47 protein-coding genes and 1 tRNA gene (1 of these 48 only partly in view) are annotated in these 51,332 nt (G+C 43.8%); 30 read left to right on the forward strand and 18 right to left on the reverse strand.

The window, feature by feature from the left end; translation table 11 throughout:
• On the forward strand, positions 1–221 hold the 3' end of the coding sequence (mnmG, locus tag EHO57_RS07645; RefSeq protein WP_135644407.1) for a tRNA uridine-5-carboxymethylaminomethyl(34) synthesis enzyme MnmG. The gene continues 1,702 nt to the left of window position 1, outside the view; the window shows 221 of its 1,923 coding nt (coding positions 1,703–1,923); its start codon lies beyond the left edge, outside the window; its stop codon occupies positions 219–221.
• 658 nt (positions 222–879) lie between these two features.
• Here the strand turns inward: mnmG and EHO57_RS07650 are convergent.
• A complete protein-coding gene (locus EHO57_RS07650; protein WP_425460770.1) occupies positions 880–1,539 on the reverse strand; it encodes a hypothetical protein in 660 nt (219 codons plus the stop codon).
• A 433-nt stretch (positions 1,540–1,972) separates the two neighbouring features.
• Between EHO57_RS07650 and EHO57_RS07655 the strand changes: the two genes are divergently transcribed.
• The 4 genes from EHO57_RS07655 to EHO57_RS07670 are packed head-to-tail and all read left to right on the forward strand — an operon-like array spanning position 1,973 to position 5,841.
• A complete protein-coding gene (locus EHO57_RS07655; RefSeq protein ID WP_135644411.1) occupies positions 1,973–3,433 on the forward strand; it encodes a M20/M25/M40 family metallo-hydrolase in 1,461 nt (486 codons plus the stop codon).
• Between the two features lies 1 nt (position 3,434).
• Positions 3,435–4,226: an RsmG family class I SAM-dependent methyltransferase gene (locus EHO57_RS07660; RefSeq protein WP_135644413.1), complete on the forward strand. Its 792-nt coding sequence runs from the start codon at positions 3,435–3,437 to the stop codon at positions 4,224–4,226.
• Positions 4,201–4,962, forward strand: coding sequence for a ParA family protein (locus EHO57_RS07665; RefSeq protein ID WP_135644415.1), 762 nt, complete (start codon positions 4,201–4,203; stop codon positions 4,960–4,962). Before EHO57_RS07660 ends, EHO57_RS07665 begins: the two co-directional genes overlap by 26 nt.
• Positions 4,963–4,965: 3 nt before the next feature.
• Entirely contained in the window at positions 4,966–5,841 is an 876-nt protein-coding gene (locus EHO57_RS07670) for a ParB/RepB/Spo0J family partition protein (protein ID WP_135644417.1), read from the forward strand.
• A 131-nt stretch (positions 5,842–5,972) separates the two neighbouring features.
• Here EHO57_RS07670 and EHO57_RS07680 read toward each other — a convergent pair whose 3' ends face one another.
• The 3 genes from EHO57_RS07680 to EHO57_RS07690 are packed head-to-tail and all read right to left on the reverse strand — an operon-like array spanning position 5,973 to position 7,800.
• Complete coding sequence (locus EHO57_RS07680; RefSeq protein WP_135644419.1) at positions 5,973–6,473, reverse strand: YaaR family protein; 501 nt, start codon at positions 6,471–6,473, stop codon at positions 5,973–5,975.
• A complete protein-coding gene (locus EHO57_RS07685; protein WP_135584764.1) occupies positions 6,470–6,817 on the reverse strand; it encodes a bactofilin family protein in 348 nt (115 codons plus the stop codon). Before EHO57_RS07685 ends, EHO57_RS07680 begins: the two co-directional genes overlap by 4 nt.
• Positions 6,817–7,800: a M23 family metallopeptidase gene (locus EHO57_RS07690; RefSeq protein WP_135644421.1), complete on the reverse strand. Its 984-nt coding sequence runs from the start codon at positions 7,798–7,800 to the stop codon at positions 6,817–6,819. Before EHO57_RS07690 ends, EHO57_RS07685 begins: the two co-directional genes overlap by 1 nt.
• Before the next feature lie 190 nt (positions 7,801–7,990).
• Between EHO57_RS07690 and EHO57_RS07695 the strand changes: the two genes are divergently transcribed.
• From EHO57_RS07695 to EHO57_RS07715, 5 genes are all read left to right on the forward strand, one after another.
• Positions 7,991–8,797 carry a TatD family hydrolase gene (locus EHO57_RS07695; RefSeq protein WP_135644423.1) on the forward strand — a complete coding sequence of 269 codons (807 nt, stop codon included), beginning with the start codon at positions 7,991–7,993 and terminating at the stop codon, positions 8,795–8,797.
• The gene (gene serS / locus EHO57_RS07700) at positions 8,790–10,043 is read left to right on the forward strand and encodes a serine--tRNA ligase (RefSeq protein WP_135644425.1); all 1,254 of its coding nucleotides are present in this window, start codon (positions 8,790–8,792) and stop codon (positions 10,041–10,043) included. Before EHO57_RS07695 ends, serS begins: the two co-directional genes overlap by 8 nt.
• Before the next feature lie 94 nt (positions 10,044–10,137).
• Complete coding sequence (locus tag EHO57_RS07705) at positions 10,138–11,391, forward strand: OmpA family protein (RefSeq protein WP_135644427.1); 1,254 nt, start codon at positions 10,138–10,140, stop codon at positions 11,389–11,391.
• 47 nt (positions 11,392–11,438) lie between these two features.
• Positions 11,439–12,296 carry a substrate-binding periplasmic protein gene (locus EHO57_RS07710; protein WP_167882265.1) on the forward strand — a complete coding sequence of 286 codons (858 nt, stop codon included), beginning with the start codon at positions 11,439–11,441 and terminating at the stop codon, positions 12,294–12,296.
• A gap of 27 nt (positions 12,297–12,323) precedes the next feature.
• Entirely contained in the window at positions 12,324–13,871 is a 1,548-nt protein-coding gene (locus tag EHO57_RS07715; protein ID WP_167882278.1) for a hypothetical protein, read from the forward strand.
• Here the strand turns inward: EHO57_RS07715 and recR are convergent.
• From recR to EHO57_RS07735, 4 genes are read right to left on the reverse strand one after another with little or no spacing between them, the layout of a single operon-like run.
• Positions 13,868–14,461, reverse strand: a complete 594-nt coding sequence (recR, locus tag EHO57_RS07720) for a recombination mediator RecR (RefSeq protein ID WP_135644431.1) — start codon at positions 14,459–14,461, stop codon at positions 13,868–13,870. The genes EHO57_RS07715 and recR overlap by 4 nt on opposite strands.
• Positions 14,454–14,801: a YbaB/EbfC family nucleoid-associated protein gene (locus EHO57_RS07725; protein WP_135644433.1), complete on the reverse strand. Its 348-nt coding sequence runs from the start codon at positions 14,799–14,801 to the stop codon at positions 14,454–14,456. The genes recR and EHO57_RS07725 overlap by 8 nt, the downstream gene beginning before the upstream one ends.
• Before the next feature lie 9 nt (positions 14,802–14,810).
• Entirely contained in the window at positions 14,811–16,256 is a 1,446-nt protein-coding gene (dnaX, locus tag EHO57_RS07730; protein ID WP_135644435.1) for a DNA polymerase III subunit gamma/tau, read from the reverse strand.
• A gap of 60 nt (positions 16,257–16,316) precedes the next feature.
• Entirely contained in the window at positions 16,317–16,775 is a 459-nt protein-coding gene (locus EHO57_RS07735) for a nucleoside deaminase (protein WP_135644437.1), read from the reverse strand.
• Positions 16,776–16,836: 61 nt separating this feature from the next.
• Here EHO57_RS07735 and EHO57_RS07740 point away from each other — a divergent pair, with 61 nt between their 5' ends.
• The gene (locus EHO57_RS07740) at positions 16,837–18,438 is read left to right on the forward strand and encodes an anti-sigma factor antagonist (protein WP_135644439.1); all 1,602 of its coding nucleotides are present in this window, start codon (positions 16,837–16,839) and stop codon (positions 18,436–18,438) included.
• On the opposite strand, the gene EHO57_RS07745 is transcribed toward EHO57_RS07740, so the two are convergent.
• Both EHO57_RS07745 and EHO57_RS07750 read right to left on the reverse strand, forming a co-directional pair.
• The gene (locus EHO57_RS07745) at positions 18,435–18,647 is read right to left on the reverse strand and encodes a transcriptional coactivator p15/PC4 family protein (protein ID WP_135644441.1); all 213 of its coding nucleotides are present in this window, start codon (positions 18,645–18,647) and stop codon (positions 18,435–18,437) included. The two genes, EHO57_RS07740 and EHO57_RS07745, sit on opposite strands and share 4 nt — an antisense overlap.
• Positions 18,648–18,768: 121 nt before the next feature.
• Positions 18,769–19,701, reverse strand: coding sequence for a ferredoxin reductase domain-containing protein (locus EHO57_RS07750; RefSeq protein ID WP_135644443.1), 933 nt, complete (start codon positions 19,699–19,701; stop codon positions 18,769–18,771).
• A gap of 219 nt (positions 19,702–19,920) precedes the next feature.
• On the opposite strand from EHO57_RS07750, the gene lpxD reads away from it, so the two are divergent.
• The gene (lpxD, locus tag EHO57_RS07755) at positions 19,921–20,973 is read left to right on the forward strand and encodes a UDP-3-O-(3-hydroxymyristoyl)glucosamine N-acyltransferase (protein ID WP_135644445.1); all 1,053 of its coding nucleotides are present in this window, start codon (positions 19,921–19,923) and stop codon (positions 20,971–20,973) included.
• A 453-nt stretch (positions 20,974–21,426) separates the two neighbouring features.
• On the opposite strand, the gene EHO57_RS07760 is transcribed toward lpxD, so the two are convergent.
• From EHO57_RS07760 to EHO57_RS07770, 3 genes are all read right to left on the reverse strand, one after another.
• Positions 21,427–22,623, reverse strand: coding sequence for a multidrug effflux MFS transporter (locus EHO57_RS07760; RefSeq protein WP_281283376.1), 1,197 nt, complete (start codon positions 22,621–22,623; stop codon positions 21,427–21,429).
• 31 nt (positions 22,624–22,654) lie between these two features.
• Positions 22,655–24,268 carry a long-chain fatty acid--CoA ligase gene (locus tag EHO57_RS07765; RefSeq protein ID WP_135644447.1) on the reverse strand — a complete coding sequence of 538 codons (1,614 nt, stop codon included), beginning with the start codon at positions 24,266–24,268 and terminating at the stop codon, positions 22,655–22,657.
• A gap of 161 nt (positions 24,269–24,429) precedes the next feature.
• Positions 24,430–25,176 carry a hypothetical protein gene (locus tag EHO57_RS07770; protein ID WP_246050582.1) on the reverse strand — a complete coding sequence of 249 codons (747 nt, stop codon included), beginning with the start codon at positions 25,174–25,176 and terminating at the stop codon, positions 24,430–24,432.
• Positions 25,177–25,235: 59 nt separating this feature from the next.
• Here EHO57_RS07770 and EHO57_RS07775 point away from each other — a divergent pair, with 59 nt between their 5' ends.
• The 4 genes from EHO57_RS07775 (at position 25,236) to EHO57_RS07790 (ending at position 30,443) form a co-directional block, all read left to right on the forward strand.
• Positions 25,236–25,502, forward strand: a complete 267-nt coding sequence (locus tag EHO57_RS07775; RefSeq protein WP_135644449.1) for a metal-sensitive transcriptional regulator — start codon at positions 25,236–25,238, stop codon at positions 25,500–25,502.
• Between the two features lie 157 nt (positions 25,503–25,659).
• Positions 25,660–25,899, forward strand: a complete 240-nt coding sequence (locus tag EHO57_RS07780) for a YgaP-like transmembrane domain (protein WP_135644451.1) — start codon at positions 25,660–25,662, stop codon at positions 25,897–25,899.
• Positions 25,892–27,316, forward strand: coding sequence for a TolC family protein (locus EHO57_RS07785; protein WP_135644453.1), 1,425 nt, complete (start codon positions 25,892–25,894; stop codon positions 27,314–27,316). Before EHO57_RS07780 ends, EHO57_RS07785 begins: the two co-directional genes overlap by 8 nt.
• Positions 27,300–30,443, forward strand: a complete 3,144-nt coding sequence (locus EHO57_RS07790; protein ID WP_135644455.1) for an efflux RND transporter permease subunit — start codon at positions 27,300–27,302, stop codon at positions 30,441–30,443. Before EHO57_RS07785 ends, EHO57_RS07790 begins: the two co-directional genes overlap by 17 nt.
• A 184-nt stretch (positions 30,444–30,627) precedes the next feature.
• On the opposite strand, the gene EHO57_RS07795 is transcribed toward EHO57_RS07790, so the two are convergent.
• Positions 30,628–30,709 (reverse strand) — tRNA-Leu (locus tag EHO57_RS07795).
• Positions 30,710–30,824: 115 nt separating this feature from the next.
• Here EHO57_RS07795 and hisB point away from each other — a divergent pair.
• The 6 genes from hisB to EHO57_RS07825 all read left to right on the forward strand — a co-directional run bounded on the left by hisB (position 30,825) and on the right by EHO57_RS07825 (position 36,468).
• Positions 30,825–31,406, forward strand: coding sequence for an imidazoleglycerol-phosphate dehydratase HisB (gene hisB / locus EHO57_RS07800; RefSeq protein WP_135644458.1), 582 nt, complete (start codon positions 30,825–30,827; stop codon positions 31,404–31,406).
• Entirely contained in the window at positions 31,403–32,035 is a 633-nt protein-coding gene (hisH, locus tag EHO57_RS07805) for an imidazole glycerol phosphate synthase subunit HisH (RefSeq protein ID WP_135644460.1), read from the forward strand. The genes hisB and hisH overlap by 4 nt, the downstream gene beginning before the upstream one ends.
• Positions 32,032–32,766 carry a 1-(5-phosphoribosyl)-5-[(5-phosphoribosylamino)methylideneamino]imidazole-4-carboxamide isomerase gene (hisA, locus tag EHO57_RS07810; protein ID WP_135644462.1) on the forward strand — a complete coding sequence of 245 codons (735 nt, stop codon included), beginning with the start codon at positions 32,032–32,034 and terminating at the stop codon, positions 32,764–32,766. Before hisH ends, hisA begins: the two co-directional genes overlap by 4 nt.
• Before the next feature lie 95 nt (positions 32,767–32,861).
• Positions 32,862–34,079 carry a vitamin K epoxide reductase/DsbA family protein gene (locus tag EHO57_RS07815; protein ID WP_135644464.1) on the forward strand — a complete coding sequence of 406 codons (1,218 nt, stop codon included), beginning with the start codon at positions 32,862–32,864 and terminating at the stop codon, positions 34,077–34,079.
• 9 nt (positions 34,080–34,088) lie between these two features.
• Positions 34,089–34,631: a hypothetical protein gene (locus tag EHO57_RS07820; protein WP_135644466.1), complete on the forward strand. Its 543-nt coding sequence runs from the start codon at positions 34,089–34,091 to the stop codon at positions 34,629–34,631.
• A 16-nt stretch (positions 34,632–34,647) separates the two neighbouring features.
• Positions 34,648–36,468, forward strand: coding sequence for a DUF885 domain-containing protein (locus tag EHO57_RS07825; RefSeq protein WP_135644468.1), 1,821 nt, complete (start codon positions 34,648–34,650; stop codon positions 36,466–36,468).
• Here EHO57_RS07825 and thiD read toward each other — a convergent pair.
• From thiD to EHO57_RS07840, 3 genes are read right to left on the reverse strand one after another with little or no spacing between them, the layout of a single operon-like run.
• Positions 36,458–37,270, reverse strand: coding sequence for a bifunctional hydroxymethylpyrimidine kinase/phosphomethylpyrimidine kinase (thiD, locus tag EHO57_RS07830; RefSeq protein WP_135644471.1), 813 nt, complete (start codon positions 37,268–37,270; stop codon positions 36,458–36,460). The two genes, EHO57_RS07825 and thiD, sit on opposite strands and share 11 nt — an antisense overlap.
• Positions 37,271–37,283: 13 nt before the next feature.
• Positions 37,284–37,646, reverse strand: a complete 363-nt coding sequence (locus EHO57_RS07835) for an MGMT family protein (RefSeq protein WP_135644473.1) — start codon at positions 37,644–37,646, stop codon at positions 37,284–37,286.
• The gene (locus EHO57_RS07840) at positions 37,643–39,472 is read right to left on the reverse strand and encodes a sensor histidine kinase (RefSeq protein WP_135644475.1); all 1,830 of its coding nucleotides are present in this window, start codon (positions 39,470–39,472) and stop codon (positions 37,643–37,645) included. Before EHO57_RS07840 ends, EHO57_RS07835 begins: the two co-directional genes overlap by 4 nt.
• Positions 39,473–39,499: 27 nt before the next feature.
• Between EHO57_RS07840 and rsgA the strand changes: the two genes are divergently transcribed.
• The 5 genes from rsgA to EHO57_RS07865 all read left to right on the forward strand — a co-directional run bounded on the left by rsgA (position 39,500) and on the right by EHO57_RS07865 (position 48,329).
• Positions 39,500–40,468 (forward strand): ribosome small subunit-dependent GTPase A, encoded by a 969-nt coding sequence (gene rsgA, locus EHO57_RS07845; RefSeq protein WP_135644477.1) that lies wholly within the window; start codon positions 39,500–39,502, stop codon positions 40,466–40,468.
• Complete coding sequence (locus EHO57_RS07850; protein WP_135644479.1) at positions 40,452–41,774, forward strand: hypothetical protein; 1,323 nt, start codon at positions 40,452–40,454, stop codon at positions 41,772–41,774. Before rsgA ends, EHO57_RS07850 begins: the two co-directional genes overlap by 17 nt.
• Before the next feature lie 206 nt (positions 41,775–41,980).
• On the forward strand, positions 41,981–42,910 hold the full coding sequence (locus tag EHO57_RS07855; protein WP_135644482.1) for a FecR family protein: 930 nt from the start codon (positions 41,981–41,983) through the stop codon (positions 42,908–42,910).
• A gap of 227 nt (positions 42,911–43,137) precedes the next feature.
• Positions 43,138–44,757, forward strand: coding sequence for an LIC10124 family lipoprotein (locus EHO57_RS07860; protein ID WP_135644485.1), 1,620 nt, complete (start codon positions 43,138–43,140; stop codon positions 44,755–44,757).
• Complete coding sequence (locus tag EHO57_RS07865; protein ID WP_135644487.1) at positions 44,757–48,329, forward strand: tetratricopeptide repeat protein; 3,573 nt, start codon at positions 44,757–44,759, stop codon at positions 48,327–48,329. Before EHO57_RS07860 ends, EHO57_RS07865 begins: the two co-directional genes overlap by 1 nt.
• Here the strand turns inward: EHO57_RS07865 and trmB are convergent, their stop codons facing one another.
• Positions 48,330–48,977 carry a tRNA (guanine(46)-N(7))-methyltransferase TrmB gene (trmB, locus tag EHO57_RS07870; RefSeq protein ID WP_135644490.1) on the reverse strand — a complete coding sequence of 216 codons (648 nt, stop codon included), beginning with the start codon at positions 48,975–48,977 and terminating at the stop codon, positions 48,330–48,332.
• Between the two features lie 51 nt (positions 48,978–49,028).
• Between trmB and EHO57_RS07875 the strand changes: the two genes are divergently transcribed.
• The 3 genes from EHO57_RS07875 (at position 49,029) to EHO57_RS07885 (ending at position 51,233) form a co-directional block, all read left to right on the forward strand.
• Positions 49,029–49,967 (forward strand): MBL fold metallo-hydrolase, encoded by a 939-nt coding sequence (locus tag EHO57_RS07875; RefSeq protein WP_135644492.1) that lies wholly within the window; start codon positions 49,029–49,031, stop codon positions 49,965–49,967.
• A gap of 130 nt (positions 49,968–50,097) precedes the next feature.
• Positions 50,098–50,460, forward strand: coding sequence for a PilZ domain-containing protein (locus EHO57_RS07880; RefSeq protein ID WP_135644494.1), 363 nt, complete (start codon positions 50,098–50,100; stop codon positions 50,458–50,460).
• 77 nt (positions 50,461–50,537) lie between these two features.
• A complete protein-coding gene (locus EHO57_RS07885) occupies positions 50,538–51,233 on the forward strand; it encodes a hypothetical protein (RefSeq protein ID WP_135644496.1) in 696 nt (231 codons plus the stop codon).
• Positions 51,234–51,332 lie beyond the last annotated feature (99 nt).

Below are 51,332 nucleotides of genomic sequence, written 5' to 3' on the forward strand. Positions count from 1 at the left end.
CTACTCCTATTCCTGAGTCCATTGACTATGCTCTCGTTCCTGGTATTAAGAAGGAAGCGATCCAAAAGTTAACAAAACATCGACCTTTGAATTTGGAAAAGGCATCCCAGATCTCGGGTGTAGATCCGAGCGATATCGACATGTTGCTTTTCTATATTAAAGGAAGAAAGCCGTCCGGTTTGAGAGGGCCCCGCCCTTGTTGGGCCGAGCTACACGTGTGAATTTGTTCATAGCTTTCGATTCTAACTGAGTTTGATCATTGGAGATATTACTCGTTTGATCTCGCATAAGCGCGATCACCGACTCTCCTTCGGAGGTCGTTTTCTCGCTCCTATTGTCGCTGCGAAAGAGGCCGGTGCGGTGGTACCCGCTTTCTCTATCACAAAAATTTCAATCGATCAAGTGACAAAAAACCGCAAGTTCCGCGTGGGAACTCTTGAGTTCCCACGAAGCAAAGTTCCCACATCAAAAACATTGAATCCTTTAATCGCTCCGTTTCACGTGAAACGTTTCAAGCCTGTCATAGTCTTGAAGTGACCATACTCAATGATGGAACGAGTCTTCCTACTGAGGGCGAGCGCATAGGACCTTGATCATTCACCGAAAACCGAAACTTATAATCTACCGTTTCACATGAAACGCTCATTCGTGAGTACTTAATAAGATGAGATTATTCAAATGAGGCTAGTTAGTGTAGGGCAACATCGCTTGGGTGAATCGTTTCGGGTGCTCTCGAAACAAGTGGACTTAGAAACTAGACGTTCCCTTGAACAATCATGAAAGAAGAGTCAAGTCTCCAAGTTTTCCATGACGATGAACCATCTATTCAACGTCGAGAGCCTTCAGAACTTCTCCCGACGTTTCACGTGAAACAACGGACTATTTTCCGTAGACTAACTCGTGAGTCTTTTCGACAGCCCAAGTGTCTCCTTGCTTGATCATGTATGTGAACTGTTGTAGGCGATTATTCTTATCCCAAAGAAGTCGGTTCATTCTTTCGATGGTACCTTGTACATTCATTCTGCTCAGAAGTTTTCCCTTCTCATCGAAAGTTAGCACAGTAGAAGCGGCTTGCTGCTTGTCTTCATTATATATGTTCTGCTGATAGAGACCGGGCTTGTTCGGATCCTTTACGATATTAAATCTTTCTGTCAGTTTTGTATCGGCCCATTCTGTTTGCGCTTCTTTGATGAGCCCGTTTTCCCCCCAAGAAAGGATCGCACATTTCAAGATCATCTTACCAGTTTGGTCCTGAAGTTCTACTGTAGATAAGGAACCCGAGTTATCATACTGGAATAGTTTCACTTCAAGATTGATCCCTTCTTTATTATAGAGTTCTTCTCTAGTAACTCGTCCGTCTTTGTATAGAAACTTAGTATAACCGTCGGGCTTTCCATCCGCTCCGATGTAGTTCTCTTTCACCAATTTTCCGGATTCATCATACTCATATTTCGCAGAATATATGATCTTCCCTTTAGAATCTTTTACGACCTCTTGAGAAGGACCGCCTTTTTCGAATCCGAGAACTACTCGATCCATATGGGACCACTTTCCAGGAGTAAATGAGTAAATCGAAGTAACAGAAAGCAATATTGAAGTAAGAAGAACTAGCCTAAACATGAAAGACCTCATACTAGACATCGACTATTTGCTGGAAAGGTTAAGAGTCTTTTTGCGGAATTTACGACTGCTGCTTCGGGTGTTTGATAGAAATAGAATATTAGATTTTCTTTTGAACCGCTTTAAGTATCTGAAAGATTCCTGAAACTTCATCTGAACGAGATCCAAATCCCAAACTGTCTCTAGAAATTATACCACGAGTGATCCTATGGAAAAGGAAAACTCCTTGCCGAAGCACAAAGAGAGAATAATTTTCAACGGACCTCTAAGCCGAATGCCCTAGCTCCTTCTAACTAAGATGCGAGCCAGTATGTGAAACCGGTCCTTAAAAATAGATACGTGGAGAGGAACTATGTCCCTCAAAAGAATAGGAATCGCTTTGGGTGCCCTACTTGCGATTTTCATTTTATATACGATTGCCTTCACTGAGAGAGGCATCGACCCAATTACTCCGACAAGTACGGCTCCCGATGTGGATTATTCCGCATTGAGCGAGGAAGCTGCCAAAGATCTTCAGGCGTATATTCGCATCGCAACTGTAAGAAGCAGGGAGAAGGAAGGAGCTCTATTTCTAAAATCTATTTTAGATAAACGTGGAATTCCTTCTAAGCTATTCGAGTATCCAGGCAAACCGGACCGAGTCTCTATCCTCGCGGAAATCAAGGGTAAGGATCCGAGCAAAGAAGGATTGATACTCACGAGTCATATCGATGTTGTCGAAGCGGATCCGAAGGAATGGGAAGAACCTCCTTTTGCTGGAATCAGAAAAGGGGATCGTATCTTCGGAAGAGGAGCAGTGGATGTAAAAGGTTTAGGCATCATGGAACTCTATGCGTTTCTTCTAATCCATGAGAAGAAGATCCCGTTAGAGAGAAATCTAATGTTCCTTGCAGTTGCCGACGAAGAAAGTAGATCCATACATGGGACTCGCTTCTTAATTGAGAAGCACAGAGAGATATTCAACGGATATGAATATGTTTTGAATGAAGGCGGCACTGGATCTAGAGACATAGCCATCCAAGGTTCTAAAGTATTCAATATCCAACATGCAGAGAAGGGAGCAGTCTGGTTAGACGTAAAGGCAAAAGCGAATTCAGGCCACGGAAGTACTCCTCCAGTTACCTACGCCGCTAAGTCCATGGTGGATTTCTTACAAGATGTACAAAGCCTGGGTAACAAAACCATGATCAAGGATGAGACTGCTGCTTTCTTTTATGCTCTAGGTGGGATCAGTCCTTTTCCAAACTCATTCGTCCTAAAGAGATCTAGAAACCCTCTCTTATTTATGATCTTAAAGGGAGTGATCAACTCGAACCGACATCTTCGTGCGATGACCCGCAATACTGTTAGTATCACAGGCGTCGATAGTCATCCGATCGGGATCAATGTGATTACTTCAGAGACTGTAGGCTCTTTGGACATACGCATCTTACCGGGACAAGATGAGAAGAAGATCCTAGAAGAAGTAAAAGCAATCGGTGCAAAGCATGGAGTAGAAGTAAACGCTAGACATTTGGAGGCGGGAACCATCTCTCCTATGGATGGCTTGTTGTTCAGAGTTCTCGCAGGAATAACAACTTCTGTCGAGCCTGGTTCGATCGCGGCCCCATTTCTCTCCCCAGGGACTACTGACAGTTCTTATATGAGACAGATAGGATTAAAATGCTACGGTCTTATCCCAGCTTTACTTTCCTCAGAAGAGATAGATGGGATCCATGGTAAGAACGAGAGCATGACCGTAGGCCAGTTAAAAACTGGAATAGAGATCTTGTTTAAGTCTGTCATAGAATACAATCATCAAGTACAAAAGTAGAATGAAAGAAGCAGAGGCCAATCTCCCCGTATTCAATCCAGATAAAGAAGGCATTCAATCCGCAGTCCGCTTTCGGTTTCCGAAGGACGTGGATCATATTCTTCCTTTATTCGATTGGGAATTGGTCTCATTGTTTCTTTCCTTCTTAAAAGAGAAGAACGAAGCCGGAGGCTTCTTCTCAAAAAGAGATACGAATGAGATCTTGGATCGGCACATCCTTGAATCCGTATATCATATCTATCGCATTCATAAAGAGATCGGATCGTTTAACAAGATGAAGGTGGGAGATGCCGGCACCGGACCGGGTATTCCCGGGTTCTTCTTTCGCTGTTTGGTCGGATCTGAAAGACCGAAGCTAGTCCTATTAGATTCTCAAAGAAGAAAACTTTCTCATACCGAGACCTTTGTAAAAGAAAACGGGATTGAAGGGGTAGAGTTCCAGTTTGCTCGTGCGGAAGACTGGAAAACGAACTGGGATTTGGGAGTTTCTAGAGGGTTCGTGCCTTACCCTTGGAGTGCAGAAGTCTTATCTAGATGCATTGTCAATGGAGGTCATTATGTCCCATTCATTGGCAAAGACGAATTCAATGCAAAGATCGAGAGTAAGATCTTAAGTGATAGTGGTTTTAAAGTAGAGAAGACAATCTTTTTGCCTGAACTTGAATTTTTAGGCATGCGACATATTAAGTTCTTGAAAAAGGTCGGATCGGCAAGGCAAGGTATCCCTAGAGCTTGGAAGCTCCTCGAGAAGGAGAGCAAAGAATTCTATGGGAAAGATCGTATCCATCAGTAATCAAAAGGGCGGTGTAGGAAAAACAACCACGTCCATTAACCTCGCGGCAAATCTTGCTGCGATCGGTAAGAAAGTGCTGATCGTAGATTTTGATCCGCAAGGAAACTCCGGCTCCGGTTTAGGTCTCGAGATCAACACTCTCCAGAACACGTCTTATGAACTTTTGATCGGAGAATCTTCCGCTGCGGAATGTATCAAAAGAACAGAAGTAGAGAACCTTCATATCATTCCTTCCAATATCAATCTCTCCGGCGCCGAAGCGGATCTATTGGGAGAAGAGAACCGTGAGTTTAGATTAAAATCTGCCATCGGTGAGCTCAGAACGGAGTACGATTATATACTGATCGATTGTCCTCCTTCTCTTGGAGTCCTTACTATTAATGCTCTCTCTGCTGCAGACAGCGTGATGATCACTTTACAAACCGAATACTTCGCTCTCGAAGGGCTCACTCAGTTGATGAAGATCATCGCGTTGGTTCAGGAGAAGTTGAATCCTTCTCTCGAATTAGAAGGTGTACTTCTGACCATGTTCGATAAGAGAACCAATTTGGCCCAACAGGTTGCCGAAGACGTGAAGTCCTATTTTAAAGAAAAAGTATATACTACCGTTATTCCTAGAAACATTAAGCTTTCCGAAGCTCCTTCTTTTGGTAAGTCCATTCTTTCCTACGATCCGGATGGGATCGGTGCTCAAAGTTATAGAAGCCTGGCCTTAGAAGTTGCCGGGAAGAATTAATCCATGAGTGCGAAACCTAAGGCTCTCGGTAGAGGGCTGGGAAATTTAATTCCCGTCTCCGAAGACAAAGCTATCAAAGAGGCTGGGGGAGAAGGTTCTCTTAGAGAGATCAAACTTTCCGAGATCCGTCCCAACCCTGATCAGCCTCGTCGTACTTTTAATGAAGAATCTTTGAAGGAACTTGCCGAGACGATCAAGGCTCACGGTGTGATCCAACCTATCGTGGTTAAAGATACCGGCTCCGGTTATGAGATCATTGCCGGAGAAAGAAGATACAGAGCCTGCAAGATCGCTGGCTTTGTAAAGATACCGGTCGTCGTTAAGAAGGCGAATGTAAATCAGACTTTGGAGATGGCCCTGATCGAGAATATCCAAAGAGAGAATTTGAATCCGATCGAAGAGGCACTCGCTTACAAGACTCTTTCCGAAAAATCGGGATTAAAGATTACTGATATCGCCGCTCGTGTAGGAAAGAACCGTGCAACTGTTTCTAACCTGATCCGACTTTTACAATTGCCCGATTCTGTCATGGACCTAGTAAAGAACGGAAGAATTTCAGAAGGTCATGCGCGTCCTCTTCTTGCGATCGCAGACCGTAAGAAATCCGAACAACTCGCATATCAAATTGCGGAGAAGGGATTAACTGTTCGCCAGGTCGAAGACATTGTAGCGAATCTTACCGAAGACGCTCCTGTAAAAGAGAAGAAAAAATCCAAACGCAAAGAAGTGGATATAGTAGAGTTAGAGAATAAGTTTCGTAGAAAGTATTCTATGAAAGTGGACATCTCTCATAATTCTTCTTCCGGAAAAGGTAAATTAAGCATAGCATATCCAAGTCTGGATGCTTTACAAAAAGTGCTAGATGCCTTAGGCTTATAGTCCGACCGAAAAGTTGCGGACGATACTTTGGTCTGCACTGGAGAATTGACTTGGGCGTTTTTGGTTTTGGAATCCAGAAAGCCTGCAAGACTTCCGGATGTGTTCAAGAACTTAGGATCTAAGACCCAAGTTTAATTCATCAAGTCTACTAAAAGACCGCGAATATCTTCCATTCTCTTCATTAAGTCAAAGGTTGAATTTTCCGGATGAATAATGAAATCTGCAAGTGTGTGGATCTTCTCGTCCACGACTTGAATTACCTGGTACACTTTTTCGGAACCGCCTCTTACCCTCGTTCTTAAGGTTTCGAGGCTCGTATTTCTTTCCATGACTTCTTTTAGGATGCCTTGGACAATTCTCTTATAGATCTCTAGATTTGCATAGCTTGGGGATTTTAGAAAATTCCTTTCTGCATCCGGCAAATCTCTTAGCAGAGAATTTAGATCTCTCGTTCTTTCTTGTTGGTAGGGAAGGAGATGTTCAACAAGCTCGAAAAATTCACTCTTTGAATCCGGGATCTGTGAGTCGGATACAGGACTAGGTACAGGTTGGTATAAAGAAGAAGATAGAGAAAGACCGAAGTCTCTTTTTCTGCGTGATTCTCTGCGAGGATCTTGTGACTGGATTTTCAATGCGAAGTCGGGTTAATCTTACAATTTCCCTCGAATTGCACTCCTTCTTCCATGACCACTTTGGGAGTGATAATATCACCTTTCATGCGGCAACTGGCGAGTAGAGTCACTCGTTCCGACGCGAAAATATTCCCATTAATCTCTCCGCCGGCAACGACAATACGAGCTTTAATATCCGTATCGACGATTCCGGTCTTTCCGATTAGGACTTTTCCGTCGGTTTTTATTGTGCCGCGAAAAATCCCATCTATACGAAGTAGCCCGGAAAGTTTGAACTCTCCGTTAAATTCGGCGCCTTCGCCAATGATACTATTTACTGCTAGTTGCTCTTCGGTATGGGCCATCAGTCTTGGATCTGGTTTAAGAATGCGAACGGATCGATTGCTCTTGTGCCCACATGAATTTCATAATGAAGACTGTATTGCGGACTATTCTCGGACTTTCCTACGAAACCTAAAACTTCCGATTTGGAAACTTGCTGGTTTGCTTTTACTTTTACACGATCTAAGTTGGAATAGATCGTCTTCCATCCGAATTTATGTGCTACCTTTACGAAGTAGCCGGTATTGCGCGTATACCCGAGCTCATAGACCGTTCCCGGTGCAGTGGCAACGACTTCCGATCCCGCAAAGGCTCCGATGTCGAGTCCGTTGTTAAAGTCCCTTCTGGCGGTAACAGGATTGAGGTATTCTCCATAAGGATACAATACATAACCTTTCACAGGCCAGATGGATGGAGTTTGTCGTATTAGATTTTTACGTTTCTTTAATATACTGATAATTTCTTGTGTCAGCTCGTTTGCGACCTTAAGATTGTGAACATCTTCTTTGAGTCGAAATACTTCGGCACCGGGAGGAAGGCTTTTGCCAGGCTCGACATTCAACTTCTCCGCTCCGCCGATCCCTTTGGCGACTTTGGAATTGTCTCCGGTCAATCTTCCGTAAAGCGCTCCCACGTGATTGTGATAATATTCCACGTGCTCATGTAGACTATTGATCTCTTCTTTCATCTTTGCAGACTGACGAATGAAGTCTTGGTTGGAAAGGTTGAGTTCCGTAAGTTGGTGAATGGATCCGGAGTGGCTGAGCACGTTAATAGAACTAATGAGAAGAAGGACCAGAATTGTCCCGATAAAGATGGTGATCGCTCTATAAGAAATATGGAAGTTAATCGTCTTTTGCTCAGAGTGAGGGATCACCATCACAGTTAAGCGTTCCTTTCCCTTTTTATTCCAATTAGCGATCTTAATATCAAGTTTTAGCTTCAGATCTTGGTATTTATATCTGAGGCGATAATAGAGTAATGCAAGATAGGATTTAAGATTCACTACTTATAGTCCGTTCCGAAGCGAGGTGCTCGATTGATCCATTGGGTTAAATAATTTGGATCCTTGATCCGATTTATTATGTCCCAAATTAACGAGTTTCCTCGTTCTTTCGTTATGCTGTAAGGAATCTAAAAAATTCTCTTTCCAGTCAATACAAATCATGAAAACTGCCTTTTAAAAGACATTTCACATGTACTCGATCATCGATACGCATTGCCACTTAGATATAATACAAGAGCAAGGCCAGGAAGTTGCAGAATCTCTGCGAAACGCAAAAGAATCCGGTATAAAAAAGATCGTCCAGATTGGGATCGACCTTGAGAGTTCGATTAGAGCGAAAGGCTTATCCGAAAAATATTCGGACGAAGAGCTTGAGGTATTTTATTCGATAGGTTGTCACCCGACCGAGACTCATGAATTTCCCAAAAAAGAAGAAATTCTGACACTAGTCCGCGAAAATATTTCGGACAAGAGGTTATGCGCGATCGGAGAGATCGGTTTAGATTATTATCACGACGACTCGACTAAGGCATATCAGGCGGATGTACTCCATTCTTTCTTGGAAGAATCAGGAAAGCTTTCGTTGCCGGTAGTGATCCATTCCAGAGATGCGGCAGAAGACACCGTATCTCTTTTGAAAGAACATAGGGACAAAGCATTCGGAGTGATCCACTGTTTCACTTATGATTACCCGACTGCGAAGAAGCTCGTTGATCTTGGATATTATATTTCCTTTTCCGGGATACTTGTTTTTAAGAACGCTAGAGATATCCAAGAAGCCGCGGAGAAACTTCCCTTAGAAAGTATGTTGATCGAGACAGACGCCCCTTTTTTGGCCCCTCCTCCGTTTAGAGGAAAGAGGAACGAACCGGCTTATACAAAATTCGTACTCGAGAAAATGTTTTCGCTTCGTAAAGAGCCGAACGCAGAAGTGGAGAAGATCCTCTATAATAATTCCGTTAAATTCACGCAAAGGAAGGCGTATCATCATGATTGATCTAAAATTCATAACCGATAACACAGAAGAATTAAAAGCAAATTTAGAGCGAAGAGGCTTTAAGGATCTGGCTGTTCTAGACGAACTTGCAGGGATCATTTTACGAAGAAAGGACCTTCAAAAAGAAGCGGACGTTCTCCGAGAAGAAAGGAATAAGGCCAGTAAAGAGATCGGAAAAGTAAAACAAGCCGGTGGAGACATTGCGGCGGCCTCTGCAGCAGTGAAGGAGATCGGAGATAGGATCAAGAAGATCGAGGATTCTCTTGAAGTCGAAGAAACCAAACTCACCGATATCAATTTAGGTTTGCCGAATATACTCGATAAAGACGTTCCTACAGGAAAGAATGAACACGATAACAAAGTCTTGTATGAAGTGGGAGAGGTTCGGAATTTCTCCTTCCAACCTAAACCGCATTTTGAACTGGGAGAATCCTTAGGTTGGTTTAATTTCGAAAAGGGTGCAAAGCTCGCTGGAGCAAGGGCATACACCTATTTCGGCCAAGGCGCTAAATTGGAAAGGGCTCTGGCAAATTTCATGCTAGAGACTCACACAAAAGAGCACGGATATACTGAAGTTTGGGTGCCAGTGATGGTAAACGACGATTGCATGCTTACCACTGGGCAGTATCCCAAGTTCAAGGATGAATATTATCGTTTGGATCGGGACGATCTGAACTTGATCCCTACGGCGGAAGTTCCTCTCACGAATTTGTATAGAGATGAGATTATTCCGGAAGGACAACTGCCTATCTCTATTACGGCTCATACTTCTTGTTTCAGAAGAGAAGCAGGTTCCTATGGGAAAGATACGAGAGGCCTTGTGCGAGTGCATCAATTCCAAAAAGTGGAACTGGTAAAATTTGCAAGGCCGGAAGATTCCGAAGAAGAACATAAGAAGATGCTTTCTCATGCGGAGAATATCCTAAAGAAATTGGGAATTCGTTATAGAGTGATGCTATTGTGCAGCGGTGATATTTCGGCAGCTTCTTCTAAGACGTATGATCTAGAAGTTTGGATGCCGGGTTTGAATCGTTGGATGGAGATTTCTTCGGTTTCGAATTTCAAGGATTTCCAGGCGAGAAGAGGAAAGATCCGTTATAAGTCCAAAGACGGTAAGAACCAGCTTGTTCACACTTTGAACGGCTCCGGTCTAGCGATTGGAAGGACTCTGGCTGCGGTCATGGAAACCTATCAAAAGGAAGACGGTAGCATAGAATTCCCGGAAGCGCTGAAACAATACCTTTAATTTTTTAAAGGAAAGCGCTTAGGTTTTCATTTAAAAAGCAGATAGTTAGAGTATGGTTTCTTTATTCCGTACTCTTCTTTTCAAAAGGCTTCCGATGAAAACAGATATCTCCGTCCCTAGCCTGCTTTTTATTTTTCTTCTGAGCGGGACTTCTATTTTCACAGCAGACTCTATTTCTCAAGGAAAGGTTTCTCCTTTAAAAGGTGAGATCAATACCGGATTGAATGAATTCGGTATCAGCCTTTCTCAAGATGGAAAAATTCTCTATTATTATTCCAAAAGGCAGAACTCGAATTATTCAGATCTTTATAAGTCCGTAAAGAATGGTGATTCTTGGAGTAAGGGAGTCGAGATTCGGGAGTTGAACTCTAACTTTGACGATCAAAGTCCTTACATTACGGGTGATGAGAAGGAGATCATTTTCTCTTCCAATAGAGACGGGAGTATTGAGTTCCAATTGGCAAGCGGTAGGATAGGTGTCTCTAGAGATTTATATTATTCTAATTTTGCAAATGGCCGCTGGGAGAAACCAATGCCGCTTCCCCCAGAAGTGAATACTCCAGAGATAGAGGAGAATCCTTTTTTGTACGGAACCTTCTTGCTATTCACTCGATATCCTTTCGGAAAAGTTGCGGAGTCGGATATCTATCTATCCGAATTCAAGAATGAGGCTTGGACAGAAGCATTCGCGTTAGATAAGCCGATCAATACGGAATATGCAGAACTCGCAGCAACGGTGAGTCGCGATGGAAAGTATTTGTATTTCTCTTCCAACCGACCTGGAGGCTATGGCGGATTAGATATTTATAAATCTGAGATCAAGGCCGACGGAAGCTTCTCTTCTCCTGTAAATCTTGGGCCGGTAGTGAATTCCAAGGGAGACGAAGCCTTCTTCTTAGAAGCTCCTGACGGAAAGAATGCGTACTTTTGCAGGTTAGCAAACGAAGGCGGCAATTACGATATCTATGAATTCTCCGCTGCGAATGAGTGGGAAAGTTTGAAGAAGAATAAGAAGATCTCTTTAGAATCCATTCATTTTAGAACTGCTTCGTACGAAATCGAAGATGTATCCTTTCCGATCTTGGATCGTTTAGTAGACTTTTTGAAAGAAAATCCGAATATTAAACTCAAGATCATCGGACATACGGATCTTCATGGAGACCCGAAGGACAATCTGGAATTAAGTCGCCAAAGAGCCTCTGCAGTCCGGGAATATCTACAGAAAAAAGGGATTTCTGAGAGCCGACTTTCTACCGACGGAAAGGGAAGCCAGGAGCCTATTTATCCGGAGAAAAACCCGGAAACTGACGGCAAGAATCGAAGAACCGAATTTCAAATTTTGGATTAAAGTAAAAACTCCTTTTATATCCGGAATATGCCGATAACTTAGGTATCATGAAGAAGCCGAGAAGCATTCGGCCGGCCTTCTTATCGGCTCTTATCTTTTGTATTTCATCTTCTGCTTTTGCGCAGAAAGCACCGATTTCGTCCCGACTCGATCAGATCCTCGCCAAAAAGGAGTTAGTCGTGGGCGTGAATCGGGTGTACGAGCCTTTTTATATCCAAGATCCCAAAGATGGCTACCCGGGTTTCGATATGGAGCTTGCAAAGCTTTACGCGGATTACTTGGGAGTCGCTCTTAGAGTGAAACCTCTCAAAACCTTTCGCCAATTTTCGGATGAGATTGCGGCTGGTACGATCGATATGGCTCTCGCAGGAATGTCTACTGATCTGACTCGAGGTAAATCGGTTACCTTTTCCGATCCTTATCTTCTGACTACGCCGGCAGGTTTGGTGTATAAGCGTTCTCTTCCTCCGGAACCGGAAGGAAGTATCGTTACCACTCGTACTTTCAAATCTATCGAGGACTTGGCGGTCATCAACGCTCTATCTTTCTCCGTGAGATCGAATACCACGAACCATAACTATCTTTTGAGAAGATTCAGTAAGAATCTGATCTACAGTTATCTTTCCGATTCTGTTGCTTTAGATTCTTTGATCAAAGGGAATGTTACTTGCTTCGTAGCGGATAGTTTATATATTCTTTCCCTTCTGCAAAGACAACCAAGCTTGCGAGCTAGTTACGTTGCACTTGTGAATCCTGTAATGGACGAATATATCAGTGCAGCCTTACCTTTGAACGATCTTGTATTTGCTGATAATTTTAATTTCTTCATTAAAGAATTGAAACGTACAGCTGTGATCGAAGGACTTAGATCCAAATATTTTCTCGGAAGCGGATGGGTTAAATAATCCGTGTTAAGACTTCCGAAAGTAAAGATCAGATTCTGTATCATATCCTTATTCTTCTTTGCGGGAGTTTCTATATCCGCTCAGGAAGTGGAGGAAAAGACCAAGATCGATTTTCAAGGGAACTACAGGGTTCGGGCGTTCAATCTGGGAAGGGATATTTATACATCTCGCCAAACCCCAGTGACTCCTTATAATCGTCAGCAATTCCTGAATCAGTACAATCAGCAGGTGGCTCAATCTTTCCAAGACGAATTGACCGCTAGGTCTAAAGGACTTCCTACGACGACTAGTCCTCAAAAAGAAGATCAAACCTATTACGATACTAGGATGACCTTGAACATGAACTTCTCCACTTCGAAATATTTCGAAGCGTTGGTGGGTGTTCAGATCGGAGACATTATCTTTGGAGGTCGGGGAGTTACTCAGACTTCTACGGTTGGTCCAGGTACAGGAGGACAGGCCACTTTTAGTTCTTCGGTAAACATGCAGACGAACTTCCTATATTTGAATTTCAAATTACCGGAGAGAGGGTTCTCTGCTAGGGTCGGTCTTCAGCTTTTTACTTCTGCGCAAGGTAGGGTCGTTTTTATTCCGGGAACAGGTGTGAACTTGACCAAGGATATCCGAGACTGGAACACTACGCTGGAAGGTGGTTGGTTCGTAGCTCAGCAAAATAATTTTACGGACTTAGATAAGAATTCGTATTCGGATAAGAACTACCAAGGTTCTAATATTTATTTTTATAAGATCAAGACCAGTTTCTTCAATAATGCGAAGCATGAACTGTATTCTTTCTATCTAGATGATAATTTAAGAGATCTGCAAACTGTCACCGGCGTATACGGGACTGTCTCTCAGACTAGCGAATCAAGCGATCTATTCTGGCATGGACTCTTTAACGAATTCAATTTCTCGGATTTCACTCTTGTTGTTCACGGGATCTACAATCACGGAAGGGTGAAATCATTGAATCCTTATCGCGATGTAAACGGCAACGTGGTTCAGGACAAATACGATCTCTATAATATCAAAGGTGGCTTTTTCGATACTCAGTTATCGTACCGGTATAACGAGTCTTTGAGTTTTACGATGATGGGCTCCGGCTCCACAGGACGACCCGGTTTTGAAAAGGACGGGAGCAGATCCAATTTGCATGGGAACGGGTATAGGACCTTGCTTCCAGGTTACTCACTCTCGAACATCGCGAACGACTTTACGGGAGGTTACGCTTTATTCTCCGGTAAGGACATGAGCGGTTTATACGAATATGGTTTGTATTCGGATATTGTTCTCTCCGGTCCCTTAGTGTTGACCGTAGGTTATTATCGTTTGTACGGGACCAAGTCTCCTTTGATCGATAATAATCGCTTTTATAATGCGGAGAATTTCTATCAGACGTCCGCGTATTTCGGACAGGAATACAATTTGAACTTAAGATACAGCGCCTTTCGGGATATGCAGATCTTACTTCGTTCCGGATATTTTATCGCGGGGAATGGTCTGAAGGCTTTTCTAGACACGACTCACGGCACAGTACTTCACGAATTATTTGTGACCGCAGAACATAGATTCTAAAGTTTCAACCGTGAACGTATGGCTCGGCCCAGCGTATATTGGTCCGCCAGTTCTATGGAACCGCCTACTGTGATCCCATATGCGATCCTAGTTACAGTTACATTATAATTCTTTAATTGATGGTGAAGATAATCCGCAGTTGCGTCTCCTTCTAACGTCGGATTGGTTGCAACCAAGACCTCTTTGATCTCTTCCGGTTGGATCCTTTCGAGTAATTCTCGGATCCGCAGGTCTTGGGGGCCTACTCCTTCCAAAGGAGAAATGACTCCATTGAGTACATGATATCTTCCTTTAAATTCACCCGTATTCTCGATAAAGAATACGTCTTCGGGCTGTTCTACTACACAAACTGTTTGGCTATCTCTTTTATCGGAAAGACAGAGATCGCACAGCTCTTCCTCAGAATAAGCTCCACAGCGGGAACAGAACCGTATCCTTCCTTTTACGTCAGAAATGCTCTGGATGAATCCGTTAAACACAGCCGGATCCTGACGAAGTAAATGAAAGCTTATGCGATAAGCGCTTTTTCTACCGATCCCTGGAAGAGAAGAAAGTGCGTTTACCATTCCCTCGATTAAATGCTCAGCCAAGGTTACCGCCGAATAGTTTGGAAATTTCGGATAAGTCCAAGCCACCGGTTACCGATTTTAATTCGTACTCGGTAGCTTCTTTTGCTTTTTTGAGAGAGTCGTTTGTAGCAGCCAGAACAAGATCCTCTAACATTTTATTATCTTCAGAATCGAAAAGAGCGCGATTGATCTTTATATCTACAACGACCCCGTCGCCGGTTGAAGTCACTTGCACCATTCCGGCACCTGCATCGCCTACTACTCTCAGGTTCGAGATCCTCTTTTTAATCTCTTCCATTTTTCCGCGCATCTCGCCCATCTTGGAAAAGATCTCGGAAGCATTTTTTAGATTTTCGAACATTCTCTCTCCTCAGTGCCCTAACTTAGGAACCTTGGACGGATCTACATCCGTGCCCAGGAACTCGTTTTTAAAGGACTTCTCCCATTCTGCGTCCTCAGTGGAAACTTCTTTGGCCATGTCTTCCAAAGAAGAAATTCCCAAAGTTTCCTGTTTTCGTTCAGCAGGTTCAGTCTGAGGTTTAGACTCCGGCTGAACCTGTACTGGCTTTGGGTTGGGAGCCTCTTTCGCAGGAGCAGTGGATTTTTGCATACCGTCCTTGTTGATGGATGCCCCGGAATCAGGCTCTTGTATCATTAGAATGAGATGATTGATGCGGTCTACTAAACCGGAAAGGCTTGGTTTTGCGAGATCCTCCGCCAGTTTCTTGATCTGGATCTCTATGAAAATCTTAATCTCAAAGGAATTGCGTAGTCTTAAATTCTTTGCCTTTTCAAACAATTCGAATAAACGGAAGGATAGCTTGTTTAAGGAAACCAGATCGAAGGATTCGAAATCCTTTCTCATCTTTTGCAGATCTTCTCTAGGATAATTTGCAGATTCGGAATCGGCCACAGAATCCTTGAGTAAGCAAAGAGTGTGAGTAAACTCGATCGAATCCCAAAGGAATTTAAAGATGTCCTGACCTTCTTGGTAGAGTCCCTCAATGATCTCTAAAGATTTGGAATGGCTATCCGAAGCCAAAAGACTCTTGATAAAATCGGAAAGGAAGTCGATCCCATGATACCCGATCATTTTTCGGATCTCGGAACCGAGCAAACGATTATCAGTAAAAACTAATGCTTGCTCCATGAAAGAGAGCATGTCTCGAACGGAACCGTCTCCCTTCTTCGCTATCCAGAATAATCCTTCAGAGTCATACTTGGTATTCTCTTCTTTGCATAAATTCTCCGCATAGTCTTGGAGAACGGAAAGAGGTACCTTCTTAAAAATAAAATCCTGACAGCGAGAGAGAATGGTTTCCGGGATCTTATGATACTCTGTGGTAGCGAGAACAAAGACAACATGAGCGGGTGGCTCTTCGAGGGTTTTTAAGAGAGCGTTGAAGGATTGGTCGGTCAGCATGTGTACCTCGTCTATGATGTACACCTTATACTTTCCACCCATAGGAGTGAACTTTACGTTATCTCTGAGTTCTCTGATATTCTCTATGCCTCGGTTACTAGCGGCATCTATCTCAAGAACATCGCCTGAGATCCCTTTCGTGATCTCCACACAGGAATCGCATTGATTACAGGGTTCGTTATCGATCGGATTTTGACAGTTGAGTCTCTTTGCAAAGATCCGAGCGATGGTAGTCTTTCCTACGCCTCTCGGGCCGAAGAAAATATAAGCATGACCAATCTTGCCGGATTTGACTGCGTTTTGCAGGGCGCCAATCGCTAGATTCTGATGAATGACATCCTTAAATCTTTGAGGGCGGTACTTACGTGAAAGAACTTCGTGATTTCCGGCCATATACTTCTTATTTTACCAGATAGCCTAATAGGAGAAAGGAGGAAAAGCCGAAAAGCTCGCTTAATTTCTCTTATCCTTAAAGAAAGTTTTGAAGATCTCGGTTGTCTGTTCTGATTTAAGAAGAAGAAGTTCTGGAAAGAAATTACGACTATAGATCGTTTCTACAGGAATAGAAGAAATGCCTTCTCCTTGTTTAGCAGGAACGAGATAGGCCACATAAGGAATTCTAGAAAGAAGAATGGAACCTCCGCACATCAAACAAGGCTCTAGAGTTGTGATCAAAAAGCAGTCATTCAGATAGCGTTCTTTACGGATCTCCTTGGCTTTAGTGATGGCGATCACTTCGCTATGTAAGGCCGAATCCCCCGAAGTTTCTACAGAGTTAAAAGCTTCGCAAATTAAGTCTTTCTCTTTGTAAATCTGTGTGAAACTAGGGATCTCATGTAAATTTTCCGAACGGATTTCGGTAAACCGTTCCATAAAGGACGCAAGAAGGGATTGTATTATTTCGGCCTTCATTTTCGGATTCCTTTGTAAATTCTACTTGCTCTTAGCGGATGCAAATGGTTTTTTTTAGCGCATGATTCTTTCGGCCAAACTTCTGAGACCGGCCGGCTCTTCCGCAAAGACCAATACCCTTTTGATACGATTGAATTCTCCTACGGGGCCTTCGAGCTCTCAGAGACAACCTCTCGTTCTAGGTTTGGCCTTGGATAGAAGTTGGTCCATGAAAGGAAACAAGATGGATGCAGTCGTTCAGGCTTCTTCTTCTCTTGTGAATTGGCTTACTCGTCGGGATTTTCTGACCGCTGTGGCTTATGCGGAAGATGTGCAAGTCATCCAACCTCTGGTCCCCCTCGCTGAAAAAAATTCTGTTATTCATCGTTTGAATTCCATACAAGTTGGAACTTCTACCAATCTAAGCGGAGGCTGGTTGCATGTCCTTAGGACCCTCGAACTTCATCCGATTGCCGACGGTTATAAGAGAGTCATTCTTTTAACGGATGGAAATCCTACTCTAGGTATCAAGGATCCTGTTCAACTCATTCAGATAGCATCGGATGCCTATAAGAAAGGGATCAGTACTACAGTGATCGGTTTCGGGAACGATTTCAATGAGATACTCTTGAAAGAGATCGCAGAATCCGGTGGAGGGAATTTCTATTATGTGGAAACTCCTGAAGAGACAGGAGATATTTTCTTCAAAGAGTTCGGGGACATCGGGACATTATACGCACAGTCTATCGAACTGAGAGTAGATTTTCCGAAAGGAATGGATTATCACGATGTGATCTCCGAAGTTTCTTCTTATCTGGAGCCGGATCCGGAAGAAGCGGGAAGATCCAAATCTCTGGTGGTCGAAGTTGGGGATATGAGAGCCGACGATGTAAAGAGCATCGTGGTCCAAATGCGACCTACAAGAAAGGAATCTCCTGAGAATATTAAAATTTCTGCAAGTTATTATGAACTAACCGACGGGGCGAAACTGGAACAGAAGAGTTTCGATCTACCTTTGGATTGGGAAGACCAGTCTGCAAAAGAAGATGCGGACGTAGTCGTAGAGGCTACGATCGCCAAGACAGGAAAGGGTCTTAGAAAAGCGGGAACTCTTTTAAAAGAAGGTTATACGGACGAGTCCATCGGTCTACTCAACGATCTGATCAAAGAGATCAATGAGAAGGAGGAGTTAGCTCCGGAAGTTCTGCAAACCTTAGGATTTCGGGTGAGCTCCTTAAAGAATAGGATCTTGGAAAATTCTCCGAGTGCTGCAAAGCACTTGGTTGCCTCCGCTTCCGAGTTGCAATATGGGACCCAGGAGTCCTTTCCAGACGATGGAGTGGAATATCACGACGAGATCTATTGCTTTCGCTCTGCGGAAGATATAGATCTGTATAGATGCCCAGAGATCAAAGGAGCCATTCAAGAGAAGATGAAGCAAGGATACAGATATATCGTATTCAACCTGGCAAAGTCTTCTTATATAGATTCCTCTGCGATCGGTATGCTGATCCAGATCGCAGGATGGCTGAGAAAGAGAGGAGGAGAATTGGTCGTAAGCAATTTACGAGCTTCTGTGAAGAAGGTATTCTCCATCACTAGATTAGAATCCCATATTCGTTCCGCAGAAACGGAAGAAGAAGCACAAGCGCTATTGCAATCTTGGATCGAAAGCAAGGTCTAGTTCAATAAGCTTTCCGCTGCAAGGATTGCATCTTTTACTTCGGCATACAAACCTACAGGAATAGCGATCCCCTTTTGAGTCGGCTTGTACTCTCCTTCGCTATCGGTGTACCATATCCTTAAGTTCAGATACTTGTTTCCCTTGAATTCGGAAATCTCCACGCGGATGATCTCACCTTTGCCTTTGTCTATATCTCGGATTACGCTCATGAATGTTTCGACTCCTTCGGACTGCACGAGACTAAATTCTTTGTTTTGGATTTCCAGTCGTTTTCATAAAAAAAGGCCCCCAAGTGGGAGCCCTTTATAAAAATAGAATGGAAGCGAAGGATCAGTAGGTTTCTACGAAGAGCTGGTGAGCGCCTTCTAGATGATGCTTGTATTCTTCGTAAGTAGAAGAACTTCCGTCAATCTTTTGGATCTCTTCGATCACACCCTTTTCCATTCCTTTCGGTCCGCCGCAAATATAGAAGCGTCCTCCGGAAGAAAGGACCTTCTTCACTTCAGCCTCTAGCATTTTCACTCTGTGAGAGATGTACATTCTTCCGCCGTCGAACGGATTCTTTTCCTCTCTAGAGATTGCGGTTACTAATTTGAAGTTAGGATACTTTTGCTCTAGTCCTTTCAGATAATCCAAAAGAACGAGCTCATCCGAATAAGGAGCTCCGTAAACTAAGGTAATGTTTCCGGAGAAGTTGATGAGTTTATGTTCTAGGAGTTCTTCGCTCATTCCGATAAAAGGAGCGATCCCGGTCCCGGTTGCAAGGAACATGATGTCCCCGCTAAAGTCGGTAGTAGGAAGAAGGAATTTCTTTCCGGAAGGTCCGGTCATGATGACCTCGTCGCCCTCTTTCAGATCGCAAACATAATTGGAGCAAACGCCTTTGAATTGAACGTTCCCATCCGCATCGTATACATTATCTCTTTTGATCACGAATTCGATCGTGTCTTCTTTCATTCCGAAAGAATAGCTAGGCGATGCGATGGAATATAAGCGAACTGTAAAGCTTGCGTCCGCAAGTCCTTTCGCTTTCTTTTCAGGATCTTCTCCCGGAGGAATAATACCGCCCGACTGACCGATTACATAAGGATACTGTCCATGATCGATAGCTAATGTGATCCTGTGAATTAAGGACTCGCCTTCTTTCTTAGGACGCTTGCCTTTGCCAGGTTCGGGTGTAAGAAGAACATTGCTGATCACTCTTGCTTTCAGCGGGTTCGATTTTTTGAATATGTTGATTTGCGGTTCTCTAACTGGCTTCATACTAGGGGATGGATCCTGAATTCGATTTCTATTGGATTACAGATTTTTTTTGGAAGCGAATTCGTCAAACGGGATATTTGCTATAGAAGAAGCCTTTCTGATCTATATTATGTCCACTTTATCCCCGATCAACGATCCTATGCCTACAAATTTCGGATAGATCCGAATTCGAACTAGGATTAGCCTGGCAGATTATAGAATGATAGAGAGAGGATCTCAATGGCTAGATATACTCTAGACGAACTCGCTTCTAAGATCTCCGGATCGAAGATCGAAAATTGTGCGGACCCGAAGAAAGTTGCAGCGGAATCCGTTTCTCCCGTAAATCCAGGGACTCCTAACAGTATTAGTTTTCTTGCAAATAAGAAGATGTTAACCGAAGCAAAGAAGACTGCTTCCAGTATCGTGCTGACGACTTCCGAATTTTCGAAAGAATTGGAGGTTCCTTGTTTAGTAGTAGATAAACCGGAACTGGTCCTCGCTCAAGTTTTGGATCTTATTTATCCTCCTCATCAATTCGGATCCAAGATAGAAGAGAACGCTTACGTTCATCCTTCTGCCAAGGTAGGAAAGAATTGCTATATCGGGAATTTTGCCTCCGTAGGTGAGAATGCAGTGATCGGGGACAATACGGTTTTAGAGGACGGAGTTCGCGTGGGCCGTGGGACCAAGATCGGAGAAGGATCTCATCTAGGACCGAACACTGTCATTCATCATGAAGTAATCATAGGAAAAAGATTTCGTTCTCATGGAAATGCAACCATAGGCGGAGACGGGTTTCGTTTCGTATTTGCAAATGGTAAGCACAATAAGATCCCGCAAGTGGGAACAGTGATCGTAGGAGACGATGTTGAGATCGGATCCAATAGTGCGATCGACAGAGGTGGTCTGGAGAATACGGTCATCGGGGATGGATGTAAATTCGATAATCTTGTCCATATTGGTCACAACTGTGTGCTCGGTAAGAATGTAGTAATCGCGGGCTATACGGGCATCGCAGGATCTACTACAATCGGTGACAATGTTACGATCGGCGGCGGTTGTGGTGTTGCGGATCATATTAGCATTCCGAGTGGGACCATCGTTGGCGGAGGAACTTCTGTAAGAAATACTCTGACCAAGCCGGACATATATGTGGGTTGGGATTACGGTCTAACCTTCCCAGAGTTCCAAAAGCTTAGAGTGAATATTAAGAACGTGGTCAATTTCCAGAAATGGGCCCGTAGGATCAAAAGCATTGAATCTAAGCTGGGAATTAGTTCAGAAGAATAGACCTTTTCTGTTCCTTGCTCTCTTAGCCGTTTAGAAACCAAACCGCCTTTAATGCGGGGTAGCGGCTAAGAGAATCTTGGCCCCGCAGCTGGAAATTCCCCGAATTATGTCCTTTCAGCTTGACATCGTTTTGTGATTTGCCCAATCTTCTTCCTATCCCAAAATCCAAGGAGGATCCCTTGAGCAGCCGACCTAGCATTGAGATCTCGGATGAATATCCGGACTCCCAGCAGCATGGGCGGGACTTTCCCCACAAACAAAGATTGGGAAGGTTGTTGGATTCCTACGCGGATAATTTGCTAGAACCACCTTTCGAAAAAGTGGTCCTCTTGAGCGAATTACGTTCTTTCCGCTGATAAAAATAAAACTCTTTTCAGAACAAGGTTTGTTCGGCCTCGAGAATTCTTCGAGGCCGTCTATCTTGCCTTGCGCAACCGAAGTTCCACTTATATATTAAGATTCTTTAATTTTATGCGATTTTCTTCCTAAGAAAACGAAGCAAGCTAGGGCAAGAAGCCCCGAAGTTCCCATTACGACTAGCATCGGATATTCCGTTCCATCATGAAGAATGCTTACTGCTGCGGTTGCCAAAACCCCGAATACCATTTGCAAGGCTCCCATCAATGCGGAGGCACTGCCTGCATTTTTGGAAAAAGGAGCCATTGCCAATGCAGAACAGTTCGGCACGACCAATCCGAACGCGCTCACTAATAAGAAGATAAAGAAGAGCATAGGAATGAATCCGAATCCGAGCATGCTTGAAGCCACCAAGCAAACCGAAAGTACTAAGAAGGAAAATACCACGACTCTTACGATCGTAGCGGCTTCGAATTTTTTCAGTAGGAGGCGATTTATCTGACTGAATAGGATCAAACCGAACGCATTGAAGCTGAAGACAAAACTATATTCCGTATTCGTCAATCCGTTCAGTACCATGAACACAAAGGGAGAGCCTGCAATATAAGCAAACATCACCGCTGCAGCAAATCCGGAAGTCAGAACATATACCCTAAATGCCGGATTGGTAAATACTTCTCCATACTCCTTTAATACAGGAACCAATTTTAAGGAAATGGAATGATCCGATCCCTTCTTATCATCGAAGATATAGATAGAAAGAAGAAGTGTTAATGCGGATATGATCGCTAATGCATAGAAGATCATATTCCAGCTTGCATAGTTCAAGAGGAGTCCTCCGATCGATGGAGCTACGACAGGAGCTACCCCCATAACCAAAATGATCTGAGAGAACACCTTTGCGCCTTCGTGAGGGGAGAAAACGTCCCTGACTACCGCTCTCGGAACTACCATGCCGGCACAGGCTCCCAAAGATTGCAAAAATCTAAAAAAGACGAGAGACCAAACGGAGTCAGATAGAGCACAGGCAAGAGAGCTAACGATGTATAAGATCAACCCGTAGATCAAGGGGAGCTTGCGACCGAATCTGTCTATGATCGGACCGTAGAATAATTGTCCGAAGGAGATCCCGAAGAAAAAGCTGGTTAACGTTAGTTGCACATTGGAAATGGGAGTCCCCAAATCTTTAGCAATCGCATCCATACCGGGTAGGTACATGTCTATAGAGAATGGACCTACCGCAGTAAGAATACCTAGCAGTATGATAAGAATAGTATTCGATGATTGACTCACGATCCTAGGATCGAGTCTCGGACCGAGCGGTCTATTCTTCTAATTGTTTTCTTAAAATTTTCTTATCGAATTTACCAACGCTAGTCTTTGGAACGGAAGGGACCGACCGTATATCATCCATTTTAGGAAGTTGCCAGTGAGCAAAATGCTCCTTTAATCTTTCTAGGATCTTTTTGGGATCCACTGATTTACCTTCGACCGGGACAATGAATACTACAGGTGCTTCGTCTCTCACCGGATCCTTTCTTCCTACTACGGCCGCTTCTAAAACATCAGGATCTGCCATGACAAGATTCTCCATATCGACGCTAGAGATCCATTCTCCTCTCGTCTTGATGAGATCCTTCTTGCGATCCGTAATCTGCATATAACCGTATTGGTCTAGGACTACTACATCCCCCGTGCGAAACCAACCATCCGCAGTGAAAGATTCGGGAGAGACTCCACTTCGATAGGAGCCTGTGATCCAAGGCCCTCTTACTAAAAGCTCTCCTGGAGTATGTCCATCTTTCGGAACATCCTTACCGTCATCGTCTATGGCGCGGATCTCCACTCCTGCCATAGCCACTCCTTGCTTTGCTCGGTAAGAATAACGTTCTTCGTCCTCCCAATTTTTCATAAAGCTTCTCGGCCTGGAAACGGTTCCTACCGGAGAAGTTTCCGTCATTCCCCAGGCATGCAATATGGAGATCCCGAAATCCTTTTCGAAGCCTTCTATCAGACCTCTAGGAGCGGCGGAACCGCCCACTACCATCGTATGTAGTTTGAGATTATATTTCGTTTTCTTTAAGTGTTGGTAGAGTACATTCCAGACTGTAGGGACACCGGCAGTAAGAGTGACTTCTTCGGATTCCAAGAGTTCCGCCAAAGCAGCGCCTAAAAGATGCTTTCCGGGAAACACCAACTTGCATCCTGTCATTACGGATGCGAAAGGGATTCCCCAAGAGTTTACATGGAACATGGGGACTACAGGAAGGACGGTTTCGTTCTCACATAATGCTAAAGCATCTCCCATGCACACAGACATGGAATGTAGATAGGTAGACCTATGGGAGTAAACGACTCCCTTTGGATTTCCTGTGGTTCCGGAAGTATAACAAATGCACGCTGCTTCAAATTCATCGATGGCTTCGAAACGTTCAACATCATCTCCTGTAGCTAAGAAGTCTTCGTATGAAATGGAATTTGGCAGATTTGGGAATGGAATATTCTCTTTATCATCTATAATGATAAACTTTTGCACATCCTTGATCTGATCCAAATTTTTCTCTAAGGCAGTGGCCAAGGATTTGTCTACGAAGATGAATTTGTCTTTCGCTTCGTTGATGATATAGACCAATTGTTCCGGAAATAATCGGACGTTGATCGTATGCAAGACGGCGCGAATGGAAGGGATGGCAAAATACAGTTCTAAGTGTACGGAATGGTTTAGACAAAAAGTGGCAATCGCTTCTTCCGGTTTTACTCCAGCTTTTCGAAGTGCGTTCATCAATCGGATGGTTCTCTTATAAAAATCTCCATACGTATATCGTTGGATAGATTCATCATGCCACTTCGTTACGATTTCTTTATGTGGATGAGCATCCTTCGCTCTTTTAAGAATAGAAGGAAGTACTAGGGGATAGTCCATCATTGTGGAACGCATATGATTCTCCGCTTCAGAAAAACAATTTCGCAAAAATCTAATCGAGTTAATGCGTAAAGGTCAAGAAGAATCGTCGAATGTGGATCGTTAGGCTTCGAAATTCAGAATGTAATGTGAAAGCTGTTCGAAAAAAACAAACATAGTTTGTTATCGGCTAACTTTTATTCACAATAGCCTGCCATCGTAAATCCCAATTCATAACCCGAAAAAATGGGAATGGCTGCCGCCCAGGCTCTCCTAGTCTCGGGATCTTTCAGGTCACGGACCGCAATCTCGATAATACCCTTGGCAGCGGATGTTAATCCGCACGGAGAGATGGGGAGTCCCTGGTTTCCTTCCATATACTTTGTTAAAGATAGGAATAGAAAATTTCGAACGATCTGAGATTTGGAATTCACCGCCTTGGAGAATCGAACATACTCTTTCAAATTCTCGGCAGCCTCCTTTCGATTGCTTACAGAGATCGGATTTTCTTTCATCTTCTTTGCGGTAGCTAAAAATCTCTTTTCCAGGTCCCAACGGATCTTTTCAGCACATAGAAAATCCATGCCTTCTTGTGGATCTAAGATCTCGTACTTACTTCTGTAATACTCGATCCTTCCCCACCTGCTGATCTGGAAATGCTTTCCTTCTTTGGTTTCCGGATCGTAAACGATCTCTCCGGTATAGTAAGATCTCATCCCTTGGGAGTGGGTTGCCGACTGAAAACTTTCTAGGATAGAGATCCCTGCCGGAGTAAGGGACGGCCCAGTGTTTCCTGTGAGATAAGCGAAACAAGCTTCATACGCTTCTTCCTTATCATAGTAGCTTTGGTACATTGCTTGGGGAGTGACTAGACAGTTTAAACCGAGGAAAGAAACTATCAGAAGGTAAAGAATAGTAGTGTGAGCCGGTACGGTATTTCTCATATTATATTTGCGTTTTTCCTTGACGATCCTCAGTCTAAATACCGTATAGGGTATATTCTATGAATGCCGACGAGATCAGAAAACAACTCACTAACAGAATTCACAGGATCAAGGGACAACTGGACGCCATTGAAAAAGGTCTTTATAAAGAAGACGAAGATTGTGAAAAAACCCTACTACTGCTTAAGGCTTCCAGCCAAGCATTAAAAAAGTTCGGAGAAGCATACGTTCAGGAATATATGGAACGCTGCTTCTCTGAGAAGAAATCCACCGCAATCGTCCAGAGCAACGTAAGAAAAGCGATCAAAGCCGCCTTTTCACTCTGACCCTTACCTCTCTTCCTATATTTTCCCTCAAAATCCAGATCCGACCGGGAAGCGTATGCTTCCTGGGTGATTTTCCTTGATCTAAAGCATAAGATTTTCTTTAAAAATTTGTATACCCCATGGGGTATTGTTAGTCTATATACCCAGGAGGGTATATATGACCCAGAAAAAAGCAACAACTTGGTATTTGGAAAGAGTGCTATTTGCGATCGCAGGAACTTTTTCCTTAATCGGTCTCTACGTGGGATATTTCCTGACTCCTTGGGGATTGGCGCTGAACTTGTTGGTTTCCCTCAATCTTCTTCTGTTCGCTACGGTCCGTTTCTGTCCTGCGGCTTACATCTTAAGTAAATTAGGAGTGCCGTATAAATGTGAAGGGAAAGAAGCCAGTGTTTAAAAAGCAAATCCTCCGGTCTTTGATCGGGGGATTATTTCTTCTGCCTATTGGTGTCTATGCGGATTCGGATCAGGACTTCGAATCGGTTTGGAAGAAGGTACTAGAAAACTCTCCGTCCTTAAAGGCAAAGACGATGGAAGTCGAAGCAGCGAAGTCTGCGAGTGAAAGAGCGGGACTTCATTGGTTTCCTAGACTCTACACAGACCTGAGAACATATAACACGAATGATCCTAGTTTGAATTTCATGGGCAAACTGGGACAAAGGGCCGCGACTCAATCTGATTTTTCTACTAAGAGTGTCCGCAACAACCCTGCAAATTATTTGGATTCGAATAATCAACTTTATCAAAATCTGAATCCGAACACTGCAAATGCGTTTGCAAAGGACACATTAAATCATCCGGGAAGCAATACATACTCTAGAGGGACTCTAGGTCTCGACCTTTCCCTATATGAAGGAGGGGCTCAATCTGCTCTAAAACAAGTCCGAGATAAGGAACTAGAAGGAACTCGCTTAGAGAGGGAATATTTTAAGAAGACACTCTATTTACAAACGGCTCTCGCATATCAATCTTCCGCAATATTTGAAGAATCGATAAGAGAACAAGAAAGAATACTAAGTCAACTGGAGATCTATCTTTCTTCTTATAAACTTGATTCTGCTCTCAATCCGCTCGGACATGCTGGTTCTCTAGCCTTAAGATCACTTAAGCTCAGACTTGGGGCAGAGATACGAGAGAATGAGCTATACAAGACGGAGACACTAGAATCACTTCGGATCCTTTCCGGTGGTTCCGTGCAAGAACTGAAAACCGATGCGAATTCTTCCCTTCGCTTTTCAGATCGCTATCTTCCATTTCCTTCGGAGAAGACAGAAGGTAATACGATCCTTTCAAAGGTATACGACTCTTATTCCGAAGCGAGCAAGCAACGGGCAAAGATGGAAGGTGCCAAATTCCTCCCGAAAGTCGGAGTGTATGCGGAAGCATATGGCTACCAGGGAGATCGCAGCATTGCAAATTCCTATAATGCCGGAATTTATCTCCAAATGAATTTGCTGAATCCGACAGATATAGGTTCCAGAAAAGAAGCTATTCTGAAATCGGAAGCTGCGCACGCGAAAGCGGAAGAGATCAAGATAAAGGAAAACTCCAACTTCCTGACCCTGATCAAGAAGGAGAAGTCCTTAATGCTCACAAAACTGGATGCGGAGAAGGCATATCAACTCCAATCGGAGCAACTAAGGCTCTCCCAAAGTTTATTCAAAAAAGGGAATATTCCGATCGTGACCCTCGCAGAGAGTTTCTCTAGAACTGCAGACTCATTAAAGAAGAAGGGCCAGTCCGACCTGGAATACCTGAAAGTCAGAGCGGAATTAATCCTATATTCGGGAGAGATCAGTGAATCCAGAGAATAATGTATCCAAGGGCTTTGCCGGAAAATTAGCAAACCTGTTCGTCGTATCGAAACTTACTCCGATCTTTGCGATCGTAAGTATTTTGGTTGGGATCCTTGCAGTGTATCTTACTCCCAAAGAGGAGGAACCTCAGATCTCCGTCCCTATGGTGGATATTTCCGTTTTCTCTCCCGAGTATTCTGCAAAGGAGATGGAAAGAAAGGTCACTGAGGTGATCGAAAGAGGAGTCTGGGGTCTGGAAGGCGTAGAATATGTATATTCTGCGAGTAGCGATCACCAGGCCATGATCACGGTTCGTTTTAAAGTAGGTGAACCGTTGGAGCCTTCTCTCGTTAAGATCCACCATAAGATGATGGAATTGAGGAATGTCCTTCCGGAAAATGTTTCCTCTCCTTCTATCAATTCGTATACGATTGACGATGTTCCTTTTCTGGCTCTGACTTTCAGTTCTTTAGAGAGAGACGATTATTCCCTTAGAAGTCTAGTCGCTCCTCTTGCGAAAGAATTATCCTCTACCCCCGATCTTTCCAAGGTAGAGATCTTAGGCGGAAGAAAGAAAGCGTTACGTGTTATTGCAAATCCTGCGAGGATGAAAGAATTTGGGATCGACTTCTTACAACTCGCAGAAGGTCTGAAGGCAAACTCTTCTTCTTTTCCGACAGGAAAGAATTGGAGCAAGGAAAAGGAGTACGATATAGAGATCGACTCTTCTCTCAAGACTGTCGCACAACTCAGATCTGTTCCGATCAAACAGAGCTGGGGAAGAACTATTTCAGTAGGTGATGTAGCGGATGTTAAGGAAGGTCCACAGGAGAGATTGCATGAATCCCTTCTATTCCAAAAGGAAGGGAGCACAGAAGGTGAGAATGCGGTAACAGTCGTCTTCTCAAAAAGAAAAGGAACAGATATAGAAAGCCTATCGCAGATCATTCGAGACAGGGCAAACACATACAGAGAAACCCTGCCGAAAGATATAAAATATACGGTGATCCGAGACTACGGAATGACTGCGGGAGCGAAGTCAAAGGAACTGATCGAGCACTTGCTTATTGCGACTATCTCCGTTTCTGCGTTGATCGCATTGTGGATGGGCCTCCGGGCTTCTTTCGTAGTGTTCATTGCGATCCCGGTAACCTTGGCCCTGACCTTATCCGTTTATTATTTTCTTGGCTATACATTGAATCGCGTTACACTGTTCGCTCTCATTTTCTCGATTGGGATCCTAGTGGATGATGCGATCGTAGTTGTGGAGAATATAGAAAGGCATCTGCAACATTCCAAAGGAAAGGAGAAAGTAAAGTCCATTCTCGCTGCAGTTTCCGAAGTAGGAAACCCTACGATACTCGCAACGTTCACTGTAATCGCTGCTATTCTTCCTATGGCGTTCGTAAGAGGTTTGATGGGGCCGTATATGAAACCGATCCCGGTAGGAGCAAGCCTTGCGATGATCTTATCTCTCCTTGTTGCATTTTCCGTCATTCCATGGGTGGGCTTGAAAGTCTTGCATCAAGAGAAAAGATCGGAGAATTCACATAGGGTCTCTAAACTAGATCAAGGCTACCTAAAGATAGCATCCTGGCTTTTAGAATCGAAACGCAATCTAGGAAAGATGATCTTACTCATCTTGTTCCTTTTCATCGCAGCGGCCAGCCTAGTAGCTACCAAAGTCGTTAAAGTAAAAATGCTCCCTTTTGATGATAAGGATGAATTTCAGATCACTTTGGACTTTGATCCTACTACTCCGTTGGATCGTACCGTTTCACAGAGTAAAGAATTGGCGAACCTTCTCATACAAAACGAGGAGATCCAAACGATCCAGATCTTTGCAGGGGAACCTGCACCCTTCTCTTTTTCCGGGATGGTGAAGCATACTTTCTTGAGAAGAGATGATTGGAAATCCGATCTGCATATACTTCTAAGAGACAAAGGAACACGAAAGAAGCAGAGCCATGAGATCATAGAGTCTCTTCGACCCACTTTGAAAGACTTCGACAAAAGGAATGGCGTACTAACAAAGGTTCTCGAGATCCCCCCTGGACCTCCGGTACTTTCTACGCTTGTGATCGAGATCTATGGTCCTTCGCAAGAAGGTAGAAAGCAGGTTGCGAGCGAGATCCTCTCTATTGTGAAAGATCAAAAGGATATAGTGGATGTGGATTCAAGCTTACGAGAACTTCGTCCTAAGATAAACTATCCTTTCGATTTTCAAAAAGGAGGACTCGTTGGGGTTCCTTCTTCTCATCTTGCTAGGAATATGGGGCTGTTCTTTCAGGAAAGCTCACTCTTCCTTCTTTCTAATGATGAAAATCCGGAAGATGTTTCCGTAGACCTTTCCGTTCCGAATGAGATGCGTTCTTCTCGCCAACCTCTTTCCAAATGGAGTGTTTCTTCTAATATTTCCGGTTCGATCTCCCCAAGCGCTTTTGTGGGAAAGGAAAGAATCTCGAATGCAAGAGTCTTGCATCGCAAGAATCTGAAACCTCTGGAATACGTAACGGGAGAATTTTCCGGTGAGGAAGAAGCTCCTGTATACGGAATACTTTCTCTTTCTTCTAAGATCCCTTATCCAACCTCCACTGCTGAGGTGCCTTGGAATACGGATACTCCCAAGCTCAAATGGGATGGAGAATGGTACATCACATACGAGGTCTTTCGTGATCTAGGCGGTGCATTCGCAGTAGTAATGGTCTTGATCTATATTCTGGTGCTTGGTTGGTTCCAGAACTATAGATTGCCAATCATAATCATGGCTCCGATCCCAATCTCTTTGATAGGAATTATTCCGGGCCATTGGATTACCGGAGCCTATTTTACCGCGACCTCTATGATCGGATTTATCGCCGGCGCCGGGATCATCGTGAGAAACTCGATCATTCTCGTGGATTTTATAGAAGCAGAGATCGAGTCAGGAAAACCGTTACGACAAGCGGTTTTAGACGCGGGAGTTGTAAGATTCCGCCCTATGTTCCTGACGGCGGCCGCGGTGATCGTGGGCAGTTCCGTGATGCTATTCGATCCCATCTTCCAAGGACTTGCGGTTTCCTTGATATTCGGAGAGATCGCGGCGACTGTGCTGAGCCGATTCGCAGTTCCTGCGTTTTACTATTGGTTTTCGAGTAGGAGGTAGGGGAAGGGACTCGCCGTTACGCAATCTCGCTTCCTGCTCGATTGGGCTCCACGGCGTCTCGTCTGAGCCTCGGGACATCCTGTCCCTCGGTCGCAAACATTGACGCTCCCTATGGGTCGCTATGTTTGCTTTCTCAGACTCGCTTCGAGTCCCTTGGATCCGGTTTTGTTTTCTAGGATTTTTTTGCCGAAGAAGGGACTCGAACCCCCACGGTGTTACCCGCTGGTACCTGAAACCAGTGCGTCTACCAATTCCGCCACTTCGGCTAGTGGTTGGTGGGATTTTCTCCCTTTGGATAATTTTGGGCCTCAGGACTTTCCGTCAGCTTATTTTTGGAATTCATTGACACGATAATTAAGAGGAAAGTAGGGTCAGGATAAAATGAAAGAAGAGCGCAAGACTTCAGAAACGGACATTAAATTGGCCCTAAATCTTCGTGGCACGGGTAAGTACCAGTTCGATACCCAGATTCCGTTCTTTGAGCATATGCTCTCCCATGTTTCCAAGCATGGTTTGATCGATTTGGATCTCTGGCTGCGAGGCGACATAGAAATCGACTGCCATCATAGTGTCGAAGACACGGCCATTCTTTTGGGCGCTTCGATCCACAAACAATTGGGCGATAAGGCTGGCATTAGAAGATACGGGCACTATACTCTTACCATGGACGAGGTCTTAACCACTGTGGCCGTGGACTTGGGTGGTCGATATTTTTATAAATACACTGGGCCGGAGCTTACCGGGAAGTTCGGGATCTACGACGCGGAACTTTCCCTGGAATTCCTTCAAAAGTTAGCTCTGAACGCTAAAATGAATCTACATGTAGTCGTTCATTACGGCGAAAATAGACATCATATCCACGAATCTATTTTTAAAGCTTTGGGCAAGGCTCTTCGTATGGCGATTGAGATCGATCCTGCCGCGGGCGGAGCAATCCCTTCTACTAAAGGCGTCTTGGAATGATTGCTGTTCTTGATTATGGAATGGGCAATATTCACTCTTGCTTAAAGGCGATCTCTCTATTCACGAACGATTTTTCTTATACAAAAGATCCGGAAACTCTTAAGTCTGCGGATGCGCTTATCCTTCCTGGCGACGGTCATTTTGATAAGGCGATGTTAAATCTGAATGAGTCAGGTCTTCGTCAGTTTGTGGACGATCACGTGAAGAATGGTAAGCCTCTTTTCGGGATTTGTATCGGCTTTCAGATCCTCTTTGAAGATTCGGATGAGACCATTTCAGGAAATCAAAAACAGATCGTTCCCGGTCTGGGTTATATCAAAGGGAAGGTCCGCAAATTCAAGGGTAAGAATTACAAGGTCCCACATATCGGTTGGAATAAGCTGTATAAACGAAATCCTTCTAAAAGCAATTTGTTAAATAATGTGGAAGACGGATCCTTCGCTTACTTTATCCATTCCTATCGCCCAGTCGATGTGGAGTCTAAAGCGGTGAGCGGCGTTTGCGATTATTATGGCGAAAGATTCCCCGCCGTTGTTGAAAAAGATAACATTTATGGTACACAATTCCATCCGGAGAAGTCTCATTCTTTCGGTTTAAAGATCCTGGAGAACTTTATTAAATCTTTATGATATTAATTCCTGCTGTTGATTTGTTGGATAATGCTGCGGTTCGTTTGTTCAAAGGGAACTATGACGAGAAGACCGTCTATTCTACCGAACCTTGGAAATTGGCTGAAGGCTTTGAAAGAAACGGAGCCACTCTTCTTCACTTAGTGGATCTAAATGGAGCAAGGAATCAGATCGGCATTAATAGCGAATCTATTTCAAAGATCCGTAAATCTACAAATCTCAAGATCCAGTTGGGCGGTGGGATCCGAGATAAGGAAAAACTCGAATACTACGACTCCATCGGGATCGATCGTTTTATCCTAGGAACTGCTGCGGTCAAGGATCCTGCTCTTTTAGAATTTGCTCTTACTAAATATGGAAAGGATAGGATCGTAGTCGCCATCGACGCGAGAGACGGGATCGTCAAAATTGCAGGTTGGGAAGAAGATTCAGGAGTTCATTATCTGGACCTTATGGATAAAATGCAAAAGGCAGGGATCCTGAACATTATTTTCACGGATATCGCACAAGATGGAACTTTAGCAGGTCCAAATCTCAAAGCGTATAAGGAAATTCTAAGTAAATATAATTTCCAAGTAATTGCCTCCGGAGGGATCTCCTCTCTCCGTGATATCATGGCCTTATCTTCTCTCGGTACTCCGGTCCCTATGTACGGTGTGATCACCGGCAAGGCTTTGTACGAAGGTAAGATAGATCTAGCAGAAGCAATTACGAGCCTAGGTGCGGACTGATCCGAATTCATTCTCGCTCTTTGGCTTTCGGATATATTTTTCTTTCCTTATGCCTTCCTAATACGTAAAAAGGTTATTTATAATCGGAGTTCCGAATGAAAAAACTGCCATCTAACTATATTCTAGCTGTTGTTTCCGCCGTTGCCGCTTTCATTTCTTTTCTTTTGATCCGTAAATTCTTTGGTGGACAGGCTGGAGACGGAGTAGCACAGGCTATCTGCGATGCTCTGAGCGATTCGGGTTCCTGCGATAAGGTTTCCGAAAGCAGCATTTCGGCCATTCGCGGAGTTCCGATCTTCGGTGATATTCCGATCGCTCTCTTTGGATTCGTATTTTACGGTTTTATTACATATCTTTTCGTTCGCTCCGAACTGAACAAAGAAGGAGCCAAAGGATATCTTCTCTTTAGTTTTTATCTTCTTCTCTTAGCGCTTGTAGTCGATGTCGTTCTCTTTAGCATTTCCGTATTTTATATCGATGCGATCTGCGGCCTTTGCGCCGTGACTTGGACTTGCACTGTCTTGTTAACTGCGGGAACATTCTTGCAGATCAGGGATTTCGGAGACAAATCGCCAAAGATCATTCCTTCGGTCTTAAAGACAGAAGGGCTCAATGTCTATATCGCGATCTTGGCTCTTCTAGTCGTTGGCCAGATCGGTGGAAAATCCCTGAACAATTCCCTTGTAGAGGGAGAGCACGGCGGTCTCTCTCAAATCCAAAAGCAGCTCGCTGATTATGAAAAAGCTCCTCTTTTGGCGATAGACACCAAAGGCGCTTCCTTTCAAGGAGATCCGAATGCCCCGATCACGATCGTTAAGTATGCGGACTTCAATTGCGGACATTGCATGCATACTTCTCATATCTTGAAGAAGGTTCTGAGAGATTACGACGGGATCGTGAAAGTAGTGTACAAGAACTTTCCTTTGGACGCTTCCTGCAATCGATTGGTCCAAGCTCCTCGTCCGGAAGCCAGTTCCTGCGTGGCAGCTTCTGCAGCAATCTGTGCGGATAAGCAGAAAAAATTTGCGATCATGTATGATGATCTTTATAAAGACACTGAAAACCAGGTGATGCACACTCCTTCTACCGTACTTAGTTTAGCTCAACAAGAAGGATTGGATATGAATCAGTTTAGATCCTGTCTTTCTTCTCCTGCAGTGAGAGATCAGATCAATAAGGAAGTGGACGAAGCTGACAAACTACAAATCCACAGTACTCCTAGTTTGTTTATCAATAACAAAGCGATCCAAAGCGGAACTCCAAACGAGCAGTTCCTTCGTGCTTTGATCGAGAGCTTGATCAAGAAAGTTTGAGGATCTCTTGTGTCGGACACGACCGAGGAACAGAAGAAACAAATCCTTTGTAGGAACTGCGGTTCGAGCATTCTTTCCGATTCGGAAAAATGTTTGTTCTGCGGTTCGTATCAATTGCCGGGCCGTCTACCCTTCTGGAAATACCTTTCCGAAAGTAGGATCTTTAGAATGGGATTTCTATTCCCTTTCCCTACTTTCATCGCGATCTCTGCTCCTATCATTCTTCTCTTTTATCCTTTGCCGTTCTTAGATTGGTCTTGGATCTTCATTCTTTCTTTCTTCCTGATCTCTTTCACGATCTTCGGTTTTATCGCTGAGAGAATTTTCCTGAATAAGGTTAAGGGGGACGCCAAGGATTTTAGAGAAGGATTCTTTGAATGGCAAAAGAGCCTGTATCTGAAGAGTCCTTATCTGTCTTACCTCGGAATGTTCTTGTTTGTTTGTGTTCCACTCTTGGATTGGGAGGGACCGATCGCATTTTCGGCTTCTTCTTCTTTCATTTGGACCGCTCTGCTTGTATTCTTGATTAAGGTTCTGATCCCTCTTTTTTAAACTACGGAGACCCATCATGGTTCGAAAGGCCGTACGGATAATCATTCTGTTTCTGATCCTGGCGATCGTGCTAACCGGAACTTTGGTTTGGCATACGATCAATTTCCGACCTCTTACATTAGGTTTATATTATGAAAAGGTCTTTTGGGAAGATGTGTTGGATGATCCGGAGACTTTGACCTCTCTTAGGATCTTGGAGCCTTGGGGGATCCGTTCTCATAACCATAAATGGTCCGATTCGTCTCCGGAGAGGGAGATGGAATTAGCGGATAAGGCGAAACGAAATCTAGAGATCTTGCGGACGTATGATCCTTCTAATCTGTCTGGAGAAGATCGCACTTATTACAAGGCCCTTGAGTGGAACTTGGAACTAGAAGCGAATCGCGAACGCTTTATTTATAATTATTATCCAGTGAACCAGTTATTCGGTGTTCAGAATAATATCCCTTCTTTCTTAGCGACGTCCCATCTGGTGGAAGACGAAGAGGACCTGAACGCGTACTTGGATCGGCTCAAAGGAATTTCCGAGAAGATGGACCAGGTGCTCCGAGGACTGGAACTGCGGGAATCGAACGGGGTCATTCCTCCGGACTTTATCTTGAAGAAAGTGATCCATGAGATCCAAACCTTTCGAGTAAAAGATGTGGAAGCGAATATCCTTTATTCTAGTCTCAAGAATAAATTAGAAAAAACGAATGAGATCTCCGCAGATGAAAAAACTTCCTCATTGGCCGAGACAAAGAAGATTCTATCGGATTCCATTTATCCTTCTTATTTGAAACTTCAGACTTTTTTAGAAAGACAGTTGAAGTTCGCAGATAATAAGGCTGGCGCATGGAAACTTCCGAATGGAGACCAATTCTACGCGCATACGTTAAAGAATCATACTACTACAAACTTAACTCCGGCAGAAGTGCACCAGATCGGTCTTTCCGAAGTGAGTCGCATCCAAACAGAAATGAGAACGATCTTGGAATCGGTAGGGATGAAAGGAAAGAACATCCAAACTGCCATGAAAGAACTGAGAGAAAAACCGGAGTTCCAATTCCCTAATGAACCAAGTAGTAAAGAAAAGGTTCTAGAAACATACAAATCCATTCTAGAGGATGCTATCCAAAGATCCAAGCCTCTATTCCCGAAATGGCCAAAAGCTAAGGTGAAGGTGGAAAGGATCCCGGAATTCAAGGAAGCCGGTGCCGCCGGAGCGTACTATGAAGAGCCAAGCTTGGATGGGAAAAGGCCCGGCGTATTCTACGCAAATCTGAGAAACATAAAAGAGATCCCTAAATTCGGGATGAACACGTTAACCTACCATGAAGCGATTCCAGGCCACCACTTGCAAATTGCTTGGTCTCAGGAATTGACCTCCGCTCCTCGTAAATTGAGGAATACATATTTTACCGCTTTCGTAGAAGGTTGGGCATTGTATGCGGAGCATCTCGCAAAGGATTATGATTTCTTCTCCGATCCTTATATCGACCTGGGAAGATTGCAGGGCGAATTGTTTCGCGCGGTTCGCCTAGTAGTGGATACCGGCATCCATTATAAGCGCTGGAGTAGAGAAGAAGCGATCCGTTACATGTCCGACAATACAGGTATGGGTCCTATGGAAGTTACTTCCGAAATAGAAAGATACATCGTATATCCAGGACAAGCCTGCGCGTATAAGATCGGAATGATGTCCTTCTTGAAAATGAGAGAAGAATGGAAAAATACCAAGGGAACTTCTTTCGATATCAAGGAATATCATGGCTTTGTCTTAGGAAAAGGCTCTCTTCCTCTAGAGATCTTGGAATTGACCTCGAAGGAAGAACTAGGTATAGCTCCTAAGAACTGAATCCTTCTGGATGATGATTGAGAGTCTTCGATTTTCCTGCGGGGAAGGATTGCAAGATGGCAGCGTGCAAGAAGTCTCTGGCCTTTTCGACTGCCGAAGAAAGAGATTCTCCCTGGCCTAAATAAGAAGCAATTGCAGAGGAATAGGTGCACCCTGTCCCATGGGGATTGAAATCCTGAACGAAAGGTTTGGAATAAGAAAAGCTCTCTCCATTCGGAAACCCTAATATATCTAAAGCTTCACTAGAGTTTTTGAGATGCCCACCCTTCAACAAGACAGGAACTCCTAGCTTCTTTGCCAGGGAGATAGCTTCGGGTCTCATTTCTTCTACAGAGTGTATATTGCCTGAGCCTAGGATCTTGGCCTCGTCCAGATTTGGAGTGATCAGGTTTGCCAAAGGCAATAGATCTTGGATCAGGGAATGGATCGCCTCATCCTGCAAGAGTTTGGCCCCGCTTGTCGCTACCATGACCGGATCCACAACCAATTGAAAGTCTTGGCCCTTGGCCCTATATTCTTTTAGGATCCTAGAGACTGTTCGGATTAAATTCTCAGAGAATAACATTCCAGTCTTCACAGCCTTTACGGGGAAGTATGAGAAGACTGCGTGCATTTGCTTTTCTAAAAAGTCAGGATCCACTTCTAGGATTCCTGTGACCCCGTCCGGATTTTGTGCGGTAAGGCATGTGATGACCGAAGCTCCAAAGCTTCCTGTACTATTGAATGTTTTGAGGTCGGCTTGGATGCCTGCTCCTCCCCCGGAGTCGGAGCCTGCGATCGTGATTACTACTGGTTTTGACATGAGTTCTCTTAGATTAAGGCCAGCCGAATAGATCCCAATCGACTGTTTCTTCTCTAGAGAATTTGATTCCTTCGGATTCTAAAAGTTTTTTTTGCAAAATCGCTCTAGGCGCATCGCCTCTAAAGGAAATTTTTCCCTGGCTATTGATCACTCTCTGCCAAGGGACCTTCTGCTCCTGTCCTTTTTTGAGGGAATTCAAGGCATATCCTACGGCTCGGGCCGCTCTCGGTTTTCCTGCCAGGACTGCAATCCTTCCATAGCTAGTAACTCTGCCTTTTGGGACCTTCTTTACAATTTTATAAACTTGTTCGTAGAAGTTCGGGAGCTTTTCCTTTTCTTTGACTCTGAGTACTATCTTCTTTGGCTTAGCTTTCATACCGCCGATCTTTCCATCGCATTCGGATCGTTGCTGGGTTGAGGCGGCCTTAGAGGCAATTCAACTTTGAACACTGTCCTTCCGGGAGAAGAATCCACAGTGATCTTTCCCTTGTGCTTCTCAACGATACCTTTCACGATCCCGAGGCCGAGTCCGGATCCTTCTCCTTGATCCTTGGTGGTAAAGAAGGGATCCCAGATCCGATCCTTGATGGCAGGATTGATGCCTGGGCCGTCGTCCTGGACCTCGATGGTTACGGTTCCTCCGGAAGAATATACGGAAAGCTCGATCACTCCTTGGCCTCGAATTGCTTGGTTCGCGTTTTGGATGAGATTGGTCCAGACTTGGTTCAATTCATCGGGATTGCATACAACTTTAGGGATCGGAGAGAAGTTCTTCTTCACTTCTACTCCATACTTGAGTTGGTTGTTCATGATCACCAAAGTGTTTTCGATCCCTTCTATAAGATCGGCGTTAGTAAAGGATTTGCTTTGATCCAAGTGGGAATAGTATTTGAGAGCCTTGACGATGCGAACTATGTTCCGGATAGAATATTTGATATTCTTAATATTTCTGTTCGTGTTGGAGGCATGCTTCAGCATTTCATAGCCGGATCTGGCGCTTTCTCCCTGCACTAACACTTCGTAGATGTACTTTCGCACTTCCATAATATCGTTCTCTATAATAAAGGAAGCGACTTCTCCTGCGAACGAAGGATCCACACCGATCTGGATCATCTCTTCTCGTACTTCTTTTTTCACACGGAATTTGTCCTTAGATTCCATCGGCTGGTTCTTCTTTCTATCTCTAAGAATATGAAGAAGGGCGACTTCGAAGGATTTACGTAACTTCTTGTTTCTTGCGAATTTCACGATCTCGAATACGTTCTTTACGATATAATTCATATTCGATTCTAGATTATCCGCTGAACCGTTAATCACTCCGGCAGGTGTATTGATCTCATGTGCGATACCCGCTACCATGGTTCCAAGCGACGCCATCTTTTCAGACATGATCAATTGGGATTGAGCGCTTTCCAATTCTTGGGTTCTATGTCTGACTTTTTCTTCTAGGGTTTCTGTAAGCTCTATTAGCCTTTCATAAAAAATGGAATTGGATAAGGACATCACCGAGACGGAACGCATCTCGTTCAGTTTTTCCAATTCGGAACTAGTGTATCTTCTTCCGTCCGATTTAGGACCTAAGACCAGCATTCCCAAAAGACTCTTATTCAAAATGAAAGGAACCAGAAGCTCGGCCTTTGTTTTTGCAGAGAAAGCGAGAGCATGCTCCTTGATCTGGAGGAATTTTGTGTTCTCTATGAATTCCTCCGAATAGAAGATCTTATCGTGTTCAGTGATCCAAAGTAGGAAGGGGTCAAAGATATAAAAATGGTCCTCCCCTTCCTGGTTCGGATAAGGAGAGAATTTTCCAAGGTCTTCCTTCCAAAGATAGATCTTAGATCTACTAGCGTCGATGATACTCGGTAGGAATTTCAGGATTTTATCGCAGACACTTTCGGTGATGTTGGTTGCAATCAAATCGCTCTTGAATTTATCTAACGAAGAAAGATACTTTACGTATTCCTGGTCTTTTATGTTTAATTTGGAAAGAGCCGAAGATAAATTCCAGTTTGTACTGAACTCATTGAACCAGATCCATACGAATACGGCTCCCAAAGTAGTGAACGGAAGGCTGATCAGCAAGGCGGTCGTCCGATTCGAGTCCAGAGAACTGAAATCTAAAGCGATAATTAGCGCCGACTGCAAAAGGAATGCTGCTAAAACGAGACCTACTATGGGTCCGAATTTGCGTATGATTTTCATCGCTTGCCCGTAAAATTAGGCTTAAGAATGTCAACTTCCACGATTCCAGTAAAGGAGTTTTTTACCATCGCAAGGGTCTTCGGAGCCTTCTATGATTTGTATTCTCCCGAAAGGGGAAGGGTCCGGGCAGTTCTAAGAGGAAGGCTCCGAAATTTCGCCGTAAAAGAAAGACATCCCTTTGTTGTAGGGGATCGGGTGCAGGCCATGGAATCGGGTGGGGAATGGGCGATCGAAGAAAGGTTGTCCCGTAGGAATGAACTTCTTCGTAAAAGCAAGGAAGGTGATGCGCAGGTTTTGTGCGCAAATGTGGATCAGGTTGCAGTTCTTGCCTCTTTGAAAAATCCGGAAACCAAAGATGGCTTCCTGGACAGGTGCCTTGCTGCTGTCCATCTCGCCGGAGTTACTCCCTTGATCGTGTTTACAAAATCGGATCTAGTCGACCGAGAAACGGCCGTTTATCGAGCCTCAGTATATCAAAATTTAGGCTACGAAGTGTTAGCGGTTTCCTGCCAGACCGGCCTAGGTCTAGACGAATTGCATTCCAAGTTTTCGTCTAAAACAACCTACTTAGTGGGAAATTCCGGCGTAGGAAAATCAAGTTTAGTGAACGTCTTATCGGATAGAGAGTTGCAAAAGACCTCCCAAATCAGTCTTTCTACAAAGAAAGGTAAGCATACGACTACGAATTCCAATTTTTTGGTGCTTGATGATAATATCATATTAATCGACTCTCCCGGCATTAAAGAATGGGGTATCCTCCATCTTTCCAAAGGGGAAATTTTGGATAGCTTTCCTGAGTTAAGGAAGCATAAAGAGTTATGCGATATTTCGGATTGTTGCGATGCGGGGCCCGGTTGCAAAATGTTACTTTCTTTGAAGGAAGAAGCCGATATTAGCGTTGAAAGGAAGAAAAGCTTGGAATCTATGCTTGCCAGCTTGGAAAACCCGTTTAGAATTACACGTAGGGACCACTTAAAAAATGAAAGTAAGCCCTAAATCCTTAGAATATACTTCGATCGAAGAAGTACTCAACTTTGTACGGGATTATGGCGCCGGAAATATGTTACGTTTCCTGCATGCTATCGAAGATAATAGCGGCAACGTTCTCGTAAAGGAAGAGGTCCAAGTCAAAGAATCTGCCCTGGCAAGGTTGAAAGAGATCAAAGGCCAATACAACGCCGACTTTAAGATCAAGCTAACCAAGGAACTAGTAGGGCAGATCCAGGATAAGCTCTGCGAAAAGATCGTATTTCAACTTAAAACAACGGATAAGAAATTCCTGAAATTCATGTACGAAGAGAATACCTTCAATTACAAGGGTATTATTCGGAACGCACTATCCAACAAAAAGCATCTTCTCGCTTTGTTTAAGGTGTACGAAGTAAATGCGAACTTCTTTAAGCACATTTGTGAGTTGGGACTTCTTGCCCTTGGGATCGTACTCATTCCGGATGCTTTAAAATATAAAATGCTCCGTCGTTATTCTTTCCTTGGCGGTGTTTTTATGGATATCGCTAGGGTCTCGGGAGACCAATGGAATCGACCATTCCCTGACGATACTGAAAAGACCAGGATCGCAAAACAATGTGCGAATTTCATGCAGAAGTTGGATCTTCCGGAGTTCGTATGCTCGGCCGCTTCGAATCACGTTCCTTTAGGACTACAGGATAATACCGAAGTAAGCGCTATTCCTGCAAAAAAAGGGGATAGAGAAAATCCGGACGAGACATTCTTTGCCGAGTTATTGATAGAAGATGGAGAAAGCGATTCCGGTCCTGCTGCCGAAGAAGAAGAGGAATCCGGTCTTCCTGACAAGTCGGAAGATTTCCTAAGAGAACTTCTCACAGATTCCTTAAAGATCGCTCGTTATATTCATACCGTTAGTTCCTTTACCCACGATAAAGAATATGTGATGGAAGAGCTGGTATACTTTCTCGCTTACAATACTACTCGCGGTTATTTTAACGAATTACTTGCCAATCCTCTCGTGAATCTCTTCAAGCAATTTGAAGAGAATGTTAAGCGTATGCGTAAGCTTGCGGAAGTGGAGATGCAATGTCTTCATCCTCCGGCAGCTTGGGCGTATCCTAAACCTAAGGCGAGTCAGGTTCTCTGCAAGAACAAGGTCTGGGATTGTCCGAATATCGTGCAAGGTTGGGATATTCATGTGATCTCTTCGCAAGAAGCGTTCGGCTGGGTAGGATCTAGTTTGGCAGCGGATCATTATCCGAAATGCAAATTAGAAGAAGAGTTAGATTCCCTTCCAGAGATAGAGCCTACTAAGAAAGTTGAGAAGAAATAGAATCTGTTCAATTTAAACTACTAATCCCAAAGGGTTAGTGCATTAGTTTCGATTGAAAACTGCCAAACGGTCATTTTTTGGAAATTTTTTTCTTACATAAATCCAAGTAATTTTAGAAAACGGCATTATACAAAGGATTCGTAAAAAAGTCCTTGTTCGTTTGTTGTATATAAAGCAATCTTAAGCTTAAAAGCGAGGGAGATAAAATGTTAAAATCAAAGAAAACCCTAACAATTCTATCGTTTCTTTCAATTGCTTACCTGCTCGCCTGCAGCCCTAAAACTAGCAGCGATCATGTAAAATCGGAAGCAACGGAAGCAAATGCCAAGATCGTTTGGATCACTGGCGACGTTAAGATCCAGTCTGCGGAAGGAGAGAGAAAAGCCGAATTCGGACAATCAGTTTCTCCGGCAGACACCATTATTACCGGCAAGAACGGATCCGTGGAGATCATGATTGCCAACAGTGGTATCGTAAAAGTTTCCAAAGACACTGAGTTGTCTGTAGCTGCTCTCACTAGTGAAGAAGGAGCTAACGTGAAGGTGAACTTGAATTACGGAAAGATCGTAACCATGGTTCGCAAGGAAAACAAAAACTCCGACTTCCGCGTAGTAACTCCTACCGCACTCGCTGGGGTTCGTGGAACTACCTTCTTGACCTCTGTAGAAAATCCTACCGGTGGAAAACCGAACTGTGCCGAAGAGCATTGCGATGTTAAATTCGCAGTCTTGGAAGGTTCCGTTGCGGTATCTAAAGTGGGAGAGGATGGAGAAGTCATTCTGGACAGAAACAGAGAGATCACTCTGAAAAAGAACCAGAAGTTGACTGACAAGATGATCCTTTCTCTTCGTCCTGAGTCCGTAAAACAACTCAAGGGACTGATCGTTCTGAAAAAGAATGATGTTTTAGAATATAATAATCTTGTAGATGAACTCAAAGCTTCTAGTGAAGAGCTTCGCATCCTAAGCCAAGCTTCTACCGTAGAAGAGGCTCGTACTCAATTGCAGAAACGTGAGATCTCTAAGGCAAATGCTGATGAGGTCACTAAGACTGCAAAAGAAGTGAACGAGACCAAATACGTTCAACAAGACGTTCAAAAAGAAAAACTGAAATTGAACGCGAAAGAAACCTTCTAATCGAAGCTTTCTTCTTATTTTCTTCGCTTTTACCTTTTCTTTGAAATCTGAGCCCCGCTATTCGGCGGGGTTTCTCTCTTTATAATCGTTAGTTGGGCAAACGGAGCCGAGCAGAATCGGTCACGACCGACTGCAGACTGAAAAATTCACCTTCTTTCATTCGAATCAAAAAACACGGAATTAGGAAAAGATTTGCTAAATCCGTCCTACGGAAATTTTTTTACGGGATGGGGACCTCTTCTTTTCGTAATCTTAAATTACTCTCCTTAATTGTAATATTAGGAAGCGCTTGCTCTTCCGTTCAAAAGCTGGACGAGCCTTCTAAATTGATCCAAGAACCTTATTACAAGCCTATCGGAGAATCAGCCAACGTATTCATCTTCCGCGAGTCCGAATCGGACTTTAGGGTTCGTAAATCCGGGCATGAGGTCCCCGTAATCGCCTTTAGTCCTATCGAATATCCTAAGTCTGTGGACAATAAATTGGCCTCTTATTTCGAGCAAGAGATCAGTTTGATATGGAAGGATATCAAATATACGAATGCAAGGATCTCTAAGGATGCTTGGAAAAGTAAAGAGGCTTTATCGGACGAATTAAAGAAGAAGGATACGGACATCGTTGTATTTGGTTCCATCTCTGAGTCGAGCTCCGGTTGGACTTTTAAATTTGAGATCAAAGACTCCGTAGACGATTCTAAGTTCGGTGAATTCGAACTCAGTTTTAAGAAACCTGTATCTACCGAAGAAGTGGGCAACTGGACCCAGGCGATCTTTTGGAAGGCATCCGATCGGATCATTTCTTTGGAAACCAGGCAAACTACTGTTCCGGTTTGGGATCGTAAACCGGACGTTGCAAGGATCAAGGAAATCGTAAATTCTTCCGTAAAAGGATTTTTGAATGTTCGCGCTTCTTCCAGCGATACGGAGATCCTTTGGAAAGGAAAGTCCTTGGGATCCACTCCACTCTTGGACATTCCGATCTCAGAAGGCATTCAAGAGATCCAATTGGTTTTAAAAGGAAAGAAACCTATTACTAAAACCGTTCAGGTGAGAGCCGGAAAGAAGAACTTTCTATTTCACGAATGGGAAGAAGACAAGACCTTAGGATCCGCAAAAGTGATCAGCGTACCGAACGGATTGTCTGTTTCCATTGACGGTTATAAGCAAGGAGAGACTCCTTTTTTCCGAAGTAATCTAACCCCTGGTGCATATCAGTTGGAACTCTTGAAGGAGAGCGCTGACGGGTCGTACGTATATTACGAAGGAGTTCTAGATGTAAAACCGGATAAGGTCGCGGAGCTCGCTCTTCCTTATACGGGCAAGGATCTGCTTTCTGAATCCGAATTTTGGAAACCTTCCGGAGAGAATGGCTTCTCTGCGATCGGACCGAAAGGATTGGAATTCGCCAAAAAGAAAAATCTTCCGAATGGCTGGAACGGTGCTTACTCTCTTCCTTTCATTCCCGAAGAATTAGAGTTAGAAGGGTATTTCCTTCTTCCTGTGGATCACAAGGAAGGTTCCGTCGCGGTAACTTTCCATTTTCCCGGACTTTCCTTAGGACTAGAAGCAGGAAAGGAAAAAGTCTCTATCTTCCAATTTCCTTCCGATGGAAGAACATTAGGAACATATAAATACAAGGATGTGGATAAGGATGTGGGCCGCCCCTTCTCCTTTAGAGCCGATCCGAAATCGAAAAAACTCTCTCTCTATTTGGGTAGCGACAAGGTTTGGGAAGGAGATCTTCCTGCGGGAGGACTCTGGACCGTTTCTGTCCTTACCCGAGGCGAAGAATTTAGGGAGAAGGCTCCGTTAAAAGATTTAAAGATTCTTTATAAAGGATACAAGTGATGAATCGCAAGCTAATCTATCTTATCCCGTTCTTATTCTTACTTCTATTTGGGGTCAATTGTGCTTCTAAGGATTTTCGTAAATCCAATGCGCAAGACGCGATCTTAGAAAAAGATCTGATCTCTCGCCAAAAACTCAAACAGGCTTCCCGACTGATCAACGAAGGAAACTCGGCCTTCCAAAAGGAAAAATTCGAGTTAGCTCTTTCCAAAGGGAAAGACGCCGTGAATACTTATCCTACTGCCGAAGGATATTATCTGATTGGATCTTCCCAGTACCGTTTGGGAAAACCGGAGGATGCGATTTCTTCTCTGAAGAAAGGAACCGAGCTAGATCCTGAGAATGAGCAAATTTTGCTAACACTCGGGATTATTTATACGTCTCAAGGTGCTAACGGCGATGCCATCGATGTTTACTCCAAATTGGAAAAGCTTCCGAAAGTAGACGGATCCTCGTATACTTTCAAGAAGGCAGTTTTGCTCAAGACAGTCGGAAAATACGAAGAAGCCTATTCTTCTCTGAAATCCATTCCGGAAGATAAGTTCAAATTTAAGGCCCAGCTTTATATGCAATTGGGCGACACTGCTGTACAGTTGAAAGACTACGAGGCGGCGGAAACTTATTTTGAGAAGGCCAGAAATGCGGATCCAGAGCTTGCTTCCGCAAAGCAATCCGCCTCCGCTACCAGAGTCGCCTCTCTATTAGAAAAAGGGAATGCTGCGCTAAAGGCCAAGAATTACAGAGAAGCAGTCCAACATTTTACTTCTGCGACCCAGTTGGATGCCAAGAACCCTTCTCCTTACGTTTTCTTGGGAAATGCCAAAATACTTTCCGGGGACAATGACGGAGCGATCAAGGCATTCGAAACTTCCCTAAAACTGAAGGCCGATTATTGGGAAGGTTATTCCGGTTTAGCCTCCGCGTATAGCAAGTCCGGAAATCAGCCGAAAGCAATCTCCGTTTTAGAAAAGGCGATCCCATTCTTCCCGAAAAATGCAGCTATCTATAATCAGATCGGATTGAACCAAAAATCCTTGGGTGAAAATGCGAAGGCAATGGTTTCTTTTACCAAGGCCAGAGAGTTGGATCCGAATTACAAGGAGCCGATTCTGAACTTAGTGTATCTTCTTGCCTCCGAGAACAGATACAAGACTGCTAGAAACGAATTAGATAAATTAAAACAAGACGAGGGAGTGAAAAAGGTCCAAGTCTTTTTGGATGTTTCCGAACTCATCAACGAAGGGGATTTGCGTCTGCGAAAAGGAGATACCAAGTCTGCCAAGGTCTCTTTCGATAAGGCAAAAGCAAAGGACAGCGAAGATCCGGGTGTGTATACCGCTTATGGTCGTTTGTATCAGATCGCAGGAGATTCTAAGCAATCCGAACAAAACTACTTGAAGGCGCTTACTTTGCAGAAAGGAAATCTTTCCGCTCTGCAGGGTTTGATCCGTCTTTATTCTGCACAGAAAAACCAATCCAAGGTAAATCAATACACGAAAGAGTTGGAAGCGGTTACAGGCAACGACCCGATTTCCGGGATCGTGATCGCGAGAACGTACGAGGATAAGAAAGAATTCGAAAAGGCAGAGAACGTATACAAAGGATTATTAAAGAAATATCCGGATAACGAATCCGTTCATTTCCGACTGGCCTATCTGTATTATAAAATTGCGCTAGAAGAGAACGAAAAGGCAAACTACGATTCGGCTACTTCCTGGTTGAGCAAGGCAGAAAAGTTGACCAAGGATCTGCCTGAGATCGCAGAGGCTAAACAAACCATCGAGCAAAACCGCAAATTTGCGGAAGTGATCCCTACGATCCAAAAGGCAAATCGTCTCTTTGATTCCAAGGCTTACGAAAAGGCTCTTCCGTTGTATCAGTCCGCATACGATAAGACCAAGAAGCTGACCTTATACATTAAGATGGCTGAATGTTATCTAGCGATGGGGCTGGAAGAAAAAGGGATCCATCTCTTGGAGACTTCTCCGGATGCATCTAAAAACCTTGCGGCTCAGGAAGCGATCAATGCATTCCTCTTGAGAAAAGGAGAGGTAGACAATGCGGAGAAGGGCTTTCAAAAGATCCTAGAGAAGAAGCCAGATTCCTACTATAGTCACTATCAGCTCGGGATCATTGCTCTTCAGAAAAAGAACTACGACTCCGCAATCGAATCTTTCGATCGTTCTTGGCTTTTAAACTCCGAGTTCACTGCGTCTCGGATCGGAAAAGGAATCGCATATTATAACCAAGGTAAGAGCAAGGAAGCCAAAGAAGAATTTGAAAGCGCCATGAAGGTGGATACGGAGAATGAACTTGCTCCGTACAATATTGGGATTGTTCTCTTTAACGACAATCTTTTAGATCAGTCCGTAAATATCTTCAAAGACATCATTAAGAAGAATCCTGACTTTCCGGATGCATATTTCCAACTTTCTTATATCTACTTTAAGAAAGGAGATCTGGAAGCTGCGGACGCTGAGATCGTAAAAGCGATCGATCTAGAGCGAAACGAGAAGTTCTTGCACGCGAGGATCCGTATCTTATCCGAACTCAGGCTCAAGAATCCAGGCAACGCCGAATACAAGCGTTTGTCTTTGGAATTAGGAAGAGAGCTTGCGGAGAAGTATCCGAATTCTCCGTATTCTAGCATTGCTGAAAAATTGGTCCTTTCCGATTCGGATACTCCGGTGATCGTGCAGCCGTTCCCGAACAGAGGATCCCTAGTCGGAGTTCCTGTGATCGTAAACGATCTTCTACTTATGAACTACGGATCTTCCATCGAAGCATTGGATAAGAATAGAGCGATCCGTCTTTGGAGGATCACAAGCGGTAAACCCTTCAGAAATGTGATCGCAGACCGAAGAGTGTATGCGTTTACCGATAAGACTCTCGAAGTAAGAGATCAAAATTCGGGAGCCATATTCAATACGATCGATCTCGCAGGCTCGTTTAAAAAGGCCTCCGTTGCGGGAGATCGTATCCTTGTAGAAACGGAATCCGCAGGCAAACGAACTCTTACAAGTTACTCGGATACTTTTGACGAAAGTAAATCCTTGGCCTTGGATTCCAAGACTTGGTCTTCTTCTAAAAAAGGTCAGGTATTCCTCCTAACGTCAGGTCAGAAAGAAGATAAGATCCTATATACGGATTCCAAGTTTACTAAGGATGCTGAACAAGCTTGGGCCGGTAAGGTAGATCCTAAATTACTGGGTGGTACCGACGAAGGAGTATTTTACAGGACCGATAAAGAGATCCTATACGTTTCGGCAAACGGAAAGGTGAGCAAGTCGGATCTAAAAGACAAGTCTGCATCCTTATTTAGCGTTCGCGGAAATTCTCTTTGGTTTACCGGAAGCGATAAGATCTATAGAGTAGATGCTGGTTCTTCTTCGGTAGCAGAATTGAAGATCGACGATAAGGCAGTAGAGGGTCTTCTTCCTGGCAAGAAGAAGGATATTATCGTATTATATAAAGATAATACTGCGGTGAGATACGGAGAAAAAGGAGAAGTCGTTTGGACCTACAAACTGGCCCAGGATAACGACAATGTTTACTCTTTACTCTATCACTGATCAGATCTTGATCCGATCCAAATAGTAGATGCGGGAGCCGGCCTCCCGCTTCTCTTTCTCAAAATAAGAAATAGGGAACCCTTCTCTACTTAAAGAAAACTCTCGGTCTTTTGCCGTCCATCTGGGATCCTCTCGGAAGAATCGAATTCCTCTGCGGGCATACGGGCCGTAGTCCGTTGCAAAATGGAATTTTCCCCCTTTGCGAAGAAGGATATGTACGGTATCGAGGAATCTAGGATTTAAAGTTCTGTGTTTATGATGTCTTTTCTTGGGCCATGGATCGGGGAAGTTCAAAAGGATCTCGTCGAAGGTCTCCTCTTTGAAGATTTCTTCTAAAAACCAATTAAAATTCACAGAAAGAAGTCTAACGTTCTCGATACCATTCCGGGAGAGATCTCGGAAGGTCTTGCGAATACGATCAGCCTTCTTTTCCATCAGGATGAATCCCGTGTTCGGGTGAGCCTTGGCAAGCTCTACCGCAACTTCTCCCCAACCGGAACCAAGCTCTAAGTAATATGTCCCGAATTCCTTTGGAAACAAATCGCTTTTTTTTAATTTACTTCCCGACTTGATCTTTAAGAAATATTCCGAAGCAAAGGGTAGTCTAGTCGCGATTTTCCATTGTTTTTCTCGAAAATCAGATGTCATCGCTTCTTGCCTTTGAAAATACCAAATCTCCAAGTTGTCTAATTTAATACAGTGAAAATAAAATTATACGGAGTAAGAGGATCTCTTCCTACTCCGCTTTCCGGTTCCGAATATAGAGAAAAACTAGAGAAGATCCTGGAGACCGCTCATCTTGAATTCAAAACCAAGAACGGATCCTTCTCAGTACAGCATTTTTTACAAAGCTTAGATCCGAGCCTGCTACGTCCTGTAGGAGGAAATACCACCTGCGTCTATGTAGAATCCCAAAAAGGGGAAAAGTTGATCATAGATTGCGGCTCTGGGATGAGAGAACTCGGTAACGATCTGCTTAAGGAAGGCATCGCAAAGGGTGGTAAGATCAAGGTCCTAGTGACCCATACTCATTGGGATCATATTCAAGGCTGGCCATTCTTCAAGCCAGGTTATATTCCCTCCGTCGAAATCGATTTCTATTCTACCATTGAGAACTTGAAAGAAAGATTTGATCGGCAACAAAATCCGGAGAATTTCCCGATCACCTTGGACGAGATGATGTCCAAGAAAACATTCACTCTGTTAAAAAGACAGAAAACGGTCCAGATAGGGGATTTCAAGGTGACTCCCTTCCTTCTGAAGCATCCAGGGAATTGTACAGGATACCATATAGAAGAGAACGGCAAAAGCTTTCTATTCTGCACGGACGTAGAAGTCCGTGATGAGGATCTCGATGAGTTCGCTCATCTAAGGGAGAACTTCGGTAAACCCGATATGCTGATCATAGATGCTCAATATAGCTCCGAAGAAGCGGACCGTAAGATCGGTTGGGGGCACACTTCGGGAAAGATGGCGGTAAGATGTGGAGAAGTATTAGGTGTGCATAAGTTGGTACTAACGCACCATGAACCCGATCATCCGGATGAAGAGATCATACGAATGTTCAATCAAGAGAAGGGATCCACAGACTTAGATGAGATCGTACTAGCCAGAGAGTCGGATACCTTCCTTCTATAATCCGATCGCTTTAGTTATCTTAGTACTCAAGAAGTAGTTTAATAAGACTTCTAGTTTCTTTTTAAAAGTTTTCTTAGAAAAAAAGAAATCTCCTTTTAAAATTTCTACTACGTTGTATTCTTTCTCGGCCATGCAAAGACTAGAGATCGGGATAGAACCCTCTTCCCAGAAAGAAGAACCCGGTCTTTTCGCGGATAAGAGATTCTACATAAGGTTCCGAAAAGACAATCGGGTTCGATTATTCGATAAAGGACAATGGAGCGAAGGAATACTATTGGATATATCGATGATGGGAGCTTCCATTCATTCGAATACCGAATGGGAGGTCGGCTCCAGTATAACGTTTATGTCTCCAATGTTTTCCTGCGAGATAGAAGGCGACATCATACGTAGATCAAGTTCGGATCACGGCTATAGATATGCTATAGTATTCCATGATCTATGCGACGCTAATACACTTGAGATCTTGAATAAGATAGCATACTGTAGTTAACGATTTTTTTATACGAGCTTGGAATTTTTTTTCAAAGCTCTAAACTCAAAGGTCCCAAGGCCGACATTTATAATAGGATGAACCTGGGAGCAATACAATCCTCAGTGATAGAAAGACCGAGAGATACATCGGTTCAGTACATCGGACATGGGCAGCTTGAGAGCTCGCCCCAGTCTACCTCTGTCCTACACGTTATTTCCCATGAATTAGGCCATGTTGCTGAGTTTAGGAATGAGGCTATCCGCGATAACGCAGAGCTTAGGTCCTTAGAAGTATCCATCCATTATGAGATGAGAGATGGAAAACTAGTAGCGGTCGCCGGCGAAACCAAGGCTACCACTGTTAAGAAACCGGAAAAGGACTCTTCTAAAGGTTGGGAACTTGCCGAGCAGAGCCAATCGGCAGATAAAAAGCCTGAGTCCGCTAAGAACAAGGAAGCAGAGAATCGTTCCGATCTCATCTCCGATAAGGAGTGGGAGCTTATGTCAGAACTGAGAGAGATCGATCTTGAACTAAACCGTTTAGACAAGGGCCAAGTATCCAATGAGGACCGGGAAAGAAAGACAGAGGACGATGCACGCCGTCATATGGAACTCGTCGAAAGAAAGAGAAAGCTGGAAATGGCTTTAAGCCAAGAGAAGTTAAAGGCCCTTTTGGATGAAACTCTAAAGACGATCCAAGAATTGAACGAGAAACAGATCCAATTTGCCGGAAAAGTATATTATGGAGATGCGATTAACGCTGCCGGCAACCTGATCGAAGCCCAAGCCTAATTTAAGCCTGTTCGTGAACCTCGTCCGGCATCGGATCGTCGTCGATCGATGGGACAATCAAATTCTTCATCATAGTTTCTATGATCTTTCTAAGCTCAG

This window comes from Leptospira langatensis, from assembly GCF_004770615.1.
Lineage (GTDB): Bacteria > Spirochaetota > Leptospiria > Leptospirales > Leptospiraceae > Leptospira_B > Leptospira_B langatensis.

Bases quoted from the DNA above. Each gene is read 5' to 3' on its own strand.
- EHO57_RS07650 (WP_425460770.1), bottom strand. From the start codon at position 1,539: ATGGATCGAGTAGTTCTCGGATTCGAAAAAGGCGGTCCTTCTCAAGAG.
- EHO57_RS07655 (WP_135644411.1), top strand. From the start codon at position 1,973: ATGTCCCTCAAAAGAATAGGAATCGCTTTGGGTGCCCTACTTGCGATT.
- EHO57_RS07660 (WP_135644413.1), top strand. From the start codon at position 3,435: ATGAAAGAAGCAGAGGCCAATCTCCCCGTATTCAATCCAGATAAAGAA.
- EHO57_RS07665 (WP_135644415.1), top strand. From the start codon at position 4,201: ATGGGAAAGATCGTATCCATCAGTAATCAAAAGGGCGGTGTAGGAAAA.
- EHO57_RS07670 (WP_135644417.1), top strand. From the start codon at position 4,966: ATGAGTGCGAAACCTAAGGCTCTCGGTAGAGGGCTGGGAAATTTAATT.
- EHO57_RS07685 (WP_135584764.1), bottom strand. From the start codon at position 6,817: ATGGCCCATACCGAAGAGCAACTAGCAGTAAATAGTATCATTGGCGAA.
- EHO57_RS07695 (WP_135644423.1), top strand. From the start codon at position 7,991: ATGTACTCGATCATCGATACGCATTGCCACTTAGATATAATACAAGAG.
- serS (WP_135644425.1), top strand. From the start codon at position 8,790: ATGATTGATCTAAAATTCATAACCGATAACACAGAAGAATTAAAAGCA.
- EHO57_RS07705 (WP_135644427.1), top strand. From the start codon at position 10,138: ATGAAAACAGATATCTCCGTCCCTAGCCTGCTTTTTATTTTTCTTCTG.
- EHO57_RS07710 (WP_167882265.1), top strand. From the start codon at position 11,439: ATGAAGAAGCCGAGAAGCATTCGGCCGGCCTTCTTATCGGCTCTTATC.
- EHO57_RS07725 (WP_135644433.1), bottom strand. From the start codon at position 14,801: ATGTTCGAAAATCTAAAAAATGCTTCCGAGATCTTTTCCAAGATGGGC.
- dnaX (WP_135644435.1), bottom strand. From the start codon at position 16,256: ATGGCCGGAAATCACGAAGTTCTTTCACGTAAGTACCGCCCTCAAAGA.
- EHO57_RS07735 (WP_135644437.1), bottom strand. From the start codon at position 16,775: ATGAAGGCCGAAATAATACAATCCCTTCTTGCGTCCTTTATGGAACGG.
- EHO57_RS07740 (WP_135644439.1), top strand. From the start codon at position 16,837: ATGATTCTTTCGGCCAAACTTCTGAGACCGGCCGGCTCTTCCGCAAAG.
- EHO57_RS07745 (WP_135644441.1), bottom strand. From the start codon at position 18,647: ATGAGCGTAATCCGAGATATAGACAAAGGCAAAGGTGAGATCATCCGC.
- EHO57_RS07750 (WP_135644443.1), bottom strand. From the start codon at position 19,701: ATGAAGCCAGTTAGAGAACCGCAAATCAACATATTCAAAAAATCGAAC.
- lpxD (WP_135644445.1), top strand. From the start codon at position 19,921: ATGGCTAGATATACTCTAGACGAACTCGCTTCTAAGATCTCCGGATCG.
- EHO57_RS07765 (WP_135644447.1), bottom strand. From the start codon at position 24,268: ATGCGTTCCACAATGATGGACTATCCCCTAGTACTTCCTTCTATTCTT.
- EHO57_RS07770 (WP_246050582.1), bottom strand. From the start codon at position 25,176: ATGAGAAATACCGTACCGGCTCACACTACTATTCTTTACCTTCTGATA.
- EHO57_RS07775 (WP_135644449.1), top strand. From the start codon at position 25,236: ATGAATGCCGACGAGATCAGAAAACAACTCACTAACAGAATTCACAGG.
- EHO57_RS07780 (WP_135644451.1), top strand. From the start codon at position 25,660: ATGACCCAGAAAAAAGCAACAACTTGGTATTTGGAAAGAGTGCTATTT.
- hisB (WP_135644458.1), top strand. From the start codon at position 30,825: ATGAAAGAAGAGCGCAAGACTTCAGAAACGGACATTAAATTGGCCCTA.
- hisH (WP_135644460.1), top strand. From the start codon at position 31,403: ATGATTGCTGTTCTTGATTATGGAATGGGCAATATTCACTCTTGCTTA.
- hisA (WP_135644462.1), top strand. From the start codon at position 32,032: ATGATATTAATTCCTGCTGTTGATTTGTTGGATAATGCTGCGGTTCGT.
- EHO57_RS07815 (WP_135644464.1), top strand. From the start codon at position 32,862: ATGAAAAAACTGCCATCTAACTATATTCTAGCTGTTGTTTCCGCCGTT.
- EHO57_RS07825 (WP_135644468.1), top strand. From the start codon at position 34,648: ATGGTTCGAAAGGCCGTACGGATAATCATTCTGTTTCTGATCCTGGCG.
- thiD (WP_135644471.1), bottom strand. From the start codon at position 37,270: ATGTCAAAACCAGTAGTAATCACGATCGCAGGCTCCGACTCCGGGGGA.
- EHO57_RS07835 (WP_135644473.1), bottom strand. From the start codon at position 37,646: ATGAAAGCTAAGCCAAAGAAGATAGTACTCAGAGTCAAAGAAAAGGAA.
- EHO57_RS07840 (WP_135644475.1), bottom strand. From the start codon at position 39,472: ATGAAAATCATACGCAAATTCGGACCCATAGTAGGTCTCGTTTTAGCA.
- rsgA (WP_135644477.1), top strand. From the start codon at position 39,500: ATGTCAACTTCCACGATTCCAGTAAAGGAGTTTTTTACCATCGCAAGG.
- EHO57_RS07850 (WP_135644479.1), top strand. From the start codon at position 40,452: ATGAAAGTAAGCCCTAAATCCTTAGAATATACTTCGATCGAAGAAGTA.
- EHO57_RS07855 (WP_135644482.1), top strand. From the start codon at position 41,981: ATGTTAAAATCAAAGAAAACCCTAACAATTCTATCGTTTCTTTCAATT.
- EHO57_RS07860 (WP_135644485.1), top strand. From the start codon at position 43,138: ATGGGGACCTCTTCTTTTCGTAATCTTAAATTACTCTCCTTAATTGTA.
- EHO57_RS07865 (WP_135644487.1), top strand. From the start codon at position 44,757: ATGAATCGCAAGCTAATCTATCTTATCCCGTTCTTATTCTTACTTCTA.
- trmB (WP_135644490.1), bottom strand. From the start codon at position 48,977: ATGACATCTGATTTTCGAGAAAAACAATGGAAAATCGCGACTAGACTA.
- EHO57_RS07880 (WP_135644494.1), top strand. From the start codon at position 50,098: ATGCAAAGACTAGAGATCGGGATAGAACCCTCTTCCCAGAAAGAAGAA.
- EHO57_RS07885 (WP_135644496.1), top strand. From the start codon at position 50,538: ATGAACCTGGGAGCAATACAATCCTCAGTGATAGAAAGACCGAGAGAT.